This is a genomic window from Arthrobacter sp. NPDC058097, from assembly GCF_042884885.1.
In the GTDB taxonomy this organism is placed as follows: Bacteria; Actinomycetota; Actinomycetes; order Actinomycetales; family Micrococcaceae; genus Arthrobacter.
Genome location: NZ_JBHVSZ010000006.1, coordinates 1 through 57,671 on the forward strand (window position 1 = coordinate 1; position 57,671 = coordinate 57,671).

General features: G+C 62.5%; 50 protein-coding genes. 17 read left to right on the plus strand and 33 right to left on the minus strand.

Translation table 11 applies throughout. The features are described 5' to 3' along the window. Together ACFVTE_RS11580 and ACFVTE_RS11585 are read right to left on the minus strand one after the other, a co-directional pair. A partial coding sequence (locus ACFVTE_RS11580; protein ID WP_387100548.1) for an aldolase/citrate lyase family protein occupies positions 1-211 on the minus strand: 211 nt, incomplete at its 3' end. A gap of 192 nt (positions 212-403) precedes the next feature. Beyond that, entirely contained in the window at positions 404-1,870 is a 1,467-nt protein-coding gene (locus tag ACFVTE_RS11585; protein ID WP_387100550.1) for an aldehyde dehydrogenase family protein, read from the minus strand. A gap of 103 nt (positions 1,871-1,973) precedes the next feature. Between ACFVTE_RS11585 and ACFVTE_RS11590 the strand changes: the two genes are divergently transcribed. Both ACFVTE_RS11590 and ACFVTE_RS11595 read left to right on the plus strand, forming a co-directional pair. Next, complete coding sequence (locus ACFVTE_RS11590) at positions 1,974-2,768, plus strand: SDR family NAD(P)-dependent oxidoreductase (protein WP_387100551.1); 795 nt, start codon at positions 1,974-1,976, stop codon at positions 2,766-2,768. An 8-nt stretch (positions 2,769-2,776) separates the two neighbouring features. Next, entirely contained in the window at positions 2,777-3,652 is an 876-nt protein-coding gene (locus tag ACFVTE_RS11595; protein WP_387100553.1) for an acyl-CoA thioesterase domain-containing protein, read from the plus strand. A gap of 333 nt (positions 3,653-3,985) precedes the next feature. Here ACFVTE_RS11595 and ACFVTE_RS11600 read toward each other — a convergent pair whose 3' ends face one another. The 12 genes from ACFVTE_RS11600 to ACFVTE_RS11655 all read right to left on the minus strand — a co-directional run bounded on the left by ACFVTE_RS11600 (position 3,986) and on the right by ACFVTE_RS11655 (position 18,816). Further along, entirely contained in the window at positions 3,986-5,152 is a 1,167-nt protein-coding gene (locus tag ACFVTE_RS11600; RefSeq protein ID WP_387100555.1) for a CaiB/BaiF CoA transferase family protein, read from the minus strand. Next, positions 5,149-5,940, minus strand: coding sequence for an enoyl-CoA hydratase/isomerase family protein (locus tag ACFVTE_RS11605; protein WP_387100557.1), 792 nt, complete (start codon positions 5,938-5,940; stop codon positions 5,149-5,151). Before ACFVTE_RS11605 ends, ACFVTE_RS11600 begins: the two co-directional genes overlap by 4 nt. A 70-nt stretch (positions 5,941-6,010) precedes the next feature. Then, on the minus strand, positions 6,011-7,132 hold the full coding sequence (locus ACFVTE_RS11610; RefSeq protein ID WP_387100558.1) for a CaiB/BaiF CoA transferase family protein: 1,122 nt from the start codon (positions 7,130-7,132) through the stop codon (positions 6,011-6,013). 34 nt (positions 7,133-7,166) lie between these two features. Continuing rightward, on the minus strand, positions 7,167-8,330 hold the full coding sequence (locus ACFVTE_RS11615) for an acyl-CoA dehydrogenase family protein (RefSeq protein ID WP_387100559.1): 1,164 nt from the start codon (positions 8,328-8,330) through the stop codon (positions 7,167-7,169). Between the two features lie 10 nt (positions 8,331-8,340). Then, entirely contained in the window at positions 8,341-10,293 is a 1,953-nt protein-coding gene (locus ACFVTE_RS11620) for an AMP-binding protein (RefSeq protein ID WP_387100560.1), read from the minus strand. A 50-nt stretch (positions 10,294-10,343) separates the two neighbouring features. Continuing rightward, complete coding sequence (locus ACFVTE_RS11625) at positions 10,344-10,811, minus strand: MaoC family dehydratase (protein ID WP_387100561.1); 468 nt, start codon at positions 10,809-10,811, stop codon at positions 10,344-10,346. 175 nt (positions 10,812-10,986) lie between these two features. Beyond that, a complete protein-coding gene (locus tag ACFVTE_RS11630; RefSeq protein ID WP_387100562.1) occupies positions 10,987-11,934 on the minus strand; it encodes a Rossmann-like and DUF2520 domain-containing protein in 948 nt (315 codons plus the stop codon). A gap of 116 nt (positions 11,935-12,050) precedes the next feature. Continuing rightward, positions 12,051-13,613 (minus strand): class I adenylate-forming enzyme family protein, encoded by a 1,563-nt coding sequence (locus ACFVTE_RS11635; protein WP_387100563.1) that lies wholly within the window; start codon positions 13,611-13,613, stop codon positions 12,051-12,053. A gap of 165 nt (positions 13,614-13,778) precedes the next feature. Further along, positions 13,779-14,534, minus strand: coding sequence for a hypothetical protein (locus ACFVTE_RS11640; protein WP_387100564.1), 756 nt, complete (start codon positions 14,532-14,534; stop codon positions 13,779-13,781). A 15-nt stretch (positions 14,535-14,549) separates the two neighbouring features. Beyond that, on the minus strand, positions 14,550-16,511 hold the full coding sequence (locus ACFVTE_RS11645; RefSeq protein ID WP_387100565.1) for a hydantoinase B/oxoprolinase family protein: 1,962 nt from the start codon (positions 16,509-16,511) through the stop codon (positions 14,550-14,552). A gap of 4 nt (positions 16,512-16,515) precedes the next feature. Next, positions 16,516-18,561, minus strand: a complete 2,046-nt coding sequence (locus ACFVTE_RS11650) for a hydantoinase/oxoprolinase family protein (protein WP_387100567.1) — start codon at positions 18,559-18,561, stop codon at positions 16,516-16,518. A gap of 36 nt (positions 18,562-18,597) precedes the next feature. Then, on the minus strand, positions 18,598-18,816 hold the full coding sequence (locus tag ACFVTE_RS11655; protein WP_387100568.1) for a hypothetical protein: 219 nt from the start codon (positions 18,814-18,816) through the stop codon (positions 18,598-18,600). A gap of 299 nt (positions 18,817-19,115) precedes the next feature. Here ACFVTE_RS11655 and ACFVTE_RS11660 point away from each other — a divergent pair, with 299 nt between their 5' ends. From ACFVTE_RS11660 to fabG, 4 genes are read left to right on the plus strand one after another with little or no spacing between them, the layout of a single operon-like run. Continuing rightward, positions 19,116-20,105 (plus strand): MaoC family dehydratase N-terminal domain-containing protein, encoded by a 990-nt coding sequence (locus ACFVTE_RS11660; protein ID WP_387100569.1) that lies wholly within the window; start codon positions 19,116-19,118, stop codon positions 20,103-20,105. Between the two features lie 40 nt (positions 20,106-20,145). Further along, positions 20,146-21,342: an acetyl-CoA C-acetyltransferase gene (locus ACFVTE_RS11665; RefSeq protein ID WP_387100570.1), complete on the plus strand. Its 1,197-nt coding sequence runs from the start codon at positions 20,146-20,148 to the stop codon at positions 21,340-21,342. Positions 21,343-21,344: 2 nt separating this feature from the next. Further along, the gene (locus tag ACFVTE_RS11670; protein ID WP_387100571.1) at positions 21,345-22,556 is read left to right on the plus strand and encodes a CoA transferase; all 1,212 of its coding nucleotides are present in this window, start codon (positions 21,345-21,347) and stop codon (positions 22,554-22,556) included. A 48-nt stretch (positions 22,557-22,604) separates the two neighbouring features. Then, positions 22,605-23,348, plus strand: a complete 744-nt coding sequence (fabG, locus tag ACFVTE_RS11675) for a 3-oxoacyl-ACP reductase FabG (RefSeq protein ID WP_387100572.1) — start codon at positions 22,605-22,607, stop codon at positions 23,346-23,348. Between the two features lie 100 nt (positions 23,349-23,448). Here fabG and ACFVTE_RS11680 read toward each other — a convergent pair whose 3' ends face one another. Next, the gene (locus tag ACFVTE_RS11680) at positions 23,449-24,123 is read right to left on the minus strand and encodes a GntR family transcriptional regulator (RefSeq protein WP_387100960.1); all 675 of its coding nucleotides are present in this window, start codon (positions 24,121-24,123) and stop codon (positions 23,449-23,451) included. 372 nt (positions 24,124-24,495) lie between these two features. Between ACFVTE_RS11680 and panD the strand changes: the two genes are divergently transcribed. From panD to ACFVTE_RS11695, 3 genes are all read left to right on the plus strand, one after another. Further along, positions 24,496-24,924, plus strand: coding sequence for an aspartate 1-decarboxylase (gene panD, locus ACFVTE_RS11685; RefSeq protein WP_387100962.1), 429 nt, complete (start codon positions 24,496-24,498; stop codon positions 24,922-24,924). 3 nt (positions 24,925-24,927) lie between these two features. Beyond that, the gene (gene panB, locus ACFVTE_RS11690; RefSeq protein ID WP_387100573.1) at positions 24,928-25,827 is read left to right on the plus strand and encodes a 3-methyl-2-oxobutanoate hydroxymethyltransferase; all 900 of its coding nucleotides are present in this window, start codon (positions 24,928-24,930) and stop codon (positions 25,825-25,827) included. A 148-nt stretch (positions 25,828-25,975) separates the two neighbouring features. Continuing rightward, a complete protein-coding gene (locus tag ACFVTE_RS11695) occupies positions 25,976-27,040 on the plus strand; it encodes an MBL fold metallo-hydrolase (protein WP_387100574.1) in 1,065 nt (354 codons plus the stop codon). Positions 27,041-27,239: 199 nt separating this feature from the next. Here ACFVTE_RS11695 and ACFVTE_RS11700 read toward each other — a convergent pair whose 3' ends face one another. Further along, positions 27,240-28,058, minus strand: a complete 819-nt coding sequence (locus tag ACFVTE_RS11700) for an SDR family oxidoreductase (protein ID WP_387100577.1) — start codon at positions 28,056-28,058, stop codon at positions 27,240-27,242. 157 nt (positions 28,059-28,215) lie between these two features. Continuing rightward, positions 28,216-29,133, minus strand: coding sequence for an alpha/beta hydrolase family protein (locus ACFVTE_RS11705; protein ID WP_387100578.1), 918 nt, complete (start codon positions 29,131-29,133; stop codon positions 28,216-28,218). Positions 29,134-29,293: 160 nt separating this feature from the next. Here ACFVTE_RS11705 and ACFVTE_RS11710 point away from each other — a divergent pair, with 160 nt between their 5' ends. Continuing rightward, on the plus strand, positions 29,294-30,184 hold the full coding sequence (locus ACFVTE_RS11710; protein WP_387100580.1) for a helix-turn-helix domain-containing protein: 891 nt from the start codon (positions 29,294-29,296) through the stop codon (positions 30,182-30,184). Positions 30,185-30,284: 100 nt separating this feature from the next. Beyond that, complete coding sequence (locus ACFVTE_RS11715) at positions 30,285-31,457, plus strand: low temperature requirement protein A (protein ID WP_387100963.1); 1,173 nt, start codon at positions 30,285-30,287, stop codon at positions 31,455-31,457. A gap of 176 nt (positions 31,458-31,633) precedes the next feature. On the opposite strand, the gene ACFVTE_RS11720 is transcribed toward ACFVTE_RS11715, so the two are convergent. From ACFVTE_RS11720 to ACFVTE_RS11760, 9 genes are all read right to left on the minus strand, one after another. Then, entirely contained in the window at positions 31,634-32,758 is a 1,125-nt protein-coding gene (locus ACFVTE_RS11720; RefSeq protein WP_387100582.1) for a zinc-binding dehydrogenase, read from the minus strand. Next, positions 32,755-34,362: a class I adenylate-forming enzyme family protein gene (locus ACFVTE_RS11725; protein WP_387100583.1), complete on the minus strand. Its 1,608-nt coding sequence runs from the start codon at positions 34,360-34,362 to the stop codon at positions 32,755-32,757. The genes ACFVTE_RS11720 and ACFVTE_RS11725 overlap by 4 nt, the downstream gene beginning before the upstream one ends. Before the next feature lie 122 nt (positions 34,363-34,484). Beyond that, complete coding sequence (locus ACFVTE_RS11730; protein WP_387100585.1) at positions 34,485-35,267, minus strand: ABC transporter ATP-binding protein; 783 nt, start codon at positions 35,265-35,267, stop codon at positions 34,485-34,487. Then, complete coding sequence (locus ACFVTE_RS11735) at positions 35,267-38,089, minus strand: ATP-binding cassette domain-containing protein (RefSeq protein ID WP_387100586.1); 2,823 nt, start codon at positions 38,087-38,089, stop codon at positions 35,267-35,269. Before ACFVTE_RS11735 ends, ACFVTE_RS11730 begins: the two co-directional genes overlap by 1 nt. A 27-nt stretch (positions 38,090-38,116) precedes the next feature. Continuing rightward, on the minus strand, positions 38,117-39,325 hold the full coding sequence (locus ACFVTE_RS11740; protein ID WP_387100587.1) for an ABC transporter substrate-binding protein: 1,209 nt from the start codon (positions 39,323-39,325) through the stop codon (positions 38,117-38,119). Between the two features lie 797 nt (positions 39,326-40,122). Beyond that, entirely contained in the window at positions 40,123-40,503 is a 381-nt protein-coding gene (locus ACFVTE_RS11745; protein ID WP_387100589.1) for a DUF2255 family protein, read from the minus strand. A 59-nt stretch (positions 40,504-40,562) separates the two neighbouring features. Then, the gene (locus tag ACFVTE_RS11750) at positions 40,563-41,378 is read right to left on the minus strand and encodes an SDR family NAD(P)-dependent oxidoreductase (protein WP_387100590.1); all 816 of its coding nucleotides are present in this window, start codon (positions 41,376-41,378) and stop codon (positions 40,563-40,565) included. A gap of 79 nt (positions 41,379-41,457) precedes the next feature. Then, complete coding sequence (locus ACFVTE_RS11755) at positions 41,458-42,372, minus strand: alpha/beta hydrolase (protein WP_387100591.1); 915 nt, start codon at positions 42,370-42,372, stop codon at positions 41,458-41,460. 58 nt (positions 42,373-42,430) lie between these two features. After that, entirely contained in the window at positions 42,431-43,369 is a 939-nt protein-coding gene (locus ACFVTE_RS11760; protein ID WP_387100592.1) for an alpha/beta hydrolase, read from the minus strand. A 192-nt stretch (positions 43,370-43,561) separates the two neighbouring features. Here ACFVTE_RS11760 and ACFVTE_RS11765 point away from each other — a divergent pair, with 192 nt between their 5' ends. The 6 genes from ACFVTE_RS11765 to ACFVTE_RS11790 all read left to right on the plus strand — a co-directional run bounded on the left by ACFVTE_RS11765 (position 43,562) and on the right by ACFVTE_RS11790 (position 49,317). After that, complete coding sequence (locus ACFVTE_RS11765; RefSeq protein ID WP_387100594.1) at positions 43,562-44,443, plus strand: helix-turn-helix domain-containing protein; 882 nt, start codon at positions 43,562-43,564, stop codon at positions 44,441-44,443. A gap of 560 nt (positions 44,444-45,003) precedes the next feature. Continuing rightward, on the plus strand, positions 45,004-45,516 hold the full coding sequence (locus ACFVTE_RS11770; protein ID WP_387100596.1) for an SRPBCC family protein: 513 nt from the start codon (positions 45,004-45,006) through the stop codon (positions 45,514-45,516). A 121-nt stretch (positions 45,517-45,637) separates the two neighbouring features. Beyond that, positions 45,638-46,531, plus strand: a complete 894-nt coding sequence (locus ACFVTE_RS11775; RefSeq protein ID WP_387100598.1) for an oxygenase MpaB family protein — start codon at positions 45,638-45,640, stop codon at positions 46,529-46,531. Next, a complete protein-coding gene (locus ACFVTE_RS11780) occupies positions 46,518-47,000 on the plus strand; it encodes a hypothetical protein (RefSeq protein WP_387100600.1) in 483 nt (160 codons plus the stop codon). The genes ACFVTE_RS11775 and ACFVTE_RS11780 overlap by 14 nt, the downstream gene beginning before the upstream one ends. Beyond that, the gene (locus ACFVTE_RS11785; RefSeq protein WP_387100602.1) at positions 47,000-48,004 is read left to right on the plus strand and encodes a hypothetical protein; all 1,005 of its coding nucleotides are present in this window, start codon (positions 47,000-47,002) and stop codon (positions 48,002-48,004) included. Before ACFVTE_RS11780 ends, ACFVTE_RS11785 begins: the two co-directional genes overlap by 1 nt. A gap of 284 nt (positions 48,005-48,288) precedes the next feature. Next, positions 48,289-49,317 (plus strand): DUF4192 domain-containing protein, encoded by a 1,029-nt coding sequence (locus tag ACFVTE_RS11790; protein ID WP_387100604.1) that lies wholly within the window; start codon positions 48,289-48,291, stop codon positions 49,315-49,317. Between the two features lie 571 nt (positions 49,318-49,888). Here the strand turns inward: ACFVTE_RS11790 and ACFVTE_RS11795 are convergent. The 7 genes from ACFVTE_RS11795 to ACFVTE_RS11825 form a co-directional block, all read right to left on the minus strand. Beyond that, positions 49,889-53,881, minus strand: a complete 3,993-nt coding sequence (locus ACFVTE_RS11795; RefSeq protein ID WP_387100606.1) for a hypothetical protein — start codon at positions 53,879-53,881, stop codon at positions 49,889-49,891. Positions 53,882-53,884: 3 nt separating this feature from the next. Next, positions 53,885-54,046, minus strand: a complete 162-nt coding sequence (locus ACFVTE_RS11800; RefSeq protein ID WP_387100608.1) for a hypothetical protein — start codon at positions 54,044-54,046, stop codon at positions 53,885-53,887. A gap of 479 nt (positions 54,047-54,525) precedes the next feature. Beyond that, a complete protein-coding gene (locus ACFVTE_RS11805; RefSeq protein WP_387100610.1) occupies positions 54,526-54,807 on the minus strand; it encodes a hypothetical protein in 282 nt (93 codons plus the stop codon). After that, on the minus strand, positions 54,807-55,787 hold the full coding sequence (locus ACFVTE_RS11810; RefSeq protein WP_387100612.1) for a caspase domain-containing protein: 981 nt from the start codon (positions 55,785-55,787) through the stop codon (positions 54,807-54,809). Before ACFVTE_RS11810 ends, ACFVTE_RS11805 begins: the two co-directional genes overlap by 1 nt. A gap of 11 nt (positions 55,788-55,798) precedes the next feature. Further along, entirely contained in the window at positions 55,799-56,170 is a 372-nt protein-coding gene (locus ACFVTE_RS11815; protein WP_387100614.1) for a TIR domain-containing protein, read from the minus strand. A gap of 273 nt (positions 56,171-56,443) precedes the next feature. Next, positions 56,444-56,614: a hypothetical protein gene (locus tag ACFVTE_RS11820; RefSeq protein ID WP_387100615.1), complete on the minus strand. Its 171-nt coding sequence runs from the start codon at positions 56,612-56,614 to the stop codon at positions 56,444-56,446. 10 nt (positions 56,615-56,624) lie between these two features. Further along, a complete protein-coding gene (locus tag ACFVTE_RS11825; RefSeq protein WP_387100617.1) occupies positions 56,625-57,188 on the minus strand; it encodes a hypothetical protein in 564 nt (187 codons plus the stop codon). Positions 57,189-57,671 lie beyond the last annotated feature (483 nt).

The window sequence follows — 57,671 nt, forward strand, 5'->3', positions numbered from 1 at the left end:
CATTGGGCCGGACCCACAGATCCGCACGCACACCCTCGGCATGCAGCCGGTCAATCGTCCCGGCAACAACCGTCCGGGCAACGTCCTTCTCAGCGGCCGGCACGGAATCCTCAAGATCAAGAATCAGCGCATCCGCCCCGGACGCCAACCCCTTATCGGCCCAACTCGCCTTATGGCCAGGAACAAACAACATCGAACGGTACGGCTTCATGAACTCTCCTCAGATAATAGGCGGCGCTGTGAGCGAGGGCGCCGCACTCCGGGCGCGGCAGCTCTGCTCCGACAATGGGGCCGGCTGGCCATTCGACAGCTTCCAGCGCGAATACTCCATTTTGTATTTTATATTAAACACCACAAGAAGCGATGTCCATCACGAGATTTCTTCCTTAGTTGCTGAAAACCTCTACAGCGCGGGACTGATGGCGATCTGTTTGAGTTCAGTGAACTCGAGGATTCCTTCAGGGCCACCCTCGCGGCCCCAACCGGATTGCTTGACGCCGCCCCACGGGGCGGTTACATCCGGGCCGAACACGTTCACTCCGACAGAGCCGGAGCGAATCCGCTTCGCGCACTCGATACCGAGGTCGCGGTCACGAGTGAAGACTGCACCGGACAGACCGAAGTCCGAATCGTTGGCAAGGGCGATCCCGTCTTCGACGGATTCGTAGGCCATCACCGCGGAGATCGGGCCGAATACCTCGTTTCGCGCCAAGGTTGATTCCCGGGCGACGTCCACCACAACAGTAGGCTCGAAGAACCAGCCCTTCTCCAGCCCTTCGGGACGGCCGCCACCAGCAACAACCCTGCCGCCTTCCTCCAAAGCCTTCGCCAGGAACGCTTCGGTGCGTTCGAGTCCCGCTTTGTTTGTTAAGGGACCAATGATGGTCTCGGGATCAAAGGGGTCACCGACTCGCAGTCGTTGCCACGCCATGGTGATCGCCTCAACGAACTCGTCGAAGCGCGACCGGGGAACAAGTATTCGGCTCAGCAGTGCACACACTTGGCCGGTGCCCGCCGCCGATCCCATCATGAGGACCTTCAGGACTTGGTCAAAGTCCGCATCGGGAAGCACCAGTGCTGCTGACTTGCCGCCCAGTTCGAGATGAGTGCGCGCGAAACGTCCACGTGTGGCTTCGATGACGTCTTGCGCTGCATGATGGCCTCCAGTTATGGAAACCAGGTCCACTCGGGCATCACTGGTCAACGCGCGGCCGACCGTGGAGTCTCCGCACAGGACCGAAAGCGTGCCAACCGGAAGGTCCGCCTGCTCCGCGCAATCGGCGACAACGCGCATGATGAGCTGAGAGTCCGACGCCCCCTTGACGATCACCGGGCATCCGGCAAGGAGCGCGGGAATGATTTTGGTTCCCATTGTCACGACAGGTCCGTTGTAGGAGATGATTCCCACGACCACACCGGCGGGCTCGTGTCGGATAATCACATCCCCGGGCGCGCCGGAGCGTACCTCATCCTTGAGCGCCTCCTCGGCGGCAGCGATGGCTGAACCCCACGCGGTGGCTGCGGCGTACTTGTGTAAGGTCTTGCTGTGTCGCAAGGACATGCCCGCTTCGGCAGCCCACAGAAGGCCCATCTCCCCAAACCGCTCTTCGAACAGATCGCACATGCGGCGGACGGCTGCCACCCGGTCCGCCACAGGAAGACCCGCCCAGTTGGGAAGCCCCTGCTCATGCGCAATCTTGACTGCCTGCGCGGCCTGGGCCACGCTCGGCAGAGCTACGTCAGTGACCACTTCCTCGCTCGATGGCGAGATGATGGTCCGCCGGCCGCCCTCCCCGGGAACCCAGGCCCCCGCGATAAACACATCATCAGGGTGGGGAACCGCAACTCCTGCTACTTCAACTCTTGACATTGACTAATCCCTAATCGAGAGATAACGCGGATGGTGACGGGGAGCTCAGAGGAAACAGCAAACATTTCCCTCCCCCCTCGCGAAAATAGTATATATTGCATTTATGTCTACCTCGATACAGCGGCCGTCCAGAGTTCTCATCAGCGGTGCGGCGGGCGGTCTCGGCACCGCCGTTGCCCGGCGCTTCGCCGCTGACGGAGCCCGCGTGGCCCTCACTGATCTAAACGCTGAAGGCGTCGCCGCACTCGCCGATGAGCTTGGCGGAGTCGCACTTCCCGCTGACGGCACCGACCGGGATGCACTGAAAATAGTCGTGGCGCGGGCCGCGGAGGAGTTGGGCGGCATTGACGCCGTCATCGCGACGCAGGGTGCACAAATTCCCTCTACAACCAGCCCCAAGACCGCAAAAGGCTGGGACCTGAGCATCGATATCAATTTGAATGGTCCCTTCTACCTCGCTTCCGAGGCCGTCCCGCACCTGGTGCAATCACGCGGTTCGATCGTCATGATCTCGTCATCGGCCGGACTGTTCTCCGGACCACCCGGCACCGCCGGTTACACCGCGGCAAAGACAGGGGTCATTGGCTTGGTCCGCTGGCTCGCCAGAGAATACGGTCCCCATGGAGTACGTGTGAACGCCGTCAGCCCCGGATGGATCCGGACGGCCTTGGGCGAAGGTGCAATGAAATTCCTCGCCGAACGTGACGGGCTAACCATCGAAGAGGCCTACGATAAAGCCACGTTGTCGGTACCGCTCCGTCGCGCCGCGGCACCGGATGAGATTGCCGCGGTTTGCGCCTTCTTATCCTCTTCTGACGCCGCCATGGTTACGGGGCACACCTTGATAGCCGACGGCGGTGCAGCAGTAATCGATTCATCCACCGAGATCTTCAACTAGGCGCCCAAGTGTCGGATGACGATGCCGCCGAAGCCGTTGGGGCAAAGCCCGAACCAGTCCCCGCCTTCTTCCGGTTAGCGGGCGGTGAACGTGGGGAAATCTTCCAGCCCTTGCCTTCTGCTAGGAGCGGCTGGAGTGCTAGGCGCCTGCAGGGGCCAGCGACTACTGGACTGCTTGCCAGGGCCGCGCAACGCTGTGCCCAGCTTGCAAGACCCGACCTGCAAGCGGCGCGCGCTTCCTTCGAGCTTTTCCGACCGGTACGCCTAACATCGACCACCACACGAGCAAGGATCGTCCGTGAGGGCCACCGGCTCCTGCTCGTGGACAGCTTCCTAATGCAGAACGGCGAGACGGTCGCCCGGGCGCATATCTTTTTCCTGGCACCTTCCGCCAATCCCGATGGCCGGATCTGGGCATCCGGAGACGAGTTCCCACCGCCGCCTTTGCAAGTTAGGCCGGCCCCTTACAATCGGCTCTACCGCAGCGAAGATTCGCAGTGGTCGGCAGACCCATCACTGTTCGCGCAGTCGACCCGGAAATATCTCTGGCAAGGGGAAATAGATATTGTCGAGAACGAAGCAGCAACAGGATTTGGACTGATCGCCGTCGCTTCCGATCTTGCCAGCCTCGTTATCCACTGGGGCACGCGAGGTGTACAGTTCATCAACGCCGAGACAACCGTTTCATTCTCTCGCCTGCCGTCAGGCCGGGGGGTCGGAGTGGCCTCTGCAGGCCGCTCCGCCCAGTCCGGGATTTCAGCAGGCAGCGCCGTACTTTACGACGCCAAAGGGGCGTTCGGCGTGGCCACAGTAACGGCCCTTGCCGAGGCTGGCCACACGATTCTAGGTCAGGCGTCCCCACCCAAACGTGACGCATCGAAATGACCGCTCCACTTGTAGGCGAGCGCATACCCGGGTGACCCTGTGCGCAGCCGCATTCCGTCGGCCAGCTCTCTTCCTGGCAAGACAAGCAAGCGATCCCCCTGCCCCCCATATCTGGCCTATGCAAAACTTCGTCACTTAACCACAAAAGACCGGAGCGCCGTTCTGAAAAAGCCCCGATCAGTTGGTCACCTCAAAGCAAAGCACAGCTGGGCTCTCCCGCCAGCGCCGTTTTGCCTCCAGCACCCTTACAACGATGCCAAACCAGGGTCATCGCCCTGTTTCCACCAGGGGCGATTCCTTCCCGGCCAGCGTAGTGGAAATCGCCCCTGCACATCATCGATCCAAGGCCTTGTCTTTGAACTCTGCCCTGATCGCCTCAGTATGCTCGCCCAGGGCGGGCACCGATCCGCTCCGAACAGGCCATCCGAGAGCCACCGCGGGCGGCAGCAGCGCGGGCACCGGCCCCGACGGCGTACCGACCTCGCGCCACCGTCCCCGCTCGCGAAGCTGCGGATGGTTAGCGAGGTCGTGGACGCTATTAAGCCTCGCGTTGCCGATCCCCGCGGCGTCGGCAGCCTCCTGTATGTCGGCCAGGGGGTGTCGGGCACACCAGGCACCCACGATGTCGTCGAGTTCCTCGCGCGCGGCTACCCTATCTTCGTTGTGAAGATAGCGCGGCTCATCGCCGAGTTCGGGTCGCCCGATCAGCCCGGCGAGCTTGCGCCACTCTCGGTCGTTAGTAGTACCAAGCACGGCGGTCTGGGCGTCGGAAGTGGCATAAGCACCATAGGGTGCGATCATGGGTGAACCCATACCCACCGGGGTGGGTTCGACGTCCGAATGGATGACCTGGTTCAGCGCGAATCCCATCAGTTCGGCGACTGTGTCCAGCATCGCAATCGGGATGATCGCGCCTTCGCCGGTGCGCTCACGATTGTAGAGAGCGGCAAGGATAGCGGAGTAAGCGTACAGCGCCGTACCGCAGTCGGCGACCGGAATTCCCGGTTTGGCAGGCTGTCCCGGCATCCCCGTGATCGAGCACGAACCGGCCTCGGCCTGCACGAGCAAGTCGTAGGCGCGCTTGTGATCGAGGGAACCGCCGGTGCCGTAGCCCGAGATGTCGACGATGATCAGGCGCGGGTAGCGCTCGGCCAGCTCATTGGTGCCAAGTCCCAGGCGGCCAAGCGCCCCCGGGGCCAAGTTGCTGACCAGCACGTCGGCTCGGGCAAGGATGCCGTGCAGCACCGCCATGTCGCTATCGGCACGCAGGTCGAGCGCCGCCGACTCCTTGCCGTGGTTGAGCCAGGTGAAGTGTGCTGACAAACCGCCGACGACGGTGTCGTAAGCACGGGTCGAGTCGCCGTACTTTGGGGCTTCGATCTTGATTACCCTCGCACCCAGGTCGGCGAGATGGCGGGTGGCGAGGGGTGCGGAGATTGCCTGTTCCAACCCGACGACTGTAATGCCGGCGAGCGGGCCTTCGACTAGCGGCCCGCTCATGCGAACCTCGGATCGCGCTTCTCGCGGTGCGAGGACACGCCTTCGACGACGTCGGGGCCACCGAAGTGGTAGAACTCCAGTCCCAGCGACGCATCGAAGATAGGCATCGCTTGGCGGTACCAGCCGTTCAGTGCCATCTTGGTCCCTTGAATTCCGGCGCGCGATCCTGCGGCGAGCTTGCGCGCGATTTCCAAAGCCCGGTCCTGCACCTCTTCGTCATCGACGCAGACCGAAACCATGCCGATCCTCTCGGCTTCCTCACCCGTGAGCACTTCATTGGTTAGCAGGTGGTACTTCGCCTTCGCCATCGACGTTAACAGTGGCCAGCAGATGGCGGCGTGGTCGCCGGCGGCCACGCCCAGACGCACGTGCCCGTCGATGATCTTTGCGCGACGGCCGGCGACAGAGATGTCGGCGAGCAGCGCAGCAACCAGGCCGGCACCGGCGGCGGGCCCGTTGATTGCGGAAATAATTGGTTGGGGTACCTCAATGATGTTGCGCACCAGGTCGCGTGCCTCGCGCATTACCCTGGTTCGCGAGGAGTAGTCGCCGATCATGGCCTCGACGAGGTCAAAGCTGCCTCCTGCCGAGAATGCCCGCTCCCCCGCCCCACGGATCACTACGGCGCGCACAGAGTCATCCAGCGCAATGACTGGCCAGATATCCGCCAGTTCACGGTGCGCTTCTGGTCCCACCGCGTTGAGGTTGGGGCCATCGAGCACGAGACGAAGAATGCCCTCTTCCGGCCGGTCGATCTTCAGGGCTGTGAACGCCTCATAGCCTGTCACTGTGGAGTCCTTTCGGTGGTGGACGGGCCCCGGTTCCAACGACGGGCCCCGCAAGGTGCGGCGCAGCTGCTCAGTTACCCGGTACCCAGGCAGCTGCTATGTCTTCGATGGGACTTGTTCCCGTCGAAGGAACAGATGGGACACGTGCCGGGGTGCCGCTGAATCGCGGCGCGGGCGCCGGATGCAGCACACCCCCGACAACTTGGTACATCACGCGCGCGGAATTGTGCGGGTCCCGGGCGGCCTCGTCGAAGGACAGGACCGGCGTTACGCAAGCATCAGTACCGGCGTAGACCGATTCCCACTCACCGCGCGTTTTCCGGGTGATGACGTCGGCGATGAGGGCGCGCAACCGCGGCCACTGAGACTGGTCGGACTGCGCTGGCCAGTCGCTCACATCGACGCCAAGCCGCGAGATGAACTCCCGGTAGAAATCAGCTTCAATGGCACCCACCGCAAGGTAACGGCCGTCCGCACAACGGTAAGTCTCGTAGAACGGGGCACCGGAATCCAGGAAGTTGGTTCCCGCCTCATCCGAAAAGAGACCCGCTGCGCGCAGGCCCTGGAGCTTCGCAGTCAGGACTGCGACGCCGTCGGCCATCGCTACGTCGACTACCTGGCCTTTGCCCGTACGCGCCGCCGATACCAGCGCGCTGGTAATGCCAAATGCACCCAGTGCGCCGCCAGCGGCGTAATCGCCGAGCAGGTTGATAGGTGGACGCGGGGCCTCCCCCTTGCGCGCCATCGCGTGCAGCGCCCCGGACTGCGCTACGTAATTGATGTCATGACCGGCGTCCTGGGACCGGGGACCGGTTTGGCCGTAGCCTGTCAACCGCACATACACCAGACGCGCGTTGCGTGCAGTTAGTTCCTGTGGGCCGAGGCCGAGGCGTTCAGCAACCCCGGGCCGATAGCCCTCAATAAAGACGTCGGCGTTGGCCGCAAGGTCCAACACCGACGCGCGCCCTTCCGCGTCCTTGAGGTCAACCGCAACCGCAGTGATGCCGCGGTTGACGACGTCAAGGTCTTCCGTCAGCCCCTCGGTCTGGGTAAGTCTCCGGGCAGAGCGGTTGGCAGGCCGGACGACACGGACGACTTCGGCTCCCATATCGGCGAGCAGCATCGAGACGTAGGGCACCGGACCCATGCCCGCCAACACCAATACCCGCATTCCTTCCAGAGGACCCACCATTTAATCAGCCTCTCTACGACTCGTGTGCTTCGACCTAGTACGAACGGGGCAGGCCCAGTACGTTCTGGGAGATGTAGTTGCGCACCATTTCCTGCGAGAAGGGAGCATTCCGCAGCAAGCGAACCTCGCGCCACAAACGCTCGATGTGGTATTCCTTCGCGTATGCGTACCCGCCAAGCGTGGAGAAGGCGCGGTCACAGGCATCAAAGCCGGCCTCGGCACCCAAGTACTTCGCGACGGCCGATTCTGAGCCGCACGGCTTTCCCTCATCGAACAGCTTCGCTGCATGCATTGATGCCAGTTCAGCGGCCTCGAGCCGAATCCACGAGTCTGCAAGCGGATGCGCGACGGCCTGGTTCTGGCCAATCGGACGATCGAACACAACACGCTTCTTCGCGTACTCGGTGCCGATTTCCAGCGCCGCCCGACCGAGGCCGATACCTTCCATCGCGACCACAATGCGCTCGGGATTCAAGCCATCGATGATGTAGTTGAACCCACGACCGACCTCGCCGATCACATCCTCGTCGGCAACGAAAAGGTCGTCGATGAAGAGTTCATTTGTGTCGATTGCAGCGCGACCGAGCTTATCAATCTCCCGAATCGTGACGTGCTCGCGGTCCATATCAGCAAAGAAGAGCGTCATACCGCGCAGCGGGTGCTCCGGATCCCGCGGTGAAGTCCGAGCAAGCAGGACCATCCGGTGCGCGTTCTGAGCATTCGTGATGAATACCTTTTGCCCGTTGATCAGCCACCCGCCGTCGACCTTTTCCGCCTTGGTGGTGATTCGGGAGGTGTCCACACCCGCGGTCGGTTCTGTAATCGCGAAAGCTGTGAGCATCTCACCGGACGCCAGCTTCGGAAGATATTCCTTCTTCATTTCCTCGGAGCCGTAGCGCACGATGGGTGCCGGCGGGAAGACATAAAAATGGATCGCGGATCCGCCGCTCATGCCCGCACCGGATGCAGCGATCTCGTTCATCATCACCGCAGCTTCCTGCAGGCCTAGTCCGATTCCGCCGTACTCCTCGGGAATCATGGCCCCGAGCCAGCCGCCGTCTGCGAAGGCCTTGATGAAGTCCCAGGGGTACTCGTGCTTGCGGTCTTTCTCCAACCAATAGTTGTTGTCGAACTTCCGGGCCAGCTCGCGCGTCGCGGCCCGGACGATCTCGATGTTGTTTTCAGTTTCCTCAGACATGTTCGTTCTCCTAATTCTGATCGCCCGCATATACGGGGATATCTTCCAGCGGGGTTGCCGGGTCAAGGGACGACATATCGCCAACCGGGGCTCCAAGGAACCGCGCTCGGATGGCCCGCCGCATGATCTTCCCGTTCTTGGTCTTCGGCAAAGTTCCCACCGTGTACAAAGTGGGGGCAAACGACTTTCCGGCGTTCTCCAGGGCTGTTTCCTGCAGGTTGCGTTGATCAGCCTCGCTTTCCCGCAGCACGGCGAATGCCACCGCCCGCTGACCACGCATCTGGTCTGGAACACCTATTACGGCAACCTCCGCGATCCGATTGTCCCGCAGGAGCGCCGCCTCTATCTCGGCCGGCCCAACGCGCCGGCCGGCAAGCTTGATCGTGTCATCCGAACGTCCGTGGATCACCCACACACCCTCCTGGCTGACGCTTGCGAGGTCGCCGTGCACCCAGACGTTCTCCCAGCGGTTCCAGTACGTATCAAGATACCGTTCGCGGTCCAGCCAAAAAGCGTGGGTCATGCCCGGGAACGTGTTGCGAACAACCAGTTCGCCGATCTCTCCGGTAACCGGGGCTCCGGTATCGGTAAAGACCGCCGCGTCGATACCCGGCAGCGGTCCGGTAAAGGCTGCGGGGGGCCCCGGCAGGAAGGGATAGCCAACCAGGATTCCGCCGCCAACCTCGGTGCCGCCGCTGTAGTTCACAATCGGCCGCTTACGGGCTCCGACGTCGTCAAACAACCACCACCAAGTGGGCTCGTCCCAGGCCTCACCAGTGGACACGAAGGTCTTGAGGGTCGGCATGGCCGGAGCCTGTGCTGCCCCTGCGGCCTTCATGGCACGCGCGGCCGTCGGGGCAATGCCCTGCACCGTGACGCCGTTGCGCTCAATGACCTCCCACATACGGTTCGCGGTCGGGTAGGTGGGCAAACCCTCGATCATCACGATCGTTGCCCCCAGCTGGAGCGGACCAGTCATGAGCATAGGGCCGACAAGCCACCCGAGGTCGGTGATCCAGGAAACGACGTCACCGGAGTGCACGTCGAAGCCGTAGGCGAAGTCTAGGGCGGTCTTCGCAGCGAAGCCACCGTGCGAGTGGACGATACCCTTGGGCCGCCCGGTCGTACCCGACGTGTAGACAATGGCCAAGGGATCGTTGGCGCCGGTCGTGGCTGTCTGAACCGGCTCAGGGTTGGTACCCAGCTCGTCGTAGTAGAGGTCCCGGTCGTCCTGCATTGGCACATCGGTGCCAAGGTGGCGGATCACCACCACCTGGCGGACGGTCGGAGCCATCGCCATGGCAGCATCCGCGGTCGCCTTGAGCCCGACCACCTTGCCGCGACGTGTGGTGCCGTCTGCAGTCACGAGCAGGACGGCTTCTGCGTCCTGCAGGCGGGTTGCCAGTGCATCCGGGGCGTACCCGGAGAATGTGGGCACCGCGACTGCGCCAAGCATTGCAACTGCAAGGAACGCCACGGCCGCTTCAGGAACCACCGGCATGAACAACACTACGCGGTCACCGCGATTGACGCCCAGACGCGCCAAGTGGGCGGCGAACCAACGGACTTCTGCGGCGAGTTGGGCGAATGTCAGCGAGCGGCGCTGGCCCCCGTCGCCCTCGTACACCACTGCGGTCCTGTCTGCCAGGGCACCCTGGCCGTGGCGGAGCGAAGCCAGCTCTGCGACGTTGATTTGTCCTCCGGTGAACCACTTCGGGAAAGGCCTACCTTCAGATTCGTCGAGAACCCGCTCGAATGGCACCGAAAATGCGACATCGAGATCCGTCAGCGCTGCGCGCCAGAACCACTCCGGATCCTCGACCGCCCGACGGTTAAGTTCGGCAACGGCGCCAGCGTCGTCACCAAATCCCCACTCCCTCATCGCCGCAAGCAGCCGCGAGCGCTCGCGGACCTCCGCGGGCGGCACCCATGCCATCGGCTGTGGTGCGTCAGTTCCAGGCATACCATGTCCTCCTTGACTGCTGGCCATTACGCTGATCGCGGTCTGCGGGATCAGGCGTTGTCGCCGAGTGACGACTTCTTGATCATGAGACCAACCCGGGTGGTGTCGCACACGACCTCGTCACGCTGGTTGATGCCCTGATGGCGGAACGTGACGATTCCAGAGTCTGTGCGGCTTTGGGACTCCCGGACCGCAACAATTTCTGTGCGGACACGGATCGTGTCGCCGTGGAACACCGGCTTGGGAAAATTAGTCTCCTTGAAACCAAGGTTGCCCAGAGTGGTGCCATACGTCGTCTCGTGCATGGATATGCCGCAGATCAAGCCATGAACAAAGAGACTGTTCACCAGCCGCTGGCCATGGATGGAGTTCTTGCTGTACTCGGCATCCAGGTGCAGAGGCGCCATGTTCAACGTCATGGTACTAAACAGAACGTTGTCGGCCTCGGTCACTGTCCGGCGGACCTCATGATCGATTACCATTCCAGGCTCAAACTCTTCAAAATACAAACCCGCCATTGGGTGTCCTCTCTCAACGATGATGCAGCTGGTTTAGCGGTCCCGACGGAGCAGGTCCAACTTTCAGATGCTTACATCTTAATCGAAAAAATAAAATATATGCAAGCCCTGCGCGGAACTCTCACACCTCCAGCGGCCGGTGCTTCCCCTGGCCGCTCGCCAACGCCCGTTGTCCCTAATCGCTGCCGGCCGGGGAACAACGACCAAGTGCTGACGGGTTCGGTGGGCAGCTTCCGCCTTCCTCCAGTTCCAGGGCTTGGCGCAGATGCCCCAGCTGGTCAGGCTTTAGTAAGCCCCGCCCCCCGGCCCGGACAGCAGTGGCGAGCGCCATCGCGAGATAAGCAGCGAGCACCCCTTGCCCACCGCCGTCGAACTCCTGCAGAGCCTTGACGTGAGCCCGCACCGTTCCAGCATCGCCCCGGGCCACAGGCCCTGTCAGGGCCGACTCGCCAGAGGCCAAAGCGTTCTCCAGCGTTGCCCGTAACAGCGGTCCGAGCAGCTGCCCCGGCGCTTCCACGCCAACGTCCCTCAATAGTTCGGAAGCCTGCCCCACGAGCGTGAGCAAGTGGTTTGAACCGTGCGTCAGGGCTGCGTGATAAAGCGGCCTGTCAGCCTCGGCAATGGCCACAGGCTTGCCACCCATCTCCACCACCAGAGCCTTCGCGATGGGCAACACAGTCGCGCCCGCCGTGACCCCAAAAGAGCAGTCCGACAGTCGCGTCACGTCAAGGCTCATTCCGGTGAAGGTCATGGCCGGATGCAGGGCGACCGGGTCGGCGCCGACACCACGCACCGCATCCAACACCCCCAACCCGAACCGCCCGGACGTATGGGCAACCAACTGCCCCGGCTGCCACAGGCCCAGCTTCGCCAGGTCGTCCACCAAACCGGGAAGGGCGTCGTCGGGCACCGCCAGCAGCACCAGCTCCGATCGCTCCACAATTTGCTGAACCTCCAGGACGGGTACCCCAGGGAGCAGTGCCTCAGCGCGCTCACGGCTTGCGTGGGAGGCCGCTGAAACCCCGAGGACGGCGTGCCCGGCCGCACGCAAGGCGGCGCCGAGCACGGCGCCGACCTTCCCTGCACTGATTATTCCGACGCCGAGGCGTCCGGACTTAGACATACTGCCTGGCCTTCCTGCGTGGGGCTGGCGGGACTTCCTCCGGTGAAAGGACGGATCCCGCCTTGACTGCGTCTGAGGGTTCCGCGCCGTGGCCGATTCGGGACCGCATGTTCTCGCTACTGATCCTGAATCTGCGCGTAGGTCTCGCGCAGAACGTATTTGAGTACCTTTCCTGACGCGTTGCGAGGGAGATCATCGGCGAAGAGGAAGTATTTCGGAACCTTGTAGCCGGCAAGCTGTTCCCGGCAGTACGCACGAAGGTCGTCAGTATCGATGCTGGCCCCTGCCTCAGGCACGATGACGGCACATCCGACCTCGGTGAATCGTTTGTCGGGGACGCCTACGACAGCTGCGAGCATCACACTCGGATGCGCCGACAGCACCTTCTCGATCTCTGCTGGATAGATGTTCTCAGCACCGCTGCGGATCATGTCTTTGGCACGTCCGCCGAGGTTCAGGAAACCATCCTCGTTGACGTAGCCCAGGTCCCCCGTGCGGCACCAGCCGTCGTGGAAGGTCGCCGCGGATGCATCCGGACGGTTCCAGTAGCCGGCGCTAACGCCGGCATTGCGCACCTCGATTTCACCGGCCTCTCCAACGTCAGCAGGTGTGCCGTCCCGGCGAACGACCCGGGCCTCCCCCATCGGGACCGGACGGCCGACACTGTTCGGCTGATTGAGAAAGTCCTCATCCTCCAAGGTTGTGGCTATCGCGCCTCCCTCGGTCAACCCGTACACCTGAGCGAGCTTGACGTGCGGCAGGCGGCGCTTCACTTCTTGAGCGGTTGACGGCATGAGCGTGTCACCACCGAGGATAAACCGACGCAATGACATAGGCAGTAGATCCTCAAGGTTCTCGTGGTGGAGGAGCTCGGTGAGGATGAACGGGAAAAGCAGGCAATCCGTCACTTGTTCTTCATGCAACACTTTCAGGAACCGCTCGACCGAGAAGTTTCCCGACGCCAGATGCACGGCTTTGCCGTGCATCAGAAGGGCAGGCAGGAACACGGCTTCGAAGCCACCCGCGTGGTACAGCGGGCCGGGGACGAGTGCAACGGTGTCCTTCGAGAACGACCAGCGCAGCGCCTGGGCGGATGCTGTGCCCATTTCATTTGCATGCGACCAGATTGCTCCCTTGGGCGATCCCGTCGTGCCTGAGGTATAAATCAGGGTCATCGGGTCTGCGGCTTCTATCAGGGGAAGATGTGCCTCCGCGAATGGTGCCCTATTCAGCATGGCACCGAACGGGTGGGCCCACGAGGGCACTTCATCATCAGAATCCGGCACCACCACGTAGGTGCCCACACTCGTCTCGGAGCGGACCTTTTCCAGACGGTGGAGCAGACTGCTGTGCACCAGCAGCACCGAGGTTCCGGAGTCGGAGAGAATGAAGGAAATCTCCGGCGCGGTCAACCGGAAGTTCAATCGAACCGTAACAACGCCCAGACGGGCGGCCGCCAGCATCAGCAGCGGATACTCCGCGTCATTGAACATCAGCAGGCCAAGCCGGTCGCCTTTACGCAGGCCCAGTTCGTGCAGGGCGAGCGCATAACGGAGCGTATGCTCATTTAGCTCGCCATAGCTCGTGCGCACCCGGCCATCAAAGCTCAATGCGGTTCGGTCGCCTTCGACCTGAGGAATCTGCTTCGCTGTCGACTCCACGATCCAGTTCACGTTCATTGGGTTCTCGCTGCCTCATTCTCAGTCCAACGTCACCATCTTTGGCGACGACAGGTCCTTTTTCAGTTAGTTGCCGTCCATCTGACGGCCTGTCCAGCTGACGGCGGCCGCCCCGGCAACTGCGGAATACCTCTGCAGTTACCGGGGCGCATGGCACCGTAGTGGTCATCCGCCGCTTGAGGCTCCGTGAGCCGGGAAGAACGGGCTCACCGGTTTCATGAACATCGCATCGAAGACCTGCTTGATGAAATCAGGCAAGACCATCTCGCCGGACATGAGCATGCGTTTGACTTCCTCGCGCAGCAGCGTGGGATCGCCGGCGGTTTCGTAGAGGGCCAAGTGACCCAGGTCCGGGGTGAAGACGCCGGGCAAAGGCTTGACGGCGGAGTTCAGCTCAAAGCGCTGCGCACGGACAAGACCTGGCGCGGATAGGACCTGGGGGATGTGCTCTTCGTCGTACCACTTGTTGAAAGTCGACCTCCCTTCTGCGTCGGCGGGGGGCCGGCACCACACCAGCCACAGGTTCCGTTCGTCAAGGCTTTCAAGGCTTGAGTACGCATCGCCGTAATGCATCGCGCTCACAGGTTCCAGGAAGAGAGCCGTGAACGGCTGGTTCAGAAGGTCGGGCAGCTGCATCTGCCCGGTGAGTAGCATCTGTTTAACCTCTTCCCGGAAAGAGGCAGGGCTGCCGTCGATTTCGTACATCGCGAGATGACCGAAATCCAAAGGGGCTGTTCCGTTGAGGGGCTTCGTGTCGGCAACCACGAAGCGTTGCGCGCCGATCATCCCCGTTGAGTCAGTCACCTGGGGGATGTGTTCTTCGTCGTACCACTTATCGAACGCCGCGCGCTCCCCCGTGAAAGTGGAGAAGGCAAAAAACAGGTTCCGGTCCTTGAACGCAGGAATCGCTGGAGAGGTCATATTGAGCCTTTCGGGTTAAGGAAATGTGAGGCTTGTCTTGCCCTTGGAGCGCAGCTTCTCGGTCGCCGTGAGGTCCAGACGCAGGCCCTCAGGGTCACGGCGCGGATCACCGGTCACGACGACTCCGTAGTCACGTGCAGCGCCCTCGACGCTGACGTACTCATCGCGCACATCCCGGAGCACGATCTCAGGGTCGCGGTCAAAGGGGTTGCCCCAGCCGCCGCCGCCGTTGGTGAGGCAGCGCAGGATGGACCCGGCCTTTGTTTTCCACATCTGCTGGCTGGCGAAGTAGTGGTAGGACCCGTTCGTCGGGTCCAGTGCCTTTGTCTTCGTGTCGAGGACTCCGGCGACCGGGACGCTGTCAACGTAGACCTCGGGGCCGGTGGTGGCTAGGAGGCCTCGCTTGTCGACGGCCTCCGGTGGGAAAATCCACATGGCACCGTTGGGTCCGGGTTCACCGCCGTTGGCGCCCACGCCGCTGGGCTTTTTTGTGCGGAACGGCGAGAGGTACTGGCTTGCGTCCGTCAGCCACAGAGTGTCCTTCAGGTTAGCGGCGCCGCCCCGAAACTTTCCGGGGCCACCGCTGTCGATAGCATGTTCCTTACGGAGCATGACGACCGGGGAGTCGTGCTCGATGGTTTCGGTTGCTGGGTCGAGGTTATTGAGGGTGAAGAGCACCGTGTAGCTGTCACCGTCGCCTGCCTTGGTTGCCCCCCACGGACCATGCTCACCGCCGCACTGGGTGGCGCTCGTCCACGACGACCCGTCGGTCCGTACACCAGAGGCGTTGTGGGTATTGGTGGAGCCGTAGTCACCTGCCACGCCTTTCTCACCCAGCACCGGGTTGAGGGCATCGAAAATCGCGGACACGACAGCACCCGAGGCCTCCCAGAACATCATGATTCCGCCGTCGGGCGGCAGAGAAGATACGAGCGTCCCGGGAGGAACGGCCAGGTCGATATTGCGCCAGGTTCCAGAGGTAAAAGGGGTTTCCGGGTCGAGCAGCATTGTCAACGCAACGCCCACCGCCGTCTTCGCGTCAAGCACGCCGCAGTTGATGCAGGTGCGGGCCTGCGGAGAGGTCCCGGAAAGATCGACTTCCAAGTCCTGCCCCCGCTTGCGCAGCGTCACGCGCACAGTGTAATCAATCGTGTCGTCCAGGCCGTCGGCGTCAATGAGGGCCGAGCCCTGATAGTCGCCGTCGGGGACGAGCGCAATTGCCTCGCGCATGCGTTCAGCTGAGGTATCGCAGGCGTACTCCAGGGTTCCCAGATAAGCATCCAACCCATAGCGTTCGACGTTTTCCAAGACCAGCTGCTCGCCGAGCCTCAGCTGCTGGTAGATGCTCTTGAAGTCGGGCAGCAGCATGCCGCCCCAGCGGGTGTTGTCGAAGATAAGGCTGAACGTAGATCGGACAGGCTTATCTTCAGACCACATCAGCATCGGAGGGATGACTAGCCCGTTCTCGTACACGTTCGTCTTCGTCGCGGAGAAGCCTCCGGGAACGGTGCCGCCCATGTCGAGTTGGTGAGCGCACATGTTGACGAAGGAGACGATCTTGCCGTCCACGAAGACGGGGCGGATAAAGGCCACGTCATTCACGTGACGACCACCCCGGTATGGGTCGTTACAGATCAGAACGTCGCCGGGCTTGAGGTTTTCGGGGCCGTACTCCGCGACAGTGTTGCGCACTGCATCCCCCATGGTCCCGAGGAAGACCACGAGGCTGTTGCTTACGACGGCCATCGGGTAGTTCTGTTCCGGCGGGCCGGATACGGTGCATGCGAAGTCGTACCAGTCTCGGATGATGGGCGAGAATGCTTCGCGCATGAATCCGGCCGACATGTGTTCGACCGCATACCGGAGCCGGTTGAGGATGACCGCAGTGGTGAACCGGTCGCTCTTGTAACGTGTGCTGAACTCGTAGTCGGAGATGTCGCGGAGCCGAAGCGGCTCGACGAGGTCGGTGATGGTCATTCTGTCACTTCTTCCGGATAATCAGTTCGCCGTATGGGCCGACGGAGACGGTCTGGCCCGCTCCTACATGGGTCGTGGACAGTTCCTCCTGAACAATGGCGGGACCTTCGAAGGTATCTCCGGCGCGGAGGGTCGTGCGGTCGTAGACGTCCGCTGATTGCTCCCCCACACCGTCGGCGTCGATGTCGCCGAGGTAGCGGAGGACGGTGGAGCGGATGGGCAGGAGAGGCTCGGCGCCGCGGGCCGGGATGTATGGATATTCGACCTTCGGGGTGTCGATCACCGCACGTACGCGGAAGGTGACGCCTTCAACGGGCATGAACTCGAAGCGGTTACCCGAACGGCCCTCATAGGTATCGTGGAATGAGGCGAGCAAGGTGGCAATGGCGGCCTCGTCGATCGTGCCGTCCGGTACCGGGATGAATGGCGTCTCCCAGCTCTGACCCGCGAGGTGGGCGTCCATGCTGCGCTGCAGGGTGATGCCTGTCTTGCCGGCGAAGCGTTCCACGAGCTGTTGCTCCATTTCACGGAACAGGGCGTCCACCTGCGGAGCCGCATCAGGCGTCAAGTAAAGATAGGCGCTGCGGTTAACAGTGAACACCTGGTCTGCCGACAGCAGGCCCAAAGCCGAGAACAGGCCGGGGTTGGGCGGCACGATCACTTGTTTGCAGTGCACGGTGTCGAGCACGGCCGGAAGAAGCATCGGGCCCGCGGCGCCGTATGCAAGCAGAGTGTAGTCGCGGGGGTCCACTCCGTTCTTGATCGCAACGTTGAACACGCCCTCGGCCATGTTGTTGACGGCCATCTCGTAGGCGAAGCGCACCCGGTGTCCGAGGTCCGATTCCGTCTGAAGACCCTGGAACGCTTGGCGTGCCAGCTCGGGGTCAAGGTTAACCTCACCGCCGGCGAACTCGCCGGGTTCGAGGATGCCAATCAGAAGACAGGTGTCGGTCGTCGTGGGCAGGGTACCGCCGCGGCCGTAACATGCCGGGCCCGGAGACGAGCCCGCGCTGTCGGGGCCCACCCGGATTTCACCAGCCGCTCCGATCGCGACAATGCTTCCGCCGCCTGCGCCTATGCTTGACACGTCGTTGGCCAGGGCGTTCACGACCAGGTCATGCTCGAGTTCGAAGGAAGTGTTGACGTAGGGCTTGCCGGCCGTGACGATGCTGATGTCGATCGATGTGCCTCCGACATCGGCGCAGAGGAGCTGGTGTTCCCCGATCAGCTCACCGAAGTGGGCGCATGCGACAGTTCCTGCAGCGGGGCCGGAGAAAACAATGCGGAAGGGATGCTCCATCGCTCGGTCCGCCGGGACGAGGGTGGCTGCGCAATCTGCGAAATTCAGCTGCCCTCCAAAGCCGAGGCCCTTGAGGCCCTGGTCGAGCCTGGATGTGTAGTCGGCGTAGATGATCTTCATAAAGGTATCGACCAGGGTGGTCGAGGCTCGTGCGTACTCCTTGGCCAACGGAGATACCTCGCTTGAGATTGAGCAAGCGACGTCTTGGCCGAGAATCTCATGAACGAGCTCACGCAGCCGCAACTCGTGGGCGTCGTTAATGTAGCCATTGATAAGGCAGATGGCGACGCCAGCGACCTCGCAATTGCGGAGGACCTCAAGTTCGCTGCGGGCCTGGCGTTCGTCGAGTTCGTACAGGACGCCGCCGTCGGCCGTGATGCGTTCTCGGATTCCGCGGCGAAGGTAACGGGGTACGAGGGGGCGGCCCGACGCATCGCCGAAGCTGCGGCGCCAGTGTGGGTCCAGGATTGCGCTGGCTGGGCGCCACACACGGCCCATGTCCAGGATGTCCCGGTGCCCCTCAGTGGTGAGAAATGCCACCTTCGGAAGCCGCCGCGTGATCACCGCATTAAGGCCGTGGGTGCTTGCATGGTTGAAAACGTTTGAGTCTTCGACTCCGAGAGTCTCGGCGCCCTGAAGTACTGAGCTCGAAACGTCGGCGTAGTTTGTGGAGACTTTAGCGGTATGGATCTTCCCATCCCGCAGGGCGACAACATCCGTGAATGTGCCACCGACATCAACAGCGAACATCTTTGTTCCTTTTCTGATTTCTTTGTGCGGCGGTTCTTATAGCAGGTCGACTAGCAGGGTGACCGGGCCGAGCCGGTTGCCTACCTCACGTGATGCCGAGTGCAGGCAGTTCCGGCACTTGACGACGTCCTGCCATCCGGACTCGGCCATGACTGGGTAACTCCACAGCTCGTGGGCGCCGCACTGCAGGCATGCGCCGTCCACAGGGTTTTGCTTCAGGGTCGGGAAAACCTCGGTGTTCTGAATTTGGGTCATTACAGCTCCAGTAATCGGGAGAATGGCGCCCCGTTGCGCCGTGCTGCAACGCTACAGGCGCGTCCTTGCCGGCCACCATCCTCTGAGCGAAGCTGAAACAGCCAGTTTGCGAACAACTGCCTGGCCGCCGTTTTTCTGTCGCCTTCGGCAGACTTTGCTGGAAGCCATCGCGCTGTCTGCCGGGTTGTCGTAACGGCGCCCGGGCTTTATATTATATATGTAGCGGAGAACTACTCCCCTGATATCCCCCGACCGGGTCGATATTGTGAGCACCTTCTGACCAAAGGTGCAGGGCAAGGGTGGATCACCTCGAACAGATTCAATCCAATGGCTTTGGCAAAAGCAGGAACATCGACGGGAGCCTCTGCTTCTACGAGGCACTGCCAGGAGAGGACCATGTGAGCGATATATCATACGCCATCAAGAACGAAGACTTCAGCGCGTGGGTTTCGCTAAGCGAAACCCACGCCGACGTCGCTTCCCGTTCCACCGCGCTTGCGCTGGCAGCGCTCCTGGACCGGCCCGCCCCGCCCGTCGAAGCCGGCCAGGCCAAGCTCTTCCCACTCGGTCACTGGCTCCATTTCACGCCAACGGCAGCACACAGCGAGCTAGGCAAAGATGGACATCCCCGGCTTGGAGGGTTCCTGCCACCTCTTCCGCTTCCACGCCGCATGTGGGCGGGCAGCAAGATCTCCTTCCACTCCCCTATCACGGTGGGCCAACCGCTCACGCGCACAACCACGATCGAGTCGATCACGCCGAAGAGCGGTTCCAGTGGGAAACTCTGCTTCGTCGTTCTCCGCCATGACCTCCGCGCGTCAACTGTGCACGCCCTTACAGAACATCAGACTCTCGTGTACCGCGAAGCCGTACCGCTCGATCTCTCTGCAGCTTCTTCCCAGCGCCCACCGCGCGAAGCAACAGAGGCTCCAGCGGGCTGGGAATGGAGCCACGCCTTCACTCCTGACGAAGTCAACCTCTTTATGTACTCCGCACTTACCTTCAACGCGCACCGTATTCATTACGACCTTCCCTACGCAACAGGAGTCGAAGGCTACCCCGGGCTGGTAGTCCACGGACCGCTCTCGGCTTCTTTGCTGGTTGACAGGTTCCTCTTGGAACACCCCGGGGCCGAAATCACCTCATTCGAGTTTTCCGCCCGCTCGCCGGTGTTTGTTGGCGAACAGATTCACATCTGCGGCCGCGCAGATGGTAACGGCGCTGCGGAGCTAGCCGTGTTCGCGCCCGGCGGCGCCCAGGCGGTCACCGCCCGCCTCGAATACCGCTGACTTTTCACTCACACACAACCACAGAAAGCGAGAACCGCGCGTGAGCAGAGCCGCAATCATTGCACCGGTACGCACCGCCGTCGGCGCGTATGGCAAGTCCCTTAGGCCCGTCGCCGTTGAGACTCTCGGCGCAGCAGTCGTCAAGGCTGTCGTAGACCGCAGCGGGATCGACCCGGAACGAATCGAGGACGTCGTCTTCGCGCAGTCCTATTCAAACAGCGAGACCCCTTGCGTTGGCCGCTGGATAGGGCTCGAGGCAGGCCTACCCATCCACTCCGCAGGAATGCAGCTTGACCGTCGATGCGGTGGCGGCCTGCAAGCCGTCGCCACCGCCGCGATGATGGTCCAAACCGGCGCCGCAGACGTTGTCATTGCCGGTGGCGTAGAAAGCATGAGCAACATCGAGTACTACACCACCGATCTCCGGTGGGGTTCGCGATCCGGCAACGTGACCATGTACGACCGCCTTGAGCGCGGCCGTGAACGATCACAACCCCTCGAGCGTTTCGGCTATATATCGGGGATGATCGAGACCGCAGAAAACGTCGCAAAACGCTACGGCATCACCCGCGAAGAGGCAGACGCTTTCGCCGTGGCCAGCCATCAGAAAGCTCAGGCTGCGTGGGACCGTAATGCATTCGACGACGAGGTCGTTCCAGTCCTCGTGCCCCAGCGCAAGGCAGATCCGATCGCCTTTGCCCGCGACGAAGGAATCCGCGGCGAGACCACGATGGAGACCCTCGCCAGACTCCGTCCTCTCATGAAGGGCGGCGTGACGACGGCTGGCAACGCGAGCCAGCAGAATGATGCTGCCGCCGCTTGCCTCATCGTCTCAGAAGACAAGCTCGATGAATTCGGCGTCGAACCAATTGCATTCCTGGAAGGTTGGACCGCGGCTGGCTGCGAGCCAGCCGAAATGGGCCTGGGACCCGTACCCGCCGTAGAGAAGCTATTCAAGCGGACAGGACGCAGTTTTGACGACGTTGATCTGGTCGAGCTCAACGAGGCGTTCGCCGCCCAGGCACTTGGTGTACTAAAAGGCTGGGACTGGGATGACCGCGCAAAACTCAACGTCAACGGCTCCGGTATCTCCCTGGGCCACCCGGTCGGGGCGACTGGACTCCGGATCATGACCACGATGCTGCACGAACTGCATCGCCGTGGTGGCGGACGCGGCCTCGAGACCATGTGCATCGGCGGCGGCCAGGGCATGGCTGCATTATTCGAGGTGGTGTAGTCGTGGCAGAACGAGCCACCCGCCCGGCACCCCTCACCGGCCTCACTGTGGTCGAAATTTCCGCCTTCGTCGCCGCCCCGCTAGGGGGAATGACCCTCGCCCAACTAGGCGCCGAGGTCATCCGCATCGACCCCATCGGAGGCAACATTGACCACAGCCGGTGGCCGGTCACCCAGGAAGGCAACAGCATCTACTGGGCCAGCCTCAACAAGGACAAGAAGTCCATTACGCTCGACCTCAAGAGCGAAGAGGGGCAGGCCATCGCCAGCGAAATCATTGCCTCTGCCGGCACGTTGATCACCAATTTGCCCGCCCGCGGATGGTTGAGCTACGAAAACCTCTCCCGGCGTCGGCCCGATCTTGTCATGCTGCGCCTCACCGGCAACCACGACGGCTCTCCCGCCGTCGACTACACGGTCAACGCCTCCAGCGGCTTCCCGGCAGTTACGGGTTCCGATGGGACGCCAGTCAATCATGCGCTTCCCGCCTGGGACGTGGCAGCCGGCCTGTACATCGCGACCGGCGTACTCGCTGCCGAGCTGGAGCGCCGATGCTCAGGACAGGGGCAGGAAATCAAGATCGCACTCTCCGACGTGATGCTCGCGACGGTCGGCAACCTCGGGTACATCGCCGAGATCCAAACCAACGGCAAGTCGCGCGGCCCGCTCGGCAACGCCCTCTACGGCGCCTACGGTCAGAGCTTTGCGACGGAGGACGGACGTGAGGTGATGGTTGTCGCGATCTCGAACCGACAATGGCGGTCGCTCGGGGACGCCACGGGGTTGAGCGAAAAACTCGCCATGATCGGTCCAATGCTCGACGTCGACCTCACCACGGAAGGTGGACGGTTTGAGGCGCGGGACGCCATCGATGCAGTGCTTCGACCGTGGTTCGCGCGCCGGACCGCCGAGGAAGCCACGAAGCTCCTCGCCGATGCGGGTGTACTGCAAGGAGTATTCCGCACGTTCGAGCAACTGGTCAATGAAGATGCCCGCTGCACGACCGACAACCCGCTCTTCACCGAGATCGATCAACCCGGAGTCGGGCGGGTGCTGGCACCGCGCAGCCCGCTTGCCTTCCAGGATACGGTGCTCTCCAATGCCAGGCCTGCTCCCCATCTGGGCGAAAACACCGACGACGTACTTGCCTCAGTTCTGGGAAAGTCCGCGGGCGACATCGACAGGCTTCGCTCCCGCGGGGTTCTCTCGTCCTGAACGCTTTCCCACCGACAGATCAGCACAGAGCTTCACTTAGGAGAACAAATGGCATTGCTTACGGGACGCACAGCGGTCATCACGGGCTCAGCGCAGGGCATTGGCTACGCAATTGCACAAGCCTTCGCAGCGGAGGGAGCGAATATTGTGATTGCCGACATCAACGCCACGGCTGCGACCGAAGCGGCGGCCAAACTCGGAATCGGCGATCGTGCAATCGGCGTAGGCTGCAACGTGGCCGACGGCGGGGACGTTGACGCCCTGGTGAAGGCCGCCACCAACGCTTTCGCTTCCCTGGACGTATTCGTGAATAACGCGGGCATCACCCGAGATGCCACCATGCGCAAGATGACCGAGGAAATGTTCGACCTGGTTATCGCCGTGCACCTGCGCGGCAGTTGGCTCGGAACCCGCGCAGCAGCCAACGTCATGCGGGATCAGGAAAACGGGGGCTCGATAGTGAATATTTCCTCGATTTCCGGCAAGGTAGGGCTGTTGGGGCAGACCAACTACAGTGCGGCCAAAGCAGGAATCATCGGCCTCACCAAGGCTGCAGCCAAGGAGGTCGGATTCGCCGGCGTTCGCGTCAACGCCGTGCAGCCGGGCCTGATCCGCACACCCATGACCGAGACCATGCGGTCTGACATTATGGAAGCACGCCTGAAGGAGATCGCACTCGGCCGCGTGGGTGAGCCAGCCGAAGTTGCCCAGGCGGTACTGTTCCTTGCAAGCGACATGTCGAGCTACATGTCGGGCGCCGTTCTTGAGGTGACCGGTGGCAGGCACATGTAGAGTCCGACGCGAAGGACCGTCGGCGTAATCTAGCCTGAGCGGAAGCTGTCCGGTCCCGGAGCTGGGATCCGCTCCGGGACCGGACACTTCTGTTGGTCAGCTATTGACCGGCACCTGATTGACGTCCTTCGAAATACTCAGCGAGCTTCTCGCCGGAGTTCCGGATGTGTTGTGCCATCGCTAAACGCGCTGCTTCAGGATCGTTAGCTATGATCGCATCCATGACCGCGGAATGATCGGCCGCCGTGGTTTCAGGCCATCCCTCGATCTGGGCGTAGAAAGCGCGGGGAACATACTTCGCGAAGTTCCCGAGGGCCCACCGCAGCCTTTCAGAACTCGACACCCGGTATACGAACTTATGGAATTCGTGATTCTTGCGTTCGAGCATTTCATGGTTGCCGTGCTCTGCCGCATCCATCAGGTCACGATGCAAAGCCAGCAGGGAGTCCTTCTGACCTTTGCTGGCTCGTTTGGCCGCCCGGGCGGAGAGCTCGCCGGCGATGAGGGCATGGGCTTCGAAGATGTCCCGGATGTCGTCGGCAACAAGAGGAACCACCCTGAAGCCTTTTCGGGGAAGGAGTTCAAGGAAGCCTTCTACGCGCAGGGCTTGCAGCGCTTCACGAACAGGCGTTGCAGAAACTTCCAGTTCTTCACCCACGGCTTCCGGCCGCACTGAGGCGCCTGGGGCTAGCTCACCAGCCATAATCGCCTGCCTCAGGTAGGAGGCAACCTCATCGCTGAGCTGACGGCGCCTACTCGAAGTTGAGCTCGCCACCGCCAAACGAGTCTCCAAGCCCGGGTCGCGCCTTTGAGTTGTGGCCGTCAATTCGTCACTCCGCTCTTCTGCATGGTCTATATTCTATTCGTTTTGGATTGGACCCAGCGCTAATCCCCGAGGCGAGAGCCTTCCGGCATGCCATCCAGGCTAGACATATATTTTATAGTCATTGTAGGCTATCCGGTAGGCTCCGCGGAGAATCGTCTCATGCGCGGCAACGAGGCAGTTGGACCCCCAAACCAACCGCTCGGACGTCCCTACAAGAGAGGCCACACTCCACAAGAGAACGCCTCTCCGCCTCCCCCTATACCCGCAAATGCCTTTACCGGCCTGACAGCACGCCAAAAGAGCAGTGACGCCATGCACCCTATGATCCGCAAAATGTTCAAGTCCAAGATCCATCGAGCAACTGTCACACACGCCGACCTGCACTACGTTGGTTCGGTTACCGTGGACCTGGACCTTCTGGATGCTGCCGACATCCTGGCTGGGGAACTCGTATCCATAGTCGACGTCACCAACGGCGCCCGCTTAGAGACCTACACCATTGCCGGCGAGCGAGGTTCCGGTGTGATCGGAATCAATGGACCAGCTGCACACCTTGTGCAAGAAAACGACACTGTAATCCTTATCACCTACGCCGACATGACAACTGAGGAGGCAAGGGCGTACAAGCCCAGGGTCGTCCATGTGGATGAGCACAACCGGATACTACAGCTCGGCACCGACCCCGCCGAAAGCATGGTGCCTGATTTGATGCGCCCGCCCTTGGCATTGAATAACAGCGAGGTGAACTAAGTCATGGCCGAAACCAACACCCCGAACCCAGGCGGGGCCGAGTTTCCGGCTCCGTACGGAACCGGCCCCGCAGCCAATGATTCCGCGATCTCGGCAGACCGGCAGCCAGCGGGAAGGATACGGATTCATCACCTGCAGCAGGCCAAGGACAGCGGTCGACGTTTTGCCATGCTCACGGCTTACGAACAGTACACCGCCGAAATCTTTGACCAGGCGGGCATCGAAGTGCTCCTGGTCGGGGACTCAGCGTCAAACAACGTCTTTGGGAACGAGACCAGCCTGCCTGTCACCGTAGATGAGCTTCTACCACTGTGCCGGGCAGTTGCCCGCTCGGCCAAACGTGCCCTCGTTGTCGCCGACCTGCCGTTCGGCAGTTACGAGGTATCCACTCACCAGGCGGTCGCAAGCGGGGTCCGTTTTTTGAAGGAGGGGCTGGCCCATGCGGTCAAGATTGAAGGCGGCAGCTTCTACGCTGAAACCGTCAGAGCAATGGTGCAGGCCGGTATCCCAGTTCTCGCCCACATCGGATTCACTCCCCAGAGCGAACATGCCCTTGGCGGCTACCGCGTCCAGGGCCGGGGAGACGGCGCTCAAGGACTGATCGAAGACGCCATTGCCTTGTCGGAAGCTGGAGCTTTCGGTGTCCTCATGGAAATGGTGCCGGCCGCAGTCGCAGAAGCCGTCGATTCGGCCGTCAGTGTACCCACCATCGGCATCGGTGCCGGCCGAGCCACCACAGGCCAAGTTCTGGTTTGGCAGGACATGACCGGACTCCGCGGCGGAAGAATGGCCAAATTCGTCAAACAATACGCCAACCTTCGGACCATACTGTCCGACGCAGCCCAGACCTACGGGGATGAGGTCCGTTCCGGCCAGTTCCCCGGTCCCGAGCACTCGTTCTGACCGGCATGGCGAACCGGCCAAGCCGGCTTCCATTCGCCACCGATAGCCCGGCCACTGCCTAGCCGAACCCATGACGGAGCGGATCCAACCGATCTGTGGCTGGGGTGAGTGCGCCACCCATTGTCTTTGTTGGTCTTGAAAGGAACTCATGAGCCTGCCACCAATCACGCTCACAGGTCACATGCAAAAGGAAGCCTGGCAGAACAAGCTGCTGCCACCTGTGGAGCAGCTCAACAACGACGTGTGGTCTATCCCCGTTCCTTTCCCCAACAATCCCATGCGCTATACCCTGAGTTATTTGCTCTTGGGAGACGGCGACGCCGTCCTGATCGATCCAGGTTGGGACAGTGAGGCGGGTCTCGATCATCTGATCCGCGGCCTGCGGCAGGCCGGCATCGGCCTCAGGGATCTGACCGGTATCGTGGCCACTCACTATCACTCGGACCATCTGGGCATGGCTGCACGCCTGCGTGTGAAATCCGGCGCTTGGGTGGCCTTGGGCGACCGCGAAGTGCGCCGGCTAAGCGCCTGCGAGGACGAGGACCTAGTCGTTCTTAGGGACCGCGAGGAGTTGACGCTGTGGGGCGTTCCGGCGGACCGGCTGGCCGAAGTGGCCATGGACAAACCGACCCTTGCCCATTTGCAGAATCTCGCTGACCCGGATCTGCGGCTGCAAGACGGCGAACTGGTACCAGCCAAAGGGCTGGATCTGAGCGTGATCACGACTCCCGGCCATTCACCCGGGCATATCTGTCTGGTCGACGCGCCTCACGGTCTGATATTCAGCGGAGACCATGTCCTGCCCCGCATCTCGCCACACATAGCCCTCGAGCTGCCAGGGCCCCCCAACCCGCTTGAGGACTACTATGAGTCCCTGGACAGGGTCGCCTTCGAGGACGTCATGGAAGTCTGTCCTGCTCACGAGTACCGATTCCGCGGCATGCAGCGCAGAGCCGCACAGTTAGTCGAACACAACCGTGAACGCTCCGCCGAGGTACTAAGCGTGATGAACAGGCACCGGCCCCAAACCATCTGGGACATTGCACGACACCTGACGTGGTCCCGCGGCTGGGACTCCCTTCAGGCCTTCTCACTGCGCCTGGCGGTTTCTGAAACAGCAAGCCACGTCATGTACCTGCGCTCCCGGGGCCACAGCATCGACATCCCTGTGACTCTTCCAAGCCCGGCCGCCCATGTAAACAGCGCATCCTGAAGACGCGGCCATTCCTAAGCTGGAAACCTTGCACCCGCCTGCGCCCTGGGGGACTGTCCGATAAGCGGTGCGTGGGCAGGTCAGCGAGCATGCGACTTAACCGAATTGGGCCTCAGCGTCTCTCCTGTTCGGGAATTCATCGTGGGGATGCCGGCAGGACATTTGGACGACGACGAGCACCCCGCACGCTGTTCGGCAGCTAGTCGGTTTTTAGGGGCTCCAGATCGTCGCGGACACCGGATGGTTCGTCAACTATCGGGAGGTTGGGGGTGTCGCCGAAGGCGTCTATGGCACCGGGCAGGTCTGACTGCAGGCTCGCGAATGTTGCGGGCCAGTCGTTGGGGGCGGCGCCCGGTCCCGAGAAAGCCTCGAACGTTTTCCCTACTGCGTCCTCGCTGAGAAGAGCTTCAACCAGGACCGCGGCGACGTTTTCTCTGGTGATGCCTGCCTCTCGGTTATCACCTTGTTGAAGACTGATATGACTGCCGGCGGGACCGTTGTCCAGCCATCCGGGCCGGACTACTGTGTAGGGAGCCCGGCTGAACCGAATGAATCTTTCGCTTCGGCGCTTCCAGTCCAGCGCGTGCCCACCGTCATTGAAGTAGTGGTCCCGGTGAGTGACAAAGAACGTCGTCATGAGCACAACACGGGGGCGGCGCTCCCCGAAGGCACGCATGACGTTCACTACTCCGCCATAGTCAATTCGCTGGAACGAGCCAGGGCTAGGTTCGCCGTCGGATCCGTGCACAAAGATCACCGAGTCGACGTCAGAAACGGCGTCACCGAGGCTGCCGGGTTGGGTGATGTCGCCGACTGTGATCTGGATCTGCCTGAGGTCACCGACCAAGATGCTGCGGGCACGATCCTCATCCCGTGCCAAAGCGACCGGCACCAGGCCGTGGGCTAGCGCCGACCGGAGGACGAGCCGGCCAGTGCGGCCAGTCCCTCCCACAACCAAGACTCGCCGGCGGCCCAAGGATCCGGCATCTCTGGCAGGGTTGTCTCCTGTTTCACTCATTCCGTCTTCGCTTTCCTCCCGGCCTCCGCGTATCGTCGGCGGGTTTTCAAACTAGCCTCGTCTCGGTTCCTGTCCCGAGCCATCCGGGCTGAACCCCGCTCAACTTCTCATTGGAGTTTGCACAGTCGCTGGTTTGCTGCCGTTCTGGTGGACCGGCCTATTTGAGGTGCTTATCGAACCAGTTAATCGGAATTTCGGGATGGAGGCCGAAGAAGTTGTATCCGTCGAACCGCCGCTCTGTGCCTTGGATCCAGTGCAACTCCTTCTCCTTGACGGGGAGAGCATCGAAGATTGATTGGACATCTTCGGGGCGTGTCATGGTGTCGTCATGGACCTGGGCAACGAGCGTGGGAACTGTGACAGCTTTGACGTGCTCCAGGGGGGACTGCTCGGCCAGATGGAAACCTGTTCGCTCGTGCACAGCTTTGTCGAACTTCTCGTACCCGTCAGGCATGCCAATGGCCTTGACGAATTCTTCGACGATGTACTTGCCGGAGACCGGCTGGAGCATGACCATAGCCTGGATCTCGGAGAATTCGTCCGGGTGCTTGGACCATGCTACGGCGGTCGAGTCTGCTCCCAGGCATACGGACAGCAACACCTTCTTCATCTTCTTCGTGTCCGGCCGGGAGGTGGCATACCTCAGGGAACCAATCACGTCGCGGTATTCAAGCAGTCCAATTCCCGCGACTCCCCCGTTGCCCTGTCCGCTCAGGCCGTGATTGCGGATGTCGTAAGCGAGGACGTTGTAGCCAGCATCGTGAAGTGCCTTGTACTCGGGCAGGAAACTGACCTCGAATCCGCCCAGCCCACCGAACTCAGGCAGGTGACCCGGGTATCCGTAGCGGTTGCCTGGCAAGAAGTGGTTGTGAATAATCAGTTTGTCCGAATCGGCCGGAATGAACCAGCCCTCCAGCGGGACACCGTCCATAGAAGGGAAGGTGACGTCCTCATACTCCAGACCTACCTCGTCTGGACGACGCAGCACGGGTGCCCGGCGCCCCGGTGTAGTACCGGTCGTCCACAACTGAACAAAGTTATCGAAGGCTGCCTGGGCTTTGTCGTTGCTAGCCATGAGTCATATTCCTCTCGTGCGGGCAGGAAGGTCCCCACGCGGGTCGTTAATGCCATTTTCCACGGTGCCACGTGGTCACGATCAAAGGAATGGGACGAAATTGTCCTGGGACAAACCTGTCCCCTTGTCCTAGGACCACCGTCCTGAAACCATTGCAACGGTGAGCAGTAATGAGCGACGTAACGAACCCGGCGAATTCCTGAAAGCCCGCCGCACAGCGCTTCAACCGGAACTGATCGGGCTGCTCACAGGGCCCGACCCACGCCGCCGGGTCGCAGGCCTGCGGCGCGAAGAGGTCGCGGCGTTGGCTTCCATCAGCCCCGATTACTACACGCGAATCGAACAGGGTCGCCGAAGCGCTCCTTGGTCCACCTTGAATACCATCGCGAAAGTGTTACACCTCGACGATGCCAGCCGTGATTACCTGTTCGAGCTCTCTGCCAAGAACCCGGCCGGTTCCCACCAGCGCAGGGCGCAAAAAGTTCCCAGTCAAATGCAGCGACTACTGGACGATCTCACAGACGTACCCGCCATCATCCTGGGTCGAAGAATGGACATACTCGCCTGGAATCCACTTGCCGCCGCGCTCATCACAGACTTTTCTACCATCCCCCAACGGCACCGCAACTACGTCCGGCTGACTTTCACCGACCCGGCGATGCGCGATCTGTACGCCGACTGGGAGCAGGCAGCGCGACTTTGTGTTGGTCAACTGCACATGGAGGTGGCACGTGATCCCAGGGACCCGGGCCTGGCCGAACTCGTCGGTGATTTGTCCGTGTTTGATGGCGACTTCCGCCGCTGGTGGGGCGACTACCAAGTGGCGGTAAGAAGCCGTGGCGTAAAGCATTTTCACCATCCGATCGTCGGAGACCTCGCTCTCGACTGGGCCACCCTCACCCACGCCGACGACCCCGACCAGCAACTCGTGTTCTGGAGCGCTGAACCGGGCTCACCCACGCACAGACGGTTGCGGACTCTGGCCGAGACCACGAGATCCGGTCCTAGAACCGATGGGGGCGCATCGAATGCTGCATCCGGCGACAGGTAAGGACCTAGCCCGCGGTCAACGGCGCTCGAGCAAACTTCCTTGAAGGGAAACAGTGACAATGTCCCCAACCGCTCCAAGATCGCGATTTCGTCTGGTGCCAATGCAGCCGCGTGATCCCAACGAGCCGGGCAGAGGCGCTTCTCCGCTGGAACTCTTCTTCGATCTGGTCTTCGTCGTCGCTGTCAGCATTGCCGGCCTCGAACTCCACCACGCACTTACCGACGCGCACATCGTCGAGGGTCTGATCGCGTACGGCGTCGTCTTCTTTGGCATTTGGTGGGCCTGGATGAACTTCACTTGGTTCGCAACGTCGTTCGCCACCGACGATTGGCTTTACCGGTTACTCACCTTCGTCCAGATGGCCGGGGTTCTTCTACTCGCTGCCGGAATCGGGCCCGCCTTCGCCGAGCATGACTACGCCGTGCTGATTCTCAGCTACGTCGTAATGCGAGTTGCAATGGTTGGCCAGTGGCTGCGTGCCTCGCGCTCTGCGGGACCGAGTCGCCGCGCCACGCAGCTATATGCCGCCGGCATTGCCATTGTCCAGGTTCTCTGGCTGCTCCAACTCACTCTTTCGGGTCCTCTCGCCAGTGCCGCGTTGATCGTGCTCATCGGCGCAGAACTCGCAATCCCGATCATCGCCGAGCGTCGCGGCGGAACAACACCCTGGCACCCGCATCACATCACCGAGCGTTACGGCCTGTTCACCCTTATCCTCCTCGGTGAGAGCCTTCTCGCCTCGACTAACGCCATCATCGAGGCCCTGCACAACAACACTGCTCTCGGGTCTCTTATCTCCATCGCTGTCCTGACCCTCGCCGTCACGGCAGCGTTATGGTGGATCTACTTTTGGCCACCACACCACGAAGCAATCAATTCCTTCGGGACCTCGCTGCGTTACGGTTACGTGCACTACTTCGTCTTCGCGGCGGCCGGCGCCCTGTCCTCCGGGATCGAGGTTCAGATCGATGTTCTTACCGGCCAGAGCAAACTCAGCGAACTTGCCGCGAATTTCACTGTCACTGTTCCGATCGCGATCTTTGTACTAGGAATATGGTGGATCGCCATCGCCGACAACGCCGACCCCATCGTGAACACTGTCATCCCCCTCAGCGCCATACTCATACTGTTCGACCCGTTCATCCCCCTCCCCTTTACCCTGACGGCCGCCGTCCTGGTTGTGGTCGTCATCTTCCTGGTCCTGCGAGATGCCGTTCCCAGAGCGAACAACAGCACTGCCGCGCCGCCAGAAACCCGATCATCTTCCAAATGACTGGTCTTTCGGTGTGAAGGTTCTTCCCTGACCACAAGCACCACGTCATCAACAGCAAGGGCAAAGCTACCGGGCCCCTGCCCCGTATCGGCAGAGGGCTGTCATTCCACCTCGTATCGGCACGCACTGAACACTGGCCGCGGCTTGTAAACATCTGCTGAGGAGACAAGTGGATTTCACCCCTCCATCACCAGACTGGCCCGGGCGACCCGGCCCTGCTGCGCCTCTTCGAACGCGCGGTCGATGTCCTCGAGCCGGTAGGGGGCGCTGCCGCCGACGATCGGCAGCGATCCTGCATGCCTGGCGAGGAAGTCCAGCGCCTTGGCCATGCTGCGGGCGTCGTAGAACGACACGGCCTGAAGGGTGATGTTGCGCATCACGAGCTGGCCAGCGTCGATTGCCGAGGTGGTGCCGGTGTATACCGTGCCCATCTCGATGTAACGGCCGCCGGGCGAGACCATCTGCAACCCGTGCTCGATCACGCCGGGGCGCCCGACCAGCTCGAACACCTGGTCGCCGCCGCCCGCGGTGAGTGCGCGTACGTGCTTGGCGGACGCGGCCGGGGACTCGAACTCGGTGAAGTCGACGACCTCATCGGCGCCCATCTGCCGGGCGAGCTCCAGCCGCTCGGCGACCCCGTCGACCACGACGACCTGGGACGCTCCGGATTCCCGGGCGAGCGCGGTGGCGTAGAGTCCCAACCCGCCCGCTCCCTGGATCACGACCCGGTCGCCAAGGCGGATGTCGGCCCGTTCGAACGCCATCATCATCTGCGAAAGCGCGCAGTTCACTCCGGCTGCCGTGGCGTCGTTGACCGCGTCGGGCACCCGGAACACGGCCATGTTCGGGCGCACATAGAAGTACTCGGCGAACGCCCCGCGAAAGTGCGGGAAGTCGGTCGGGCGCCCCGCAAAGGACGCCGTCGCGTTGATGCACGCCTCCTGCCGGCCGCGGAGGCACGGACGGCAGCGCCCGCACGCCCGGAAGTACTGGCAGACGATCCGGTCCCCGGGTGCGAGCGGCGCGCCCGCCCAGTCCGTGGTGACGTCCTCGCCGAGGGCATGCACCACACCGGTCATCTCGTGGCCGATGATCCTGCCGTCGTCGCGCCCTCCGGCGGCGAAGGATCCATCGCCGCGCCAGATGTGCAGATCCGAGCCGCAGATGTTCGCGCGGGTGACCCGCATCACCACCGCACCTGGCTCGGGATCTGGGACGGGAAGCTCCTCGAGGCGGAACGGCTTGCCGGGGCCGAAAAAGAGGGCCGCGCGTCCAGTGTTCAATCCGGTGCTCATCATCATGCTCCTTGAGTGGTGGTCCGGGTGTTGGGGTTAATGGTTCCGGTAATCGGGGATTCGTTGCCGAGGTGCGAATACTCCTTGCGGAGCTGCGCCTTTAGTACCTTCCCGCCCGCGTTGCGCGGCAGTTCCTCGACGAACACGATGTGCTTAGGAATCTTGTAGCGCGCCAACTTGCTGTCCAGGAACGCAAAGAGGTCTTCGACATCAGTCTGGGAATCCTGCTCGAGGACAACGACCGCGCAGCCGACCTCGACGTACTTCTCGTGCGGCACGCCGATGACCGCCGCATCGTGCACGTCCGGGAGCTCGGTCAGCAGCTTCTCGATCTCGGCCGGGTAAACGTTCTCTCCCCCGCTGCGGATCATGTCCTTGGCACGGCCGGCGAGAGTCAGGAACCCACCCGCGTCCATGCGACCGAGATCTCCGGTGCGGCACCAGCCGTCGACGAAGGTCTCCGCCGTCGCCTCCGGTCGCTCCCAGTAGCCGACGCTCACGCCAGGGGAACGCAGACAGATCTCGCCGGCCTCGCCGGGTTCGCACTCTGCACCGTTCTCGTCGAGCACCTGCACCTGGGTCATCGGCTGCGGGATGCCGACGCTCGATTCGTGTCCCCGGGCGATCGAGTGGTCCAGGTGCACCGCAACCGCACCGCCCTCGGTCAGGCTGTAGGACTGGGTGAGATTGACCTTTGGCAGCTTTTCCTCGAACACGTCGTAAGCCCACGGCATGATGGTGTCCCCGCCTGTCACGATCCGGCGCAATGAGGCGGGCACCTTCTCCTCGACGCCGTCCAGGGTCGCGAACTCGTACAGCAGGAAGGAGTAAGCAAGCATGGCGGTCGCCTGATGGCGCCGGGCCGCCTGCAGCAGGCCCTCGAGCGCGAATCCGCCGGACGGATAGGTGACGACGAGGCCGTGCGCGATCAGGGTGGGGAGAATGAGCACCTCGAATCCGCCAGCGTGGAAAAGGGGGCCCATGTTGAGCGCAACGGTGGCCCTATCCAGCTTCCAGCTCATGATTTGGATAGCCCCGATCCATAGGGTGTTCCCATGCGTGAGCAGGGTGCCCTTGGGCTTTCCGGTTGTCCCGGACGTGTACATCAGCGTCAGGGGATCCTCGGCGTTCACGTTCGGGAACGGTTCCTCGGATCGGGTGGTGACGAAGTCCTGCACGGTCGTCGCCCACTCCGGCGCAAACCCCCCGTTGATCACGAAGTGCATGACGCCCGCCTCTGCGTGCACCAAGCCGACAGCCTCGACGGACTCTGGATCAAACACGAACACGACGGGGCGCGAGTCCTGGGCCTGGAACACGAGCTCGACGCCGGTGAGCCGCCAGTTCATCCGAACGCAGATCGCACCGATCCGCCCGATCGCGAGAAGCCAGGCGATGTAGTCCGCGCTGTTGCGCAGCAGGATCGCGACCCGGTCGCCCTTGCGTACGCCACGGGCCAGCAGCGCCCGCGCGAAAGACAGCTCCCGCTGCCTGAGTTCACCATAGGTAATCGGGTCCCCCGAGCCGACGGCGATCGCCGGGGTGTCCGGCGACACACTTGGGCAGCGTCCGACGACGGCGTCCGTGATCCACGAGATACTCGCATCCATCCGTTAATTTCCTCTTGCTCGACTTCGGCGTCTGCATTGACGCCCCTGATTCCCGCAATCCTCCGCACTCGACACGCGATCGCACTTTCCGCGGGCAGTTGCGCGCTGCACGGCGTCCGGGTTCAGTCCGCCCGACCGGCGATCTGGACGGATCCCGTGCCGAAGGTGGACCCAGTGCCGAGGTAGGCCTCGATCACCTGCTTATCGTTGACGACGTCGTTGTAGGTTCCCTCGGCGATCAGTCGACCGCTGTCGAGCACATAGACGTGGCCCGCGAGGCGCTGCACAGTGACCATGTCGTGCTCGATGAGCAGCACCCCGCACCCAAGCTGATCCAGGCCCGCGTGCAGCGTGTCCAGGAACTGCTCCGTATCGGCCAGACCCGCGACGGGCTCGTCGAGCAGCAGCAGCTTCGGACGGGTGACGAAGGCCCTGGCCAGCTCGATGAGCTTGCGCACACCGTAGGGCAGTTCACTGGTCGGAGCGTGCGCGTACACGTCGATTCCGAGGGTCTCAAGGCTTTCCATCGCGACAGCACGCCGCTCACGGGCTGTCGGCGGCCAGAGCGAGCTACCGAAGCGCGTGCCGGCGTCGACGGCCGTAAGTACGTTCTCCAGCGCGGTCATGCTCCCGAACATCTCCAGGTTCTGGAACGTGCGGGAGATTCCCATCCCGGCCCGGCGCGGGGCCGATAGTGCGTTGATGTGCTCTCCGAGGAAGGCGATCCGCCCCGCCGACACCTTCGTGACGCCCGACAGGCAGTTCACCAGAGTGCTCTTGCCCGCGCCATTCGGTCCAATAAGCGCGACGCGCTCACCCTCGTCTATCGACAGGCTCACGTCGTCGACGGCCTTCACACCGCCGAAGTGACGGGAGACATCTGTAATTCTCAACAATTCGCGCATCAGTGCACCGCCAGGTAGCTCTTGGACAATCGGGGATCGGCGCGCAATTCCTCGGCGGTGCCGGAGATCGCGACGCGGCCGCGCTGGATGACATAGCCGCGATCGGCGAGCTCAAGCGCGGCGAAGGCATTCTGCTCAACGAGCAGGACGGACACTCCGCCGGCGGCGATTTCTCGCAGTTTGTCGAACACCTGCTCGCTCACCACCGGGGCGAGCCCCAGCGACGGCTCGTCGAGCATCAGCAACTTCGGCTTGCCGATCAGCGCGCGGGCGATGGCAAGCATCTGCTGCTGGCCGCCAGACAGCGATCCCGCACGTTGCGCGAACCGCTCGCGCAGGATCGGGAACATCTCCAGCACGCGCTCCCACTCGTCGTCGGGCTGGCTGGATCCTCCACCGCGGGCAAAGTATCCCATGCGCAGGTTCTCCCGGACGGTCAGGTCGGGGAAGGTCGCACGGCCCTCCGGCACGTGGCCGAGGCCGGTGTGCGCAATGCGCTCGACACGCGACAGCTTGCCGGAACCGATCTGCTGCCCCTGCCAGAGGATTCGACCGTCGAGCACCGGGACCAGCCCGGAGACCGCCCGGAGCACGGTCGATTTTCCGGCACCATTGGCCCCGAGAAGGGTGACCACTTCGCCGGCGCGGACCTCGAGCGAGAAGTCGCTGAGCACGAGGCCCGCCTCGTAGCCCGCACGGATGTCCTCCAGCGCAAGCAGCGCAGGGGGCACGTCCTTGTCGTACATGTCCCGGGGCGTTGCTTCGGTTACATGCCCGACGACGGAGGAGGCGACCGCAGTTCGCTTGGACCGGGCCGGTTCGGCAATGGCCTCGTCCGGACCGACGGTCTCATCGGCACGCAGCGATCCGGCCAGCACTGGCGCGTCCAGGATGCCGGTCCCGGCTCGCCGCGTGATGATGCCGACGAGCCAGGCCCACAGCCGGAACAGCAACGGCGCAAGGCCGCCTGGCGCGAAAATCAGCACCAGCACGAGCGCGAGACCCATCACCAGCTCGCCCGGGATGACACCGCTTCTGGCGGAGGCGCTCGGCACGATCACGATGAACGCCGCGCCTAGCAGGCTGCCGAATACGGAGCCTGACCCGCCGAGCACGACGGCCAGGAGCGCGTAGATCGCGACGAAAACGCCGTAGTTCTCGGGGCTGATTTGACCGATCAGTACCCCGGACACGCCGCCGCCGAAGGCGACCAGCGCGGATCCGAATGCGAATGAGCCCAGGCGCACCCGCGCCGCACGGTAGCCGAGCGCCTGCGCGCCCGCAGGGCTGTCCCGCACGGCGCGCCAAGTGCGTCCGAGTTTGGTCGCGGCGGCGATCATCACTACGACCGCCGCGAGTGCGGCACCGCCCAGTGCAAGGTAGAACTGCGGTATGGCGTCTACGACGCCGAAGCCCGGCGGGTTCAGGCGCGAACCGTCGGCGCCGCCGGTGATTGCAGGCATCAGCGCTATCAGCTCCGGCACCGCGAATGCAAACATGAGCGTGTAAAGCAGCAGATAGATGCCCGACAGGCGCGTTGCGGGAAGCCCGAGCAGGAAGCCGATGATCGCACCGATGGCGGCGGCCGAAATCAGGGCGAGGAACAGATCAACGCCGTGGTTTACGAGGTACGCGGTCGTGAAGGCGCCGATCGCGAGGAATGCTCCGTTCGCCAGCGATGCCTGACCGCTGAAGCCGGCGATCACATTCAGTCCGAGCACTCCGATGAAGGTGGCGAGGATGGTTCCGGCCGTGTTCATGTTCAGCTCGTCAAGGATGAACGGCACGGCGACCAGCACCAGCATTAGCGTTGCCCACCCCGTGTACTTCACGGCTGGTATGCGGGCGGCGAGCGATCCCGGTCCGGTCAGTGCGGCGGAGGCCGCCGCAACCCGGTTGCGCGAGGCCGCCGCACCTGCACTACGGCCAGGCCGCTGCGGCCGGGACAACCTCGGTTCGCTGATCTCCTTTTCGGATCGACCGAACAATCCGTTCGGTCGGAACACGAGCACCAGAGTAACGCCGATGAACGTGTACGTCGACAGGAGCGAGCCGTCGACGTACACCGACATCAGGTTGAATGCTATGCCGAACAGCACTGCGCCGATGACAACGCCGATGATGTTGGTCAGTCCGCCGAGCACGACCGCCGCGAACGCGGTCAGCAAAAAGGTGGTGAAGCTCGACGGCGAGAGATACGTCAACGGGATCACGAGCAGCGCCGCGAGACACCCGTAGGCGCCGCCTAGCATCCACGACGACATCCTTACCCGGCGCACGTTCACACCGAGCAGCGCCGACGTCTGCGGGCCCGCGCTGATCGCACGCATCTTGAGACCGAACGAGGTCCGGTCGACGACGAGCACGAGCAGCACCGAGGCCGCGATTGCGACCAACACGATGAAGATGCTGTTCCATGCGATCGTGAGGCCACCGATCCGCAGAACCGTGGCCGGGTCAATGAATTGCGGCAGCACGGCGGTGTTCGTCGTCCAACGCCAGTCGATGGCGCCCTCCAGCAGCAGCAGCGCGCCAAGCGTGGCCAGGCCGATTGACAGATGCGACTGCCTGCTCATCGGCCGGGCGATGAGCAGCTCGAGCAGTCCGCCGAGGACCGCAGCCGCGACCACGCAGAAAGGCAGCACCAGCCAATACGGGATCCCCGCTCCGAGCAGATCCTTGGCCAGGTAAGCGACGAACGCTCCCATTCCGCCGAGGGCGAAGTTCATCACCTTCGACGCCCGGTAGACCGCGACCAGGCCGAGCCCCGCCAGACCGTACAGCAGCCCTGTGACCAGGCCGCTGATCAAAACGCTCAACATGGCAACCTCATCCGATCGTCGTGTCGCTCAGCCGGCTGCATGGGTAAGCGGCTGGTAGTCCTGCACCTTGACGAGCTGGCCGTCCTTGACCTGCCAGAAGGAGTTCTCCCGCACTGAGGCGTGCGAGGCGGAGTCGAACGACTGTCCAGGCGTGATGCCCAGCTGCATGTCCCTGACGTTGGAAAGCGCGGCGTTGAACTTGTCCACGTCAAGCTTGGCACCGCCCTCAGTGGCCTGCTTCACGCCGTAGACGATCGCCGCGGCGGATGCGTAGCCGGTGTCAGCGGCGTTATCGCCTACGAGCGCCGCGCACTTCGGCATCGAAGTCAACGCATCGACATAGTCCTTGACGGCCGGATCGTTAGTCTCTGAGGCCGGCATGCCCCAGCGGGAGGTATACGTGCCTTCGGCGAGCGCGCCTGCGAGCTGCACGTAGCTCGGGCCGTAGGCGATCGCCCAGGTGACCCACGCCGGCTTGTAACCGATGGCCGCAGCCGCCTTCTGCAAACCCGACAGCTGGGTGTCGACGAGCATCGTGTAGACGGCTTCAGCACCGGTGTCCTTCAACTTTTGGGCCAATGGGGCGAAGTCGCCCACACTCGTCGGCACACCCTCGACCAGTGGCACAGTACCGCCGGACTCCTTGAACTTCTCGGCAAACGCCTTGGCGCCCTTTGCCGCTGGCGGAGCTAAGTAAGCCACAGCGGCGCTATTCAGCTTCAACGTCTTCGTGACGAAATCCGCGGCCGATGCGCCCTCATCCGCGTAGATCGGGTTGTACCCGTAAATGCCGTCCTGGCCCGGTGTAACGATAGCGCCGTCGGGTCCACCGAACACTGGTAACTTCTTCGGCTGCAACACCGGGGTGGATGCGGTAAACATCGCCGTGCCTTGGACGATTACAGCGAACGACCCGTCAGCGGAGAAGCCCTGCGCGATCTGTGCCGCCTGCGCTGCATCGTACTTGTTGTCCTGGGCATTGGTCTCAAACGTGTAGCCGTTCACTCCGCCCTTGGCATTGATCAGGTTGAAATAGGCGTCGGCACCGCAGGCGGTCGCGGTGCCGGCGGTCGCCGTCGGACCGGAAAGCGGCACCGAGACACCAACCTTAACCAATGTGCTGCTTTGCGTGTTCTTGTTGCCGCCGCTGGCCGCCGATCCGCTGCACGCACCGAGCGACGCCGCCGCCAGTAGGGTGACGGATGTTAGTGCGAGCTTTGCTGCTATCTGCTTCATTGCAGTTCTCCCTGGTCGCGCGCCTCGAGAAGGCGTGTCGGAAACGTCTCGCCATAGTATAGAAAATATATTATGCATGCAATAGGCCCGATGATCTGCAAAAGCGGCACCGCTCACGACGGCGGTATAGCGCGAGTGGATTTGCCTGCAGTCGCCAATTGCGGCAGGTCTCTGAGCGCGGCTCGACCATTTAAGACGTGTCGTAGCGCGGTGAGATGTTGGTTGCTGGCGCTGTCCACGGAATCCTCAGCGTGAGGATCGGCCGGCTCGCCAGAGTATTGGTCATGCAGCCCTGGCAGTTGTAGTTGGCCGCGGCGGACTGGTCTTGCGGTCACTATGACATCAGCCTGGCCGATCACCAGCGTCACCTACAAGCCGACGGCCGCGGCTGGGCAGCGTTCAGCTGGCAATGGCGTCGGCCTCATTGCTGGTGGTGACTGCCCCTCGGTCCTCTGCCCACACCACCGCGAACACCACGCTGCAGGTCATCGAGCCCTCAATTGGTGTTCACGGCAGGCCCTGGTTTAGGTCGCCGACAGACCGGTCGACGGGGACCCAGAACAGCACCGCAGCACCTGAAGCAGAAGTCTCCGGGGGTTCCCCAGCCCTTGTAGGTGGCGGCTATGTGGCCGAACCAGTGGACGTTCGTAGAGAGTATGGTGAGGGCGAGGGGCAGCAACAGCAGGGCAGGCTTTTCGAAAGGGCCTCGTGCCTGGCGGACCCGAGGCCCTTCACCTTGAGGGAGGAGGTCCCCTACGCCGTAGCAGCTCCGGGAAAGCGCTCTCCAGGACGGTCGGCTAATCCTCAGGGACGACCTCAAGGGTGTTGCGGCGCACGGGCTCAGTGGACATCATCACCGAGTACTCGCTGTCCGCGTATTTCTCCCGGTAGGACGCGTCGACGGCCTGGTTCGCCTCCTCGTCGTCCTCAGGCACGGGCACGAAGCGCACGGCCTTCTCGACGCCGCCGGCGGAGATGCGTCCCCGGAGGGTCTCCAATGCGGGTCCATACCATTTCCCGGCGGTTCCGTTGTAGGAGCGGATGAAGATCTGATCTCCCACCGGCACCGACCAGATGTCCACGGTCTTCGGCGTCGTGCCATCCGGCAGAGTCACCCCGACGGTGAAATAGGTCTGCGCGTTGATGCGATCCAGGTCGTCTTTGGTCCACGTGCTCATTTGGTCAGCCTTTCTCGAATTTGTGCTCACGGCCCGCTCCGCCGCCGTGTTCTGTTGGTTCAGCTGGAGCTGCTCGTCGTCGTCGCCGTGATCTCCGCGGTGTGCTCCCAGTCGTTCAAGCGGTCCTCGTAGTGACGACGGACGTCGTCCAGGCCGTGTCCCACGTAGAGTCGCAGCGGCGCGTCGGGCCGACCCGCCACTGACTCGATGGCGCGTGCGGCCGCGCCCAGGTTGCCGGGTGTCCAGTCGTACAGTCCGGGCAGCTGTGCAGCTGCCGGGTCGTAGGCCTCAATCGGCACAGCAGCCGGGATCACAGAGGACGCGAGCTCTGTTTCGAAAACTCCGGGCTCGACGATGGTGATCTTGATGCCCAGGTGGGCGATCGACCGAGCCAGTGATTCGCTGAGTCCCTCGACGGCGAACTTCGAAGCGGCGTAGGCGTCCAGCCGCGGGACACCGATAAGGCCCGCGCCCGAGGAGAAGGTCATGATGTGGCCGCTTCCGCGTGAACGCATCCCTGGCAGCACTCCCTGGATGACGGCGGCGGTTCCGACCACGTTCGTTTCCAACTGCTCGCGCAGTGCCTCGAGGGCGATCTCCTCGACCGTGCCCTCTACGACGAATCCGGCGGCGTTGACGAGGACGTCAACCGAGCCGAAGCGCCGCTCGGCGCTGCTCACAGCCTCAGCGATGGAGGCCTGGTCGGTTACGTCGAGCGGCGCGATCAGGATCCGCTCGTGGTCGCGGAGAGCGGCCTGGGCACGGTCGGGAGTGCGCATAGTGGCCACGACGTTCCACCCAGCCTCAGCGAAAGCCAAGGCCAGGGCAGCGCCGAATCCGGAGCGGGCTCCGGTGATCAATGCAGTACGTGTCATGCGCGGGGATTGTTCTCTCTTCAGGGGTACAGGCGGCGAGACACGGGGTACGTGTCTCGCCGCCCACTGGGGGTATCTGTCAGAGCTTGTCGGTGAAGAACGGGGCCAGCTGGGAGACCGCCTCGGCGACTTCCTTCTCACCGTCGTAGAGCTCCATGTGGTTCGCGCCCTCGACGACGTAGAGCGTCTTATCCGTGCTCGCGGCACGCGCGACCAGGTCATCGCTCATCCACTTCGACCCCGCCTCGCTGCCGGCGATCGCCAGCAGCGGCTGGGTGAAGAACGCCTCGGCCTTGAAGAACGCGTCGTAGGCGATAATCTGCGACAGGCTGCGCGCGGTCATGAAGCCCGGAGCGTTCGGGTGCTCGCAGCGCGGGGTGTGGTAGTACTCCCACGCCTGTCGGAGCTCTTCGTTGGGGGCGTCCTCTTCCCTCATCGGTGCCAGCGGGAAGGGGTTGTCCTTGCCCGCGGCGTCGGTCGTGCGCGCGTCCGCGCCCATCTTCAGGACCGGAGCGGCGTCGGCGTCCTTGACGTCGTTCATCCAGCCGTTGCGGAACATCTGGCCTATGTTGACCATGCTCACGGTGCCGACGGCCTTGATGCGGGGGTCGTTAATCGCAGCGTTAGCTGTGTAGCCCGCACCGGCGCAGATGCCCATCGCGCCGATGCGCTCGTTGTCGACGTAGTCCAGGGTGGTTAGGTAGTCCACGACCGCGCTAACGTCTTCTGTGCGGATGTGCGGATTCTCCAGCTGACGCGGCTCGCCGGTGCTCGCGCCCTGGAACGAGGCGTCGTAGGCGACGGTGACGAAGCCGGCCTCGGCGAGCTTGCCCGCGTACAGGCCGGCGGTCTGCTCCTTCACGCCGCCGCCCGGGTGGGAGACAACGATCACCGGGTACGCCTTCGACGCGTCGAACTCCGGCGGGAAGTTGATCACGGCGGACAGCGTGGTGCCGTAGCCGTTGCGGGTCTTGATATCGATGTTCTCGCTCATGATTCTCCTTGATAGGTGAGTGTTGAGAGGTGGAATAGATAGGAGGGAAAGTCTGAGATCAGAGGTGGGTGCCAAAGAACTCAACGGCCGCTTCGATGGCCGCTCCGGTGGGCTCGGGCTGGTCGTAGAGCTCGTAGTGGGATGTCCCAGGAAGGACGATGAGCCGCTTGTCCCGCGACGCCGCCCGACCGTAGATCTCCTGGCCGTCGCGGTATGCACCGAAACCGCCGGGCTTGTCGCCGATGACGACGAGCAAAGGCTGCGTGAGCAGCTGCTCCGCGCCCAAGAAGGCGTCCCAGCCGTTCGCGGCGGCGGAGCGGGAGAACGCGGCGCTCGTCGCGCCACCGGTGGACTGGCCGCGGCTGGTCTTGTAGTAGTCGGTGGCTTCAAGCACGTCGATGTCCGTCAGGCCGGCGGCACGGCCCGCCTCCACCGACGGCGGGAGGTAGTCATTAACGCGGACGTCCTCGCCGCGTGCTTCCGCCGTGCGCTGCGCCGCCACCTTCTCCATCGCCGCGATCGGGTCGTATTCGGTGAACGACTCCCGGCTGAGGCGGCCAAAGTTCACGCCGGTGACGCTGGTGACGGCCTTGAGGCGGCGCTCGGTCATGGCTGCGTTGATGACGTATCCGCCTCCGCCGCAGATGCCGATCCCGCCGATGCGGTCGGCATCGACGTACGGCAGGGTCACGAGATGGTCGACCGCGACCCGGATGTCCTCGACACGCTGCGCGGGATCCTCGACGAGCCGCGGCAGGCCGCCGCTCGCGCCCTGGAAGCTGGCATCGAAGGCCAGCACCGCGTACCCCGCTTTCGCCAGCGCTTTGGCATACACGTTGCCGGAGGTCTGCTCCTTGCAACTGCCAATCGGATGGACACTGACCAGCGCCGGGTAAGTGTTCTGGGGGTCGAACTCCTCCGGGAGGTAGAGGTTGCCTGCCAGGTCCCAGGCCATGCCCGGGGATCGGAAGCGAATGGATTCAGTTCGATCGACCATGAATGGGCTCCTTGTCACGTGATGGGGGTGTCGTCCACGAGGTCGGCTAAGTGCCGCTCGACATCCATCTTTATCGCTCGTTCTCAAGCGAGGAAGGTGCTGTCAGAACCCCCCTCGTGCAGGCGTTCGAGTTCGTTCGGGGGTTCTGACAGCACCTGTTTCGACGCCGAGGAATGCTCGTAGTCTGGTGCTATGACGCCGAAAGACGAGAGGGTTCGGGACTTCCTGGCAACCCGCCGCGCGAAGATCACACCCGACATGGCAGGGATTCCCAAGGGAAACAGCATGCGCCGCGTCCCGGGACTGCGCCGTGAAGAAGTCGCCACGCTTGCTGGCGTCTCAATCGACTACTACACCCGGATCGAGAAGGGCGACCTCACTGGAGTCTCCGAGGACATCCTCGACGCCATCGCCCACGCACTGCAGCTCTCCGACGATGAACTCGCCTATCTCTACGACCTTGCGCGCACAGCCCACCGGCCTTCGCGGGCCCGCGGGCGGACGCAGAAAGCACCAGCACTGCCCCAGCAGGCGCAGCTGCTCATCGACGCCATGAGCGCCACCCCGGTCATCGCGCACGACGCGCGGCTGGACATTCTCGGCGCAAATGCGCTGGGCCGCGCGCTCTTCGACCTGGTCTACGCAAGCCCCACAAGGCGCTCCTCCACCGCCCCTCCGAACCTGGCAGCCTTCGTGTTCCTCGATCCCGCCGCCGCCGAGTTCTACGCCGACCCCGACGACGCCGCGGCCGTCTGCGTGCGGATCCTCCGCGCGCAGGCCGGGGCGTCGCCTCACGACAAGCGCCTCACCGGCCTCATCGGCGAGCTCTCCACCCGCAGCGAGGACTTTCGCTCCCGCTGGGCCGCTCACGACGTCGGCCGGCACCGGATGGGCACCAAGACCCTCCACCACCGCGAGGTCGGCGAACTCGTGCTCGGATTCGAGCAGATCACGCTCGACTCCGCGCCGTCGATCACCCTGTCGGCCTACGTCGCCGAGCCCGCCTCCCCCACCGCCGAACGGCTGCAGTTGCTCGCGGCATGGACGGCGCCCGTCTCGTCCGAGGCGCGATAGCCGCCAGATGGTCCCGAGGCCAGACGCAATTGGTCTGCGCCCCAGTCCGCGGGAGCGAGACCGCACGGTTCCTCCGGACGGCATCCGCGGTGTTCTTCCGGGACGACGAGGTTTGGCCGATCGGGGACCAGCCAGAGCGATGCGTCGAACTGCGAAAAAATTCCGCCCCGCGCACGTGCGGCGGCGACTCCCACAGTTGAGCCTTCCACGAAAGAGTTAGCAGGTCTCGGAACCAATGAAGGAGTCTCGCGTGGGGGCAATCATTTGCCAAAACGAAGCCACGAGCACCACAACGATCCGCAGCGCGAGATACACAGACGGAAGGGGCTGACGGTCGCCTCAGCAAACACACAGCCTCCGGGGATCAGGTCGACACTTGGGCAACTGGGAGCGTTGGCCTACTGGCCCTTGTCGGGCTCATCTATTGATCGGAAAGTTGTGACGGGCGAACCCGATGTCGGAGCGGAATGGCTTCCCAGGCGAGAAGTTCTGTGGGGCGTCCGTGAGCATCTCTTGCGAAGGCGAGCTCAGGCACTGAGGCCAAGTGCGAAAATAGCCCCATGCCCCCACGCCTTTTCGACCTCAGCTCCACCTGGCACCTCCCCGTGCCCCCAGAGAAGGTGTGGGCCATCATTGCCGACATCAACATGAGCTGGCCCAATTGGTGGCCACACTGCAGCTTCGCCGGCCCGCTGGTTCGCACCAAACCCATGAGCAACTCCCAGGAGGACATCCTCAAAGCGACCACCGCCCACCTCAACTTCAAGGCATCGCTGGGTTACACGCTCACCATCAGCATCCACCCAACAGACGTCGACGCGCCTCGGGAGATAGATTTCGACGCCGGCGGGCACCTGAAAGGGACCGGGCGAGTAGTGCTCACTCCGGAAGAGCAAGGCAAAGCGACGCAGATGGACATCGAATGGCGCGTCCAGCCCACCCAACGATGGATGAATCTGCTGACGCCGATCGCTGCCCCGGCCTTCACGGCCGCCCATGCTCTCATGATGAGGCAGGGAGAAAAGGGCTTGGTCAAGGCGCTGGCAAAGCAGGCACCAGCGAACGCAAAGTAGACCCGTCTACGATCGACTAGTCACACTGATCCAACAGCCCTACCATGGAAGTGGTCAGCCGAGCTGGGGAGCTGGAGCCCCTCCCCCGAGCGCGGACTTTCAGGCACGGGGAAGGGGCACAATGAATCTTCATGAGACTCTCGCCGTGAGTCTCCGCCGCCAGGAAGATGCACAGCCTCAAGACTGGGAAGCCACCTTCCGGAGCATGGTTCTCTTTGACCTTGCTGCGGACATGGAACTCGGCTTCTTCCTCTCGTACTACCGCAATTTCGCCATCCCGGGCATCGCTTCAACACTGCACAGCAACGCTGAAATCCAGCAGCGCCCCATGAAGCGCTCGTACGACACCGCCATCGTCATCTACGAGCTCATCGCGTGCGGGCTGGACAGCGAGCGCAGCCGCGAAATGGTCGGGCTGCTCAACCGGGTACACCGCAACGTCCCCGGCAGCAAAGACGACTTCCTGTACGTCCTCCTCACACTGCTGGTGGTCCCGATCCGCTGGACCCAGAGGCACGCCTGGCGCCAGCCCACTGCTGCAGAGCTCGCGGCCGCCGTGCGCTTTTTCGCCGAGCTGGGCTCCAGGATGAACATCGCCGGCACGCCCACTACCTACGCTGACGCCGAGGCGTTCTTCGACGCCTACGAGGCCGCGCATGTCGCGCCATCCCCCGAGGGCCAGCGGCTGATGGACGCCACAGTCCAGGTCTTTCAAAGCCGGTTGCCGGCGCCCTTGCGCCCCTTGGCGAAACAGATCATCAGCACAATGCTCGACGACGACCGCCTCACCGCGGCGCTCGGCCTCCCCAACTCCACCCGAGCTTCCCGGGCCGCCCTCAAAGCTGGACTGATAATTCGCAACGCGATCCGCCGTCGTCGGCCGCTGAACGAGCAGCCGCATTTCACGCCCGGCAAAGCCGGGTCGTCCCTCTACCCGAACGGGTATTCCCTGGACCAGATCGGTCCGGTCAATGTTCCCCACTCCCCCGCGGCCCGTAGCAATGAACTATCGTGAAGCCCGAAAAATAGCCCGGCGAGCGGAGCACGGCTTCGGTCTGCCCGACGACGCGACGCTTCTGTACATTCAGAACAAACTGGAAATGCAACGCGGCCGGCCAATCATCGTCGACGAACTCCCCGGCATGCGCGGATCAGAATTGTGCGGCGTCTGGCTCATCTGCGCCGACCGCGACATAGTCCTGCATGCAACAGTGAAATCCAGCTGGCATCGGCAACAGATCATCCTGCACGAGTTCAGCCACATGATCCTCCAGCACGACCTCTTGGAACCTACCGAAGACTTGGTCACGGCATTCCTCCCGGACCTCGGCGTCGAGGTTCTCCGCGCTCTCGGCCGCCGCAGCTACACCGACGACGCCGAATTCACAGCCGAGGCCCTCGCCGACCAGCTTGCCATGGGGATCATCGGCAGCGAGGTCCCTAGCCTGCCCGAGCCTCTGGCCTTTCGCCGAGTGTTCGGCTGATGGAAGCCGTCCCCGCAGCCGCGCTGTGGGTGCTTACTGTCCTTCGGCTGCCCATCGCCCGAGATCCTGACCGCGGCAGCGTATTCCGCGCGACTATCCTGGCCGCAATTGCCTGCACACTTTATGTCCCCGCCGTCTACTACGGCATCGACCCGATGCTCGGTGGCCAGAACCGCGTTGGGCTTGCCACTCTCCTATCTCTGCTCCTTGGGTTTTGGCAGTTTCGAACTGCCATCCTCCTGGCTGCGGTCACGGATAAAGAAGTACGACGGCGGCAACTCACGTTGGGACGATGGGGTGCGGGCGCCGCCTGCGCGGCTGTTACTGCAGGATTTCTCACCAGCCGCGTAGATGTCACCGATCCCAACCTGCCACTTACATACGGTGATCAGCCCGGGATGGCAGTCTTCCTCTGGACCGGCTCGGCCTTCATCATGTGGATGTGCGTCGACATAGCCCGGGTATGCAGGAGCAACGTTCCGCATATGCATACCCCGGCGTTTCGATCGGCGTTCAGCCTCATCGCCGCCGGTTGTGTCTTGTTCGCTCTGGTGCTGCTCGACCGGCTGCTCTACGGGGCGGTCGTCAAGGTTGAAGGCACCGCGAGCCCGACGGCTGCTGTCCTCACCGGCTTCTATTGGGTGGGCGAAACGTGCGCCGTGCTCCTAGTCAGCCTCGGGCTACTTCTCCCCCGGCTGGCGGGACGTCTCAAGCATGGCACGTTCGGGCTCCGCACCAGACTGTTGCTCTGGGAGATCAGTCCCATATGGAACCGCATAGCCTTTGGCCAGCACGAGTTAGTTTTGCAGGATAGACGCGCCAGCCGGCTGTCGTTCTTCTGCGGGCACGCCGAAACCCAGCTTCACCGGTGGTTGGTAGAAATACGTGACTGTGAAATGGCCAACCCCGAAGCTTCCCGGCGCCTGGACGCCCACGACCGGACCGTCGTCGAACGCGCCGAACATGCGCTCGAAAGGCGATCCGGCGCAAAGCTGGCCCAATAACCCTCCCCAGACGAACTGCGGCCGCTAGGGTCATGCCGCGGTGCCCGTACCTGCCCATGAATGAGCAAAAACAAGTTCGCTATTTGTCATTCCGATCGCGATCATCGCCGGGCAGGCCCTTCGTGCATTTGGGGGCAGCGCGCCGTTCACGAACCAAGAGTTCGCTCGGTGCTCCTGCGTCGCTTCGTCCGGACCCGCAAGCCCAGCGGTGGCTCTCCAATCAGAATGACGCCGAAATCTGACGGGCGCATCCGCGGTCCGCCGACCGATAAAGGAGAAGGATCATGGAAGAGTTGACCATCCGCACCCCAGCCGATGTTCTCAGTTTCGTCGGCCACACCCTGGGGTTCTGGCCTCGGGAAAGCCTGGTGTGCATCACCTTGTCGGATAAGCACGTTGGCGCGACACTCCGCGTTGATCTGCCGAAGCCAGGTACTGAGATCAGCTATGCGCAGACGGTCGCCGGTTACCTGGCTCATGACACCAATGCCGAAAGTGTGCTCTTTGCCGTGTACACCGCCGAAGACGAGCAGGCCGGGCCGGTCAAGCCCCAGGCAGCAACCATCGCCGCTTTGACTGGTGCCCTCGCCGAACGCGGGTTGTCCATCCGTGATGGGCTCTTGGTCGGGAACGAAAGGGTCTCCCAATACGATGGAGGCCCCAAGGAAGGTCGGTCAATCCCGTTGACTGCGACACAGTCCAGCCAGATCAACGCGGAATTCGTCTACCGCGGCAGCACCATCGAACCGACTAGTCGGATTACGCTGCCCGCCTCAACCAAGGAAACGGAAACCACGGACGCTGTTCGCGACCGTGTAGCTGCACTCGGAGGTCTGAAAGTCGGGGAAGCGCTCGAGCAAGCCAGGGCACGCTGGACAGGCATGCTCGCGTCGCACAGTTACCCGGACCGGGATGAAATCGTGAACCTGATCGCGGATCTCCAATTTCCCGTTATCCGTGACAGGCTAATGGCCGACATCCCAGGCATCGACGAACGCATGGACAGGATCCTCCTTGCCCAAACGCACGACAAGCCGGAATGGTCTCGAGTCGAATGGGCGCAGCAACTGCTCCTCCACGCCTACACCCACAGCAGCACCAAGCACTCCGCCCCCATCCTCACCGCGGTGGCCTTCATCAATTGGTGGGAAGGCAGGGGCAGCAAGGCGCACCAGTTCCTCCAACTCGCCCTCGAGGCCGACCCTAGCTATCAGTTGGCCAGGGTGAGCGATCTAATGATCGGTTCTGGAATGGTTGCCGGCTGGAACATGGACAGGGGTACGGCTTACCGGGATCCGGGGTTGGGAGTCTGACGGCTGTCGGTGTCTCGACCATCTCGCGCAGAAGGGCTTTCGTTCTCCGGCCAGGATCCTTCCCAGGCGAATAAAACGGGCCGCCAGGAGCAGCACACCAAGAATGAGGCCGCAGTTTTGCCCCCGGTGAATGTTTAAAAACAGAGGTGCGCAAGCGCCTCGCACGGCAGGAGTGCGGTTCTGGCCAGGATGGCCCGACGGCCGGGGCGGCACGGAGGCCCCCATCGCCTGGCGAAAAGCCGTTCAACTCCTGCCACCCGTGCACCGCTGCCGGCACGGGATCCTTCCCACCAGGGCTGACCATGCCGCCCTTCCCGATGTCCGGCTCGAGCCGAGCTTCCGGCTCCCCGAAGGGGCACGGTTCGCGACCATGGGCCACCGGCGGGCATCGCCGCGGGCAATCGCCGACCTTCACGGCCTCGAGAGCCCAAGACCCCGCATCAGGTCTCAAGTCCGGGATTGATGGCGAAAGTTCTTTCTGGCCGAGCACTTTCCTTGGCATGCGGCGCGGCAGGGCCGTGGTGCGAGATCACCAGTGCCTTGGACCTGCTGCTTACATCAACTGGGACCGCTACCGGGAGTACCGGGCCTTCTGAAGGATCTCTTCTTCTTGCTGCGTGAGTTCGGTCCTCGTTGCCAGCAGCTCGATGTCCTGCCTCACCTGAGCCCAGGCTGTCGCGGATTCGCGATGCGTCGGGTTGGCCGCTGAGAGAAGCTTAGCAAGATCCATACCAACCTCCACGACATCTCGGAGTCGCTTCGGATTGCCAGGGTCAAGTGCGATCAACTCGCGAAAGTACCGGTCCGCTTCCCGGTGGAGGGCTGCTGCGGTTTCGACATCCTCGGACCCGACGAGGACTCCAGCATTATTGAGCGCAACGGCAAGCAACCGAATCTCGTTCAGATCCCCTTGATGGTTCGGGAGTCTGCGCTTCTGCAACTCAATACATTCGCGCCACTTGGCGAGTGCACTCGCTGGTTCGATCGAGCTCAAAGCTTCGGCATTCCATGCCAGTGAGCGCCCGAGCTGCCACTCCAAGTCTTCGTCACTTGGGTTACCTTCCAACTGGGCTTTCGCGAAGTCGACAGCTTCGGCGTAGAAGCGGCTGGCTTCGACGGGGTCGATGTCGTCAAGAATGACTCCTGAATTCTTGAGCGCCAGCCAGTGAACCACGGGGGGGAAGCCGTCAGCAACGTCCAAGTCGAGAGCCTTCCGATAGCCGAGTAGCGCAGTTACCGTGTCCTCCTTGGGAATGGCGTCGGCACTCCACTTGAGTGCCCATGCCAAGTCGTTCTTCCATCGGGGCTCACTTGGTTCCGCCGCAATGAGGTGGCGTGCGACTTCAGCAGCGCGGAGGGCGAACTCCTGCGCCGCTGGATGTGAGACCTTACGGAGGTGCATAGTGGAGTGCATTAGCCCGCATAGCAGATCCGATTGGGCCGAAGTGGATGCCTCGCTGTAGGCGGATCCCGCCAAGTGCTCGAAGATTGAAATTGCTTCGCGAAAGTCATTGAGCGCTGAATCAGGCTCCGCAGGCAAGTATCGCGAGTCGGCGTTTAGCAGTGAGAAGGCGAGCCCCCGACGGACCAGCCGGTTGCCGGGATACTCATCTGAGAGGTGACGGCGCGCTGCGTGGGTCTCCACAAAAAGGTCATGCGCGGGTGCACTCATCGAGACACGATCGAATTCGGTGGCGAGTCCGAAGACAGCGCGGGTGGCCTTGTAGGCATCGTCAGGTGAGGCATGCTCGACTATGAGCCGAAGTGCTTTCTGGATCGTGGGTACCGTAGAAGCCAGAGCATCAAGTTCCTTGCTTCGCGATGTGTTTGTAGCCTGGTCCTCTAGGAAGCGGTCGATTGAGAACCTAAAGTCACTGGCAGCCGTCTTGCTGTTATTGAGCTCCTCGGTCAGGGACGAGAACTGTGTCAGTACCTCTACCCATGCGTACGGCCCCTCAGCGTCCTGAAGACTTCTACTGTTTTCGGCCAAGTAGAGTAGGGAGAAGCCCAGCCGGCGGGCAATCTCGTAATCCTTGGGGGCCCCTGCTACCAGTGCTCGCCGGATCGCCACGGCTTCCTGATAATAGGCCTGCGCACCTCTAGCGTCGGTCTTACTGATGAAGGTGCCCAAGTCATTGAGTGCGATGGACAGATTCAGTCTGCTCTCGTGGAACTCGTCTAGCGTTGAACTCTTCTGCTTGGCGACGATCTGTGCCGCCTCGCGTGCGGCTTCCAGGGCGGACTCGTAGCTCGCCCTTGCTTGCCAAACGAGGTCTTCGTCAGAAGTCTTGGCGGCGAGTTTCTGCTGGATATCACCGGCAAGTCGGTTCGCCTCAAACCGCAGAGCTGGGTCGTCGGCGGCTGCTGAAACCTCCGTGGCCTGTTGCAAAAGTTTGAGAGCTCCGTCGGGGTTGTCCTGCTGTGACTCGACCTTGGCCTGCAAGACCTTGATCCAACCTGCTTGTGACAGCCGCCCAACTTTGGTGTACTCGGAATGGGCTTGGTCGAAGAATCGCCTGGCGGTGTCAAAGTCACCGGACTCTCCATGCGACCGACCAAGTTGCTCGGCTGCCCAAGCAGCGTCTTCTGGTGCTCCATGCTCCGAGCGGAACATGAGCAACTCCCGAAGTGCAGCCTTCCGCTTGTCGATGTTATCCTCATGGTCTGCCACACGCACGAGCCAGTTCAGCGCCTCATCAACAGTTTTGGTTGGGTCGAGTCGTGGCAGCATTAGCGAAAGCTGAACCCTGGGTGCCTCGCGAAGCGCGCTTGCCTCTTGAAACAGCGCCGTCGCACGTTCCAAGTTCCCACGTTCGAATTCGGCGTCGCCGAGTTGGACCTGCGCCATGGCGATCAGTGTCGAGATGCCTTCCGACTCGGCGAAATCAAGCAAGTCACTAGAGTAGTTGCATGCGGCCTCGCGATCTTGGACGTCCTCGGCCGAGCCGATCCGCTGCATCAGACGCTGAAAGCGGACTGCAGCGATTCGGTTGAGCCGCACGCTGCCAACACGAACCCGGCCGGGCCGGTTCTGAAAGCGTGTCGCATACCGCGTCCGCAGAATGATGCGGCTATCGCCGCCTTTTTCCACGGCGTCGAGTGCTGCCAGAGCACGCTCGACCATGGGTTCGTGCGCACCAACGGGCGACGCCAGGAGGACTTGACGGGCACCCGCCAGGTCTCCATAAAGCGCCACTCTCTCCCACGCGCGACCGATGAGCCCAGACGCGTCCGACGAGTCAAGTTCGGTCTGGTTGAGGATCGACTGCGCCTTGGTGCGCTCTCCGACATCCATCAAGTAGGCGGCCTGCTGGAATGGATCTTCGGCCATGGCAACCGCTTCCGAAACGGCCCCCTCCGCGTCGAACTGCGAATCACCAGCAAGAACCATCTGGAAGTGAAGAAGCGCTGCGATATAGGAGGACCAGTCTCGTCCGCCCGCCATGTAGTGAATCGGACGCCCCGCCTGATCGAACGCAACAGCAGTCAGCGTCAGCTTGAGCTCATCGGGAAGCTTGTGTTGTGACCCAAACTTCAGTGCCTCGTCGATATAGGCATACCGCTCGATGGTGTCGACCACGTTGTCAGGCGGAAACAGGACCAGGGTCTTACCCAGCAATCCGAGCTCAAACAACTGGGTCATCTCCCAGCCAAGGCTCGGAGTCTTTCCCGCAAGCACGAGGAGCCCGTTAGTTCGCGACGCAGTGGACCTGATCGCGTCTTTCCAGTTGTCGTGGTCCCAATAGGTGCGCGATGCGCCGAGCATGGGGAGTTTCTCGCCTGGCTTTCCAACGCCCACTAACTCGCTACGGCCTATTAGTGCAGATGAGAGAACCTCCTCGAATCGCTTCCTGCCAGGGATGAAGCGATATCGCGGACCTATCGAGCCATAGGGCGAATACAAGCGAAGGTCGTCGTCTCCGAAAGATCGGAGGAAGAGGACTGCGTCAGTCTTGGTGGTCCTAGCGAAATCGAATTCCTTCACCTTCTGAAGATGCCGGTCGATGATTGCGACGGGCAAGTAACAGTAGGTGAGGAGTCCGATAGCGAGAACCATCAGCGGAATCCCCAAGAACCAGTCACCGGCGTTTACGTGAGCGATTCCTTGGCCCGCTATCAAGATTCCTACGGCGACCATCGCTCCCTTGAGACCAAGAGTGAGCAGTGCGACCGCGATCTCGGTCCTTGACCGGGGCCCTCTTCCGTCGACCAAACCAAACAAGTCGGATACCAGCCAAGAAAACGTGCCTGCGGCGACAACGTACAGGCCAATAAGGGCCGCAGGGATCCACATCGTGAGTCCAAACCAAGTCAGGCAGACGGTCAACAACAACGCGAACACCCCTGGCCCGACAACGATTTTTCGCATCATTCGCCGGACCGTAACTGCTTGGTAATCGATTTCCTGCACGCGGCCACCGGCCTGCTCAAACTCGGCCATTTCCTCAAGGAACCATCCGTAGTTCGGCTTGTTCCTGCGTCGCTCGACCATGCCTCGGTCAGTGAGGGCGTTGACCAAGACAAAGGCGCTTATTAGCAGAAGGAAGACGGCAAGACCAAGCATCGATCAGCCCCTCACTGCGCCGCCGGGCCAGATGATCGTCTGGTCGCGGTAGGTCGCCGGGAGTTTCGCGATGGCTGGGGCTCCTTCCGCGCAACCGCCGAGGTTCTTTAGGCCCTTGATGGCATACTTGGCGATGCCCACCACGAGGCCTCGGCTGTCGCTCATACACTCTCCCCGTCCAACCCGACTCTATGGGTGACAATGGGTTGAGTGTACTCGTTCGGGAGGGATTCGATCCCATCAGTGAAAGAGTTCAGCAGCCTATCCGTACGACGCTCAGGGAGCGCGGCAGTCCCATGCGGGTGGAAGTCACCAGCAGCACCAGGAAGGCAGCTGCTAGTGCGGTCAGCGCTGGTTGGTGACGGGAACCAGTCCAGGAACTTAATCACGTTCATTCACCTCCCATCCGGAAAAAGAGTTCCCGAGCGCCCGCAAGAAGCCTGCCGAAGGCCCTCTAATTTAGCCTCCTCATAGCTGGGACCCATCGTGGCTGGCTTCGTCGACGCTGGGCGATGTTGTGGACCGACATCCGGACCATCTTGCTTGGTTCCTGCGGTTCAAGCACGAGTTGAACCCCAAGGCAGAATCCTGGGGGCGCTCCCTCGCGCAATGAACGTAAGTCGTCCGCCCACGACGGAAGGTCGTCAGCTGTTCAGCGCCTCGATGACGACAGGCAGGTACCTGCGGACCTGTTCCCGGTCGCTTTCTTTCTCTCGCTCGGACAGCTCTGCGTACGGTGTCTCAATCTGTGCCTTCCAGCGCGCCACCAACTCCGCAGGCACCACCAGAGAACCATCATCTTTGCGCTCGCACTGGTCATGGACGTACTGCTGCCAGTGCGCCCACCGCTCATGCTCGATGGCCGCAAGCCGCTCTACGGTCTGCACGCTCTCAAGAACTTCACGGATACTGTCACGAGAAGCCATCAGATCAGCCCCTCTTTCACGAGGTTCCAATAGTGCTGGCCGAGCACTGTCAGCTCGCAGGCCTTCGACTCCATCGCAGCGTGCCACATATGGGGAGCGTCTACCGGGCGGACAAGGTTGACTTTGACCAGCGCCTGCAGCACGGCAAACTCAGCGGTCTTGACTGGGTCCGGCAAGGGAACAGACTCATCCTCCGTTCCAGAGCGATGCGGCTCATAGGTAGGGTCAAGCTGGAGGTGCCTGGTTGGCTCGTCGAACAGGACGGTGAGCTTCTGCAGCTGGGCGAGCTCGATCGGTGCCTTCGTCTCCCGGAGCGAAACGAACTTCTTCACGTTCGTCTTGAACACGGGCCGCTGCGCCCAGTTCCCGAGGGACTGGTCGATGTGAGCGTAAACGCTGCCCGGGGTCACGTCGCCCACAAGGTTGGCCGCAGCCCCGCTCAGCGCATCCACGAGCAGGCTGGTGAAAACACCGGAGCCGCCGGTCTCCATGGCATACTGCTCAGCGGTCGACGCCGTTAGGATGGTGACGCCCTCCTTGATCTCGGCGACTTGGGCCGCGACAGCGTTGCCGCCCGCGATACCGCTGTGGCAGCTGTCGAGGATGATCACCTTGTTCTTGGCAGGCGAATTGTTCGCGAAGGTCATCACCTCGAACAGGGAGAGCCCGTCATGCCCATTTGCGCAGTCGCTTGCGCACAGGTAGCCGCCGGCCCCGTCGATATAGCCGTGGCCGGAGAAGTAGAACAGCGAGATCTCGGCATCGTCCCTGAACAGTTCCTCGACGGCATCTCGCAACTCGCTGCGGGTCACCGTTGCCCCGGGGCCGGTGCCCGTCATCAGCCTCGGCTGCTGGAAGTTGAGCGTGCCGTCCGCGTGCCGCTCAAGCACCGTCTTAACGGTGTGCGCGTCATTCACTGCGCCGTAGAGTGACCCGATCTGTTCATAATGGTCGATTCCGACGATGAGCGCTTTACGCATGGGACCGCGCCTCAGAGGGAGTCAATGAAGGTGGAAATGTTCACATCGCTCCACGCAACCGTGCGGAACCCATCCAGCCTCGTGTTGTCGGTGGAGTACACCCAGACACCGAGAAGCGGCTTGCCTTCTTCCTTGGCGCATTCGATCTCCCACTTCTGCCCGGAGGACGTCAGCGAGTTCTTGCTCACCAGGGCGATCACCCCGTGCGAGCGGCGGATGCGCGTACGGACCTTGTCCTTCCAACCCGAGTCGTAAGGTTCCTTCACCGACATGTCGATGAACTCATACGGTGCGCGAGAGTGCAGCGACTGCCCCTTCAACAGGTCCCGCATGCGCTCGTCCTCAATAGCAAAGGCTACGAAAACAGTCTTCTTCTCAGCCAACTCGGCCTCCCCAAATGTGCGAGCTGCAACCGTCATTAGTCGCATCAGAACTCAATGAAAAGACTAGCGACACCCACTGACATTTATTCGTGGCAGTGCAGACCCGTCACGGGAACCGGGGAAATGTGACGCGCCAGCTTTAGGTGGTCACTCCATCCCTACGCTTACTCATTTAAGATCATGGACCCCGGGGACTGCGTACTTAAGTATGCATGCACGCTGAGCTGAGGTTATGCCTCGAAACGGACATCCCGGTGTGGGAGTTTTGGAGGCTCAGCTCTCGTCGAACGGCAGGCGGACGACCTGATCGCCCGGGTCTTCCGTGCCCGAGGACGGAGCTGCGCTCGGGTGGTCCTGGTACATCGCGTCGGAGGCGCTCTGTTCGGAGGCGTCGGAGATGCTTGCGCCCCTGGTCCCGAGGAGCTGCTCCCAGTTGTATCCCATACACACGACTTTATCGGCCGGCATCGAACTCGCGAAGGATCGCCTCGACGCGGGCGGTCAGTTCGTCGGCGCGTTTGAGGATCCGTTCTTCCTCCTCGCGCGTCATCTGCCGCCGGGGGCTGACGGGCATCGCAGCTGCGGCAGGCACCGGAGCATACGCTGGCTCCAGACCGTCGAGCAGCAGGGCGATGGCACTGATGACCGCCGATAGCGACGCAGGGTGCATGGAGCGGTAGCTGTCGATCCATCCCCAGCGGTCAATGGCGGGCAGCAGGCCGAGGCAGAGGTGCCAGTCCGGGCTGGGGTCAGGTCGAAGGTGCCGGTGTGCGGGTCCTTCTTCGTCGCGGCCGTGCCCCAAGGCCCGGACGGAACCGTGGGACCACCCGCTGTTGGTGCCGATCACCTCCAGCCACGACCATGTCGCGCATGCCGGGCAGGAGGCGGAGTCCTCGGCGACGCTGATCTGATCGCGCAGCCGGCGCAATCCCTCCGGCCTCAGCTCCAACGCACCTGGCCTGTCCAGCCCGAGGCCTCCGTGGGAGGGCGGTGCCAGGAGTACCGCGGCGAACAGCATCCGGCGCAGCCGCAGCCTGAAGACCCAGTGGGTGTCCGGGCGCTGGATGATTGCCGTACCGCGCCGGATCAGCCGCTGCAGAGAACCGGTATCCTCACGGCGATCACGCGGCCACGCGGGGCTGCAGGACCTTTGGGAGCCATCCGCCGGCGCAATGCTGTGAGCACAGCCTGGGACGGCTGTACCTGCTGCCCAAAGCGAGAGACTGCGGTCTCATCGATTCTGCCGGCGGGCACGCCCGTGACCGAGCACCAGTCGGTCCAGAGGTCAGGAAGCGCAGTCGTCATCCTCTTGATTGTCCGATTGAGGTCTGTCCTTAGTCCCATACGACCGGCTCCAGCTGTGTCTGCTGCGTGGTCCATTACCGCGGCACGAAGTCGGTTTGCTGAATCTCGGACGCAACAACTTTCGGTCAGCACCGGCGGAAGAATTGGTGCCTGTAAGCCACTTCTGCTCCATCAGCATCTGGTAAAGATTTTTCGG

Coding starts and splice junctions, on each gene's coding strand:
- ACFVTE_RS11585 (WP_387100550.1), bottom strand. CDS start 1,870: ATGTCAAGAGTTGAAGTAGCAGGAGTTGCGGTTCCCCACCCTGATGAT.
- ACFVTE_RS11590 (WP_387100551.1), top strand. CDS start 1,974: ATGTCTACCTCGATACAGCGGCCGTCCAGAGTTCTCATCAGCGGTGCG.
- ACFVTE_RS11600 (WP_387100555.1), bottom strand. CDS start 5,152: ATGAGCGGGCCGCTAGTCGAAGGCCCGCTCGCCGGCATTACAGTCGTC.
- ACFVTE_RS11610 (WP_387100558.1), bottom strand. CDS start 7,132: ATGGTGGGTCCTCTGGAAGGAATGCGGGTATTGGTGTTGGCGGGCATG.
- ACFVTE_RS11615 (WP_387100559.1), bottom strand. CDS start 8,330: ATGTCTGAGGAAACTGAAAACAACATCGAGATCGTCCGGGCCGCGACG.
- ACFVTE_RS11620 (WP_387100560.1), bottom strand. CDS start 10,293: ATGCCTGGAACTGACGCACCACAGCCGATGGCATGGGTGCCGCCCGCG.
- ACFVTE_RS11625 (WP_387100561.1), bottom strand. CDS start 10,811: ATGGCGGGTTTGTATTTTGAAGAGTTTGAGCCTGGAATGGTAATCGAT.
- ACFVTE_RS11630 (WP_387100562.1), bottom strand. CDS start 11,934: ATGTCTAAGTCCGGACGCCTCGGCGTCGGAATAATCAGTGCAGGGAAG.
- ACFVTE_RS11635 (WP_387100563.1), bottom strand. CDS start 13,613: ATGAACGTGAACTGGATCGTGGAGTCGACAGCGAAGCAGATTCCTCAG.
- ACFVTE_RS11640 (WP_387100564.1), bottom strand. CDS start 14,534: ATGACCTCTCCAGCGATTCCTGCGTTCAAGGACCGGAACCTGTTTTTT.
- ACFVTE_RS11645 (WP_387100565.1), bottom strand. CDS start 16,511: ATGACCATCACCGACCTCGTCGAGCCGCTTCGGCTCCGCGACATCTCC.
- ACFVTE_RS11650 (WP_387100567.1), bottom strand. CDS start 18,561: ATGTTCGCTGTTGATGTCGGTGGCACATTCACGGATGTTGTCGCCCTG.
- ACFVTE_RS11655 (WP_387100568.1), bottom strand. CDS start 18,816: ATGACCCAAATTCAGAACACCGAGGTTTTCCCGACCCTGAAGCAAAAC.
- fabG (WP_387100572.1), top strand. CDS start 22,605: ATGGCATTGCTTACGGGACGCACAGCGGTCATCACGGGCTCAGCGCAG.
- panD (WP_387100962.1), top strand. CDS start 24,496: ATGATCCGCAAAATGTTCAAGTCCAAGATCCATCGAGCAACTGTCACA.
- panB (WP_387100573.1), top strand. CDS start 24,928: ATGGCCGAAACCAACACCCCGAACCCAGGCGGGGCCGAGTTTCCGGCT.
- ACFVTE_RS11695 (WP_387100574.1), top strand. CDS start 25,976: ATGAGCCTGCCACCAATCACGCTCACAGGTCACATGCAAAAGGAAGCC.
- ACFVTE_RS11700 (WP_387100577.1), bottom strand. CDS start 28,058: ATGAGTGAAACAGGAGACAACCCTGCCAGAGATGCCGGATCCTTGGGC.
- ACFVTE_RS11705 (WP_387100578.1), bottom strand. CDS start 29,133: ATGGCTAGCAACGACAAAGCCCAGGCAGCCTTCGATAACTTTGTTCAG.
- ACFVTE_RS11715 (WP_387100963.1), top strand. CDS start 30,285: ATGCAGCCGCGTGATCCCAACGAGCCGGGCAGAGGCGCTTCTCCGCTG.
- ACFVTE_RS11720 (WP_387100582.1), bottom strand. CDS start 32,758: ATGATGATGAGCACCGGATTGAACACTGGACGCGCGGCCCTCTTTTTC.
- ACFVTE_RS11725 (WP_387100583.1), bottom strand. CDS start 34,362: ATGGATGCGAGTATCTCGTGGATCACGGACGCCGTCGTCGGACGCTGC.
- ACFVTE_RS11730 (WP_387100585.1), bottom strand. CDS start 35,267: ATGCGCGAATTGTTGAGAATTACAGATGTCTCCCGTCACTTCGGCGGT.
- ACFVTE_RS11735 (WP_387100586.1), bottom strand. CDS start 38,089: ATGTTGAGCGTTTTGATCAGCGGCCTGGTCACAGGGCTGCTGTACGGT.
- ACFVTE_RS11740 (WP_387100587.1), bottom strand. CDS start 39,325: ATGAAGCAGATAGCAGCAAAGCTCGCACTAACATCCGTCACCCTACTG.
- ACFVTE_RS11745 (WP_387100589.1), bottom strand. CDS start 40,503: ATGAGCACGTGGACCAAAGACGACCTGGATCGCATCAACGCGCAGACC.
- ACFVTE_RS11750 (WP_387100590.1), bottom strand. CDS start 41,378: ATGACACGTACTGCATTGATCACCGGAGCCCGCTCCGGATTCGGCGCT.
- ACFVTE_RS11755 (WP_387100591.1), bottom strand. CDS start 42,372: ATGAGCGAGAACATCGATATCAAGACCCGCAACGGCTACGGCACCACG.
- ACFVTE_RS11760 (WP_387100592.1), bottom strand. CDS start 43,369: ATGGTCGATCGAACTGAATCCATTCGCTTCCGATCCCCGGGCATGGCC.
- ACFVTE_RS11765 (WP_387100594.1), top strand. CDS start 43,562: ATGACGCCGAAAGACGAGAGGGTTCGGGACTTCCTGGCAACCCGCCGC.
- ACFVTE_RS11770 (WP_387100596.1), top strand. CDS start 45,004: ATGCCCCCACGCCTTTTCGACCTCAGCTCCACCTGGCACCTCCCCGTG.
- ACFVTE_RS11775 (WP_387100598.1), top strand. CDS start 45,638: ATGAATCTTCATGAGACTCTCGCCGTGAGTCTCCGCCGCCAGGAAGAT.
- ACFVTE_RS11780 (WP_387100600.1), top strand. CDS start 46,518: ATGAACTATCGTGAAGCCCGAAAAATAGCCCGGCGAGCGGAGCACGGC.
- ACFVTE_RS11785 (WP_387100602.1), top strand. CDS start 47,000: ATGGAAGCCGTCCCCGCAGCCGCGCTGTGGGTGCTTACTGTCCTTCGG.
- ACFVTE_RS11790 (WP_387100604.1), top strand. CDS start 48,289: ATGGAAGAGTTGACCATCCGCACCCCAGCCGATGTTCTCAGTTTCGTC.
- ACFVTE_RS11795 (WP_387100606.1), bottom strand. CDS start 53,881: ATGCTTGGTCTTGCCGTCTTCCTTCTGCTAATAAGCGCCTTTGTCTTG.
- ACFVTE_RS11800 (WP_387100608.1), bottom strand. CDS start 54,046: ATGAGCGACAGCCGAGGCCTCGTGGTGGGCATCGCCAAGTATGCCATC.
- ACFVTE_RS11805 (WP_387100610.1), bottom strand. CDS start 54,807: ATGGCTTCTCGTGACAGTATCCGTGAAGTTCTTGAGAGCGTGCAGACC.
- ACFVTE_RS11810 (WP_387100612.1), bottom strand. CDS start 55,787: ATGCGTAAAGCGCTCATCGTCGGAATCGACCATTATGAACAGATCGGG.
- ACFVTE_RS11820 (WP_387100615.1), bottom strand. CDS start 56,614: ATGGGATACAACTGGGAGCAGCTCCTCGGGACCAGGGGCGCAAGCATC.
- ACFVTE_RS11825 (WP_387100617.1), bottom strand. CDS start 57,188: ATGCTGTTCGCCGCGGTACTCCTGGCACCGCCCTCCCACGGAGGCCTC.